The sequence below is a fragment of the Enterococcus moraviensis ATCC BAA-383 genome (assembly GCF_000407445.1).
In the GTDB taxonomy this organism is placed as follows: Bacteria; Bacillota; Bacilli; order Lactobacillales; family Enterococcaceae; genus Enterococcus_L; species Enterococcus_L moraviensis.
Map to the genome: position 1 here is coordinate 173,014 of NZ_ASWB01000001.1, position 57,671 is coordinate 230,684.

General features: G+C 35.9%; 56 protein-coding genes, 1 pseudogene and 1 other annotated feature (2 of these 58 only partly in view). Of the genes and pseudogenes, 45 read left to right on the forward strand and 12 right to left on the reverse strand.

What is annotated here, in order from left to right:
• The 10 genes from I586_RS00835 to I586_RS00880 form a co-directional block, all read left to right on the forward strand.
• On the forward strand, positions 1-645 hold the 3' portion of the coding sequence (locus tag I586_RS00835; RefSeq protein ID WP_010765077.1) for a GntR family transcriptional regulator. The gene continues 63 nt to the left of window position 1, outside the view; only the last 645 of its 708 coding nucleotides appear in the window; its start codon lies off the left edge, out of view; its stop codon occupies positions 643-645.
• Between the two features lie 94 nt (positions 646-739).
• Complete coding sequence (locus tag I586_RS00840) at positions 740-1,243, forward strand: PTS sugar transporter subunit IIB (RefSeq protein ID WP_010765076.1); 504 nt, start codon at positions 740-742, stop codon at positions 1,241-1,243.
• Entirely contained in the window at positions 1,243-2,058 is an 816-nt protein-coding gene (locus tag I586_RS00845; RefSeq protein ID WP_010765075.1) for a PTS mannose/fructose/sorbose/N-acetylgalactosamine transporter subunit IIC, read from the forward strand. The genes I586_RS00840 and I586_RS00845 overlap by 1 nt, the downstream gene beginning before the upstream one ends.
• A gap of 2 nt (positions 2,059-2,060) precedes the next feature.
• Entirely contained in the window at positions 2,061-2,879 is an 819-nt protein-coding gene (locus I586_RS00850) for a PTS system mannose/fructose/sorbose family transporter subunit IID (protein WP_010765074.1), read from the forward strand.
• A 49-nt stretch (positions 2,880-2,928) separates the two neighbouring features.
• Positions 2,929-3,345: a PTS sugar transporter subunit IIA gene (locus tag I586_RS00855; protein ID WP_010765073.1), complete on the forward strand. Its 417-nt coding sequence runs from the start codon at positions 2,929-2,931 to the stop codon at positions 3,343-3,345.
• Positions 3,335-4,111 (forward strand): glucose-6-phosphate isomerase family protein, encoded by a 777-nt coding sequence (locus I586_RS00860; RefSeq protein WP_010765072.1) that lies wholly within the window; start codon positions 3,335-3,337, stop codon positions 4,109-4,111. Before I586_RS00855 ends, I586_RS00860 begins: the two co-directional genes overlap by 11 nt.
• Positions 4,112-4,128: 17 nt before the next feature.
• Complete coding sequence (locus tag I586_RS00865; RefSeq protein ID WP_010765071.1) at positions 4,129-4,683, forward strand: glucose-6-phosphate isomerase family protein; 555 nt, start codon at positions 4,129-4,131, stop codon at positions 4,681-4,683.
• Complete coding sequence (locus I586_RS00870) at positions 4,658-6,400, forward strand: class I mannose-6-phosphate isomerase (protein WP_010765070.1); 1,743 nt, start codon at positions 4,658-4,660, stop codon at positions 6,398-6,400. Before I586_RS00865 ends, I586_RS00870 begins: the two co-directional genes overlap by 26 nt.
• Before the next feature lie 539 nt (positions 6,401-6,939).
• Positions 6,940-8,388: a DEAD/DEAH box helicase gene (locus tag I586_RS00875; protein ID WP_010765069.1), complete on the forward strand. Its 1,449-nt coding sequence runs from the start codon at positions 6,940-6,942 to the stop codon at positions 8,386-8,388.
• Positions 8,389-8,589: 201 nt separating this feature from the next.
• Complete coding sequence (locus tag I586_RS00880) at positions 8,590-10,404, forward strand: penicillin-binding transpeptidase domain-containing protein (protein WP_010765068.1); 1,815 nt, start codon at positions 8,590-8,592, stop codon at positions 10,402-10,404.
• Between the two features lie 20 nt (positions 10,405-10,424).
• Here I586_RS00880 and efbA read toward each other — a convergent pair whose 3' ends face one another.
• Positions 10,425-12,131, reverse strand: a complete 1,707-nt coding sequence (efbA, locus tag I586_RS00885; RefSeq protein WP_010765067.1) for a fibronectin-binding protein EfbA — start codon at positions 12,129-12,131, stop codon at positions 10,425-10,427.
• A gap of 252 nt (positions 12,132-12,383) precedes the next feature.
• On the opposite strand from efbA, the gene I586_RS00890 reads away from it, so the two are divergent.
• Positions 12,384-13,328: a DUF7916 family protein gene (locus I586_RS00890; protein WP_010765066.1), complete on the forward strand. Its 945-nt coding sequence runs from the start codon at positions 12,384-12,386 to the stop codon at positions 13,326-13,328.
• Between the two features lie 182 nt (positions 13,329-13,510).
• Here the strand turns inward: I586_RS00890 and I586_RS00895 are convergent, their stop codons facing one another.
• Entirely contained in the window at positions 13,511-14,626 is a 1,116-nt protein-coding gene (locus I586_RS00895; protein ID WP_010765065.1) for a 5-methyltetrahydropteroyltriglutamate--homocysteine S-methyltransferase, read from the reverse strand.
• A gap of 63 nt (positions 14,627-14,689) precedes the next feature.
• Positions 14,690-14,937: a binding site (T-box leader), on the reverse strand.
• Positions 14,938-15,150: 213 nt separating this feature from the next.
• Here I586_RS00895 and I586_RS00900 point away from each other — a divergent pair.
• The 5 genes from I586_RS00900 to I586_RS00920 all read left to right on the forward strand — a co-directional run bounded on the left by I586_RS00900 (position 15,151) and on the right by I586_RS00920 (position 19,722).
• The gene (locus I586_RS00900; RefSeq protein WP_010765064.1) at positions 15,151-15,828 is read left to right on the forward strand and encodes a hypothetical protein; all 678 of its coding nucleotides are present in this window, start codon (positions 15,151-15,153) and stop codon (positions 15,826-15,828) included.
• 321 nt (positions 15,829-16,149) lie between these two features.
• Positions 16,150-16,500: a GNAT family N-acetyltransferase gene (locus I586_RS17420; RefSeq protein ID WP_010765062.1), complete on the forward strand. Its 351-nt coding sequence runs from the start codon at positions 16,150-16,152 to the stop codon at positions 16,498-16,500.
• Positions 16,501-17,038: 538 nt separating this feature from the next.
• Positions 17,039-18,028, forward strand: coding sequence for a tryptophan ABC transporter substrate-binding protein (trpX, locus tag I586_RS00910; protein WP_010765061.1), 990 nt, complete (start codon positions 17,039-17,041; stop codon positions 18,026-18,028).
• Between the two features lie 24 nt (positions 18,029-18,052).
• Positions 18,053-18,940, forward strand: coding sequence for an ABC transporter permease (locus I586_RS00915; protein ID WP_010765060.1), 888 nt, complete (start codon positions 18,053-18,055; stop codon positions 18,938-18,940).
• Positions 18,937-19,722, forward strand: a complete 786-nt coding sequence (locus I586_RS00920; protein ID WP_010765059.1) for an ABC transporter ATP-binding protein — start codon at positions 18,937-18,939, stop codon at positions 19,720-19,722. Before I586_RS00915 ends, I586_RS00920 begins: the two co-directional genes overlap by 4 nt.
• Before the next feature lie 30 nt (positions 19,723-19,752).
• Here the strand turns inward: I586_RS00920 and I586_RS00925 are convergent, their stop codons facing one another.
• Together I586_RS00925 and I586_RS00930 are read right to left on the reverse strand one after the other, a co-directional pair.
• The gene (locus I586_RS00925) at positions 19,753-20,202 is read right to left on the reverse strand and encodes a threonine/serine exporter family protein (RefSeq protein ID WP_010765058.1); all 450 of its coding nucleotides are present in this window, start codon (positions 20,200-20,202) and stop codon (positions 19,753-19,755) included.
• Between the two features lie 12 nt (positions 20,203-20,214).
• Positions 20,215-20,976 carry a threonine/serine exporter family protein gene (locus tag I586_RS00930; protein WP_010765057.1) on the reverse strand — a complete coding sequence of 254 codons (762 nt, stop codon included), beginning with the start codon at positions 20,974-20,976 and terminating at the stop codon, positions 20,215-20,217.
• A gap of 241 nt (positions 20,977-21,217) precedes the next feature.
• Here I586_RS00930 and I586_RS00935 point away from each other — a divergent pair, with 241 nt between their 5' ends.
• Entirely contained in the window at positions 21,218-21,406 is a 189-nt protein-coding gene (locus I586_RS00935; protein ID WP_034701337.1) for a hypothetical protein, read from the forward strand.
• Positions 21,407-21,431: 25 nt separating this feature from the next.
• On the opposite strand, the gene I586_RS00940 is transcribed toward I586_RS00935, so the two are convergent.
• Positions 21,432-22,205 carry a Cof-type HAD-IIB family hydrolase gene (locus I586_RS00940; RefSeq protein ID WP_010765056.1) on the reverse strand — a complete coding sequence of 258 codons (774 nt, stop codon included), beginning with the start codon at positions 22,203-22,205 and terminating at the stop codon, positions 21,432-21,434.
• Between the two features lie 148 nt (positions 22,206-22,353).
• Here I586_RS00940 and I586_RS00945 point away from each other — a divergent pair, with 148 nt between their 5' ends.
• Complete coding sequence (locus I586_RS00945; protein ID WP_010765055.1) at positions 22,354-23,073, forward strand: response regulator transcription factor; 720 nt, start codon at positions 22,354-22,356, stop codon at positions 23,071-23,073.
• Positions 23,074-24,543 carry a sensor histidine kinase gene (locus I586_RS00950; RefSeq protein WP_010765054.1) on the forward strand — a complete coding sequence of 490 codons (1,470 nt, stop codon included), beginning with the start codon at positions 23,074-23,076 and terminating at the stop codon, positions 24,541-24,543.
• 90 nt (positions 24,544-24,633) lie between these two features.
• On the opposite strand, the gene I586_RS00955 is transcribed toward I586_RS00950, so the two are convergent.
• The 3 genes from I586_RS00955 to I586_RS00965 all read right to left on the reverse strand — a co-directional run bounded on the left by I586_RS00955 (position 24,634) and on the right by I586_RS00965 (position 28,117).
• Positions 24,634-25,185, reverse strand: a complete 552-nt coding sequence (locus tag I586_RS00955) for a hypothetical protein (protein ID WP_010765053.1) — start codon at positions 25,183-25,185, stop codon at positions 24,634-24,636.
• Positions 25,186-25,189: 4 nt separating this feature from the next.
• The gene (locus I586_RS00960; protein ID WP_010765052.1) at positions 25,190-25,900 is read right to left on the reverse strand and encodes a hypothetical protein; all 711 of its coding nucleotides are present in this window, start codon (positions 25,898-25,900) and stop codon (positions 25,190-25,192) included.
• A gap of 108 nt (positions 25,901-26,008) precedes the next feature.
• Positions 26,009-28,117: an LTA synthase family protein gene (locus tag I586_RS00965; RefSeq protein WP_034701655.1), complete on the reverse strand. Its 2,109-nt coding sequence runs from the start codon at positions 28,115-28,117 to the stop codon at positions 26,009-26,011.
• Positions 28,118-28,420: 303 nt separating this feature from the next.
• Here I586_RS00965 and I586_RS00970 point away from each other — a divergent pair, with 303 nt between their 5' ends.
• A complete protein-coding gene (locus I586_RS00970) occupies positions 28,421-29,593 on the forward strand; it encodes a class I SAM-dependent rRNA methyltransferase (protein ID WP_010765050.1) in 1,173 nt (390 codons plus the stop codon).
• Positions 29,594-29,642: 49 nt separating this feature from the next.
• On the opposite strand, the gene I586_RS00975 is transcribed toward I586_RS00970, so the two are convergent.
• Positions 29,643-30,539, reverse strand: a complete 897-nt coding sequence (locus I586_RS00975) for a LysR family transcriptional regulator (protein WP_010765049.1) — start codon at positions 30,537-30,539, stop codon at positions 29,643-29,645.
• A gap of 324 nt (positions 30,540-30,863) precedes the next feature.
• Between I586_RS00975 and I586_RS00980 the strand changes: the two genes are divergently transcribed.
• The 5 genes from I586_RS00980 to ybaK all read left to right on the forward strand — a co-directional run bounded on the left by I586_RS00980 (position 30,864) and on the right by ybaK (position 36,396).
• The gene (locus tag I586_RS00980; protein ID WP_010765048.1) at positions 30,864-32,921 is read left to right on the forward strand and encodes an oxidoreductase; all 2,058 of its coding nucleotides are present in this window, start codon (positions 30,864-30,866) and stop codon (positions 32,919-32,921) included.
• A 16-nt stretch (positions 32,922-32,937) separates the two neighbouring features.
• A complete protein-coding gene (locus I586_RS00985; RefSeq protein WP_010765047.1) occupies positions 32,938-33,816 on the forward strand; it encodes a shikimate dehydrogenase in 879 nt (292 codons plus the stop codon).
• A gap of 16 nt (positions 33,817-33,832) precedes the next feature.
• On the forward strand, positions 33,833-35,035 hold the full coding sequence (locus I586_RS00990; protein WP_010765046.1) for an MFS transporter: 1,203 nt from the start codon (positions 33,833-33,835) through the stop codon (positions 35,033-35,035).
• Positions 35,036-35,050: 15 nt separating this feature from the next.
• The gene (gene aroD / locus I586_RS00995; RefSeq protein WP_010765045.1) at positions 35,051-35,806 is read left to right on the forward strand and encodes a type I 3-dehydroquinate dehydratase; all 756 of its coding nucleotides are present in this window, start codon (positions 35,051-35,053) and stop codon (positions 35,804-35,806) included.
• Between the two features lie 101 nt (positions 35,807-35,907).
• Positions 35,908-36,396, forward strand: a complete 489-nt coding sequence (ybaK, locus tag I586_RS01000) for a Cys-tRNA(Pro) deacylase (protein ID WP_010765044.1) — start codon at positions 35,908-35,910, stop codon at positions 36,394-36,396.
• 40 nt (positions 36,397-36,436) lie between these two features.
• Here the strand turns inward: ybaK and I586_RS01005 are convergent, their stop codons facing one another.
• Entirely contained in the window at positions 36,437-36,832 is a 396-nt protein-coding gene (locus I586_RS01005; protein ID WP_010765043.1) for a ribonuclease HI family protein, read from the reverse strand.
• Between the two features lie 83 nt (positions 36,833-36,915).
• Between I586_RS01005 and I586_RS01010 the strand changes: the two genes are divergently transcribed.
• A complete protein-coding gene (locus tag I586_RS01010; RefSeq protein ID WP_010765042.1) occupies positions 36,916-37,359 on the forward strand; it encodes an EbsA family protein in 444 nt (147 codons plus the stop codon).
• Positions 37,360-37,402: 43 nt separating this feature from the next.
• Here the strand turns inward: I586_RS01010 and I586_RS01015 are convergent, their stop codons facing one another.
• Positions 37,403-37,603: a cold-shock protein gene (locus tag I586_RS01015; RefSeq protein ID WP_010765041.1), complete on the reverse strand. Its 201-nt coding sequence runs from the start codon at positions 37,601-37,603 to the stop codon at positions 37,403-37,405.
• A gap of 227 nt (positions 37,604-37,830) precedes the next feature.
• On the opposite strand from I586_RS01015, the pseudogene I586_RS17425 reads away from it, so the two are divergent.
• The 17 genes and pseudogenes from I586_RS17425 to I586_RS01095 form a co-directional block, all read left to right on the forward strand.
• Positions 37,831-37,929, forward strand: a pseudogene (locus I586_RS17425) (formate--tetrahydrofolate ligase); the annotation flags it as partial.
• A 237-nt stretch (positions 37,930-38,166) separates the two neighbouring features.
• Positions 38,167-38,550 carry a hypothetical protein gene (locus I586_RS01020; protein WP_010765040.1) on the forward strand — a complete coding sequence of 128 codons (384 nt, stop codon included), beginning with the start codon at positions 38,167-38,169 and terminating at the stop codon, positions 38,548-38,550.
• Positions 38,550-39,251 carry a CBS domain-containing protein gene (locus tag I586_RS01025; protein ID WP_010765039.1) on the forward strand — a complete coding sequence of 234 codons (702 nt, stop codon included), beginning with the start codon at positions 38,550-38,552 and terminating at the stop codon, positions 39,249-39,251. The genes I586_RS01020 and I586_RS01025 overlap by 1 nt, the downstream gene beginning before the upstream one ends.
• 6 nt (positions 39,252-39,257) lie before the next feature.
• A complete protein-coding gene (gene lspA / locus I586_RS01030) occupies positions 39,258-39,734 on the forward strand; it encodes a signal peptidase II (protein WP_010765038.1) in 477 nt (158 codons plus the stop codon).
• Positions 39,721-40,626, forward strand: coding sequence for an RluA family pseudouridine synthase (locus I586_RS01035; RefSeq protein ID WP_010765037.1), 906 nt, complete (start codon positions 39,721-39,723; stop codon positions 40,624-40,626). The genes lspA and I586_RS01035 overlap by 14 nt, the downstream gene beginning before the upstream one ends.
• Positions 40,627-41,032: 406 nt before the next feature.
• Positions 41,033-41,590: a bifunctional pyr operon transcriptional regulator/uracil phosphoribosyltransferase PyrR gene (gene pyrR / locus I586_RS01040; protein ID WP_010765036.1), complete on the forward strand. Its 558-nt coding sequence runs from the start codon at positions 41,033-41,035 to the stop codon at positions 41,588-41,590.
• A gap of 33 nt (positions 41,591-41,623) precedes the next feature.
• Entirely contained in the window at positions 41,624-42,910 is a 1,287-nt protein-coding gene (locus I586_RS01045) for a solute carrier family 23 protein (RefSeq protein ID WP_010765035.1), read from the forward strand.
• 87 nt (positions 42,911-42,997) lie between these two features.
• Positions 42,998-43,924: an aspartate carbamoyltransferase catalytic subunit gene (locus tag I586_RS01050; protein ID WP_010765034.1), complete on the forward strand. Its 927-nt coding sequence runs from the start codon at positions 42,998-43,000 to the stop codon at positions 43,922-43,924.
• 9 nt (positions 43,925-43,933) lie between these two features.
• Positions 43,934-45,217 carry a dihydroorotase gene (locus I586_RS01055; RefSeq protein ID WP_010765033.1) on the forward strand — a complete coding sequence of 428 codons (1,284 nt, stop codon included), beginning with the start codon at positions 43,934-43,936 and terminating at the stop codon, positions 45,215-45,217.
• Positions 45,218-45,219: 2 nt separating this feature from the next.
• Complete coding sequence (locus I586_RS01060) at positions 45,220-46,299, forward strand: carbamoyl phosphate synthase small subunit (protein WP_010765032.1); 1,080 nt, start codon at positions 45,220-45,222, stop codon at positions 46,297-46,299.
• Positions 46,299-49,478: a carbamoyl-phosphate synthase large subunit gene (gene carB, locus I586_RS01065; RefSeq protein WP_010765031.1), complete on the forward strand. Its 3,180-nt coding sequence runs from the start codon at positions 46,299-46,301 to the stop codon at positions 49,476-49,478. The genes I586_RS01060 and carB overlap by 1 nt, the downstream gene beginning before the upstream one ends.
• Before the next feature lie 62 nt (positions 49,479-49,540).
• A complete protein-coding gene (locus I586_RS01070) occupies positions 49,541-50,323 on the forward strand; it encodes a dihydroorotate dehydrogenase electron transfer subunit (protein ID WP_010765030.1) in 783 nt (260 codons plus the stop codon).
• Positions 50,323-51,249 (forward strand): dihydroorotate dehydrogenase, encoded by a 927-nt coding sequence (locus I586_RS01075; protein ID WP_010765029.1) that lies wholly within the window; start codon positions 50,323-50,325, stop codon positions 51,247-51,249. The genes I586_RS01070 and I586_RS01075 overlap by 1 nt, the downstream gene beginning before the upstream one ends.
• Complete coding sequence (gene pyrF, locus I586_RS01080; RefSeq protein ID WP_010765028.1) at positions 51,246-51,965, forward strand: orotidine-5'-phosphate decarboxylase; 720 nt, start codon at positions 51,246-51,248, stop codon at positions 51,963-51,965. Before I586_RS01075 ends, pyrF begins: the two co-directional genes overlap by 4 nt.
• Positions 51,962-52,594 (forward strand): orotate phosphoribosyltransferase, encoded by a 633-nt coding sequence (gene pyrE, locus I586_RS01085; protein WP_010765027.1) that lies wholly within the window; start codon positions 51,962-51,964, stop codon positions 52,592-52,594. Before pyrF ends, pyrE begins: the two co-directional genes overlap by 4 nt.
• Before the next feature lie 179 nt (positions 52,595-52,773).
• Positions 52,774-53,475 (forward strand): carbonic anhydrase family protein, encoded by a 702-nt coding sequence (locus I586_RS01090; RefSeq protein WP_010765026.1) that lies wholly within the window; start codon positions 52,774-52,776, stop codon positions 53,473-53,475.
• A 14-nt stretch (positions 53,476-53,489) separates the two neighbouring features.
• Positions 53,490-54,380, forward strand: coding sequence for a LysR family transcriptional regulator (locus I586_RS01095; RefSeq protein ID WP_010765025.1), 891 nt, complete (start codon positions 53,490-53,492; stop codon positions 54,378-54,380).
• A gap of 111 nt (positions 54,381-54,491) precedes the next feature.
• On the opposite strand, the gene hisC is transcribed toward I586_RS01095, so the two are convergent.
• Positions 54,492-55,556, reverse strand: a complete 1,065-nt coding sequence (gene hisC / locus I586_RS01100) for a histidinol-phosphate transaminase (RefSeq protein WP_010765024.1) — start codon at positions 55,554-55,556, stop codon at positions 54,492-54,494.
• Between the two features lie 206 nt (positions 55,557-55,762).
• Between hisC and I586_RS01105 the strand changes: the two genes are divergently transcribed.
• Both I586_RS01105 and I586_RS01110 read left to right on the forward strand, forming a co-directional pair.
• Entirely contained in the window at positions 55,763-56,932 is a 1,170-nt protein-coding gene (locus I586_RS01105; RefSeq protein WP_010765023.1) for a pyridoxal phosphate-dependent aminotransferase, read from the forward strand.
• Positions 56,933-57,069: 137 nt separating this feature from the next.
• Positions 57,070-57,671, forward strand: partial view of a phosphate ABC transporter substrate-binding protein PstS family protein gene (locus I586_RS01110; protein ID WP_010765022.1) — the 5' portion only. It continues 307 nt past the right edge of the window; only the first 602 of its 909 coding nucleotides appear in the window; the start codon lies at positions 57,070-57,072; its stop codon lies off the right edge, out of view.

Sequence of the window (57,671 nt, forward strand, 5' to 3'; positions counted from 1 at the left end):
TCTGGAGAATGGGAAGTTGAAGATCAGATTCCAACTGAGTTTGAATTATGTAATATCTATGATGTCAGCCGTATCACGATTCGAAAGGCAATTGATCAATTAGTAAACGAGGGTCTGTTATACCGCAAACGAGCAGTTGGGACATTTGTTCAATCAAAAGAAGTAGAAGTCAAAGAAGTAATAGTGAAAAGTTTTACTCAAGAAATGAATGATCTTGGTCGTAAAGTGCATACATTAAAAGCACGGATAGAAAAAAAAACTGCATCTGCTAAGATTGCCAATTTTTTAAATATTAAAGAGGGAGACCCCGTTTTAAATTTACAACGAGTCTTCGGAACAGAAGATTTAGCATTTGCTTTTTTTGATACTTATTTTACGTTTGAACCAAATTTTTCAACGGATGCTAAAGAGTATTATGGTTCGTTTTACGAGTATTTGAAAACGTTTGATATTGTTGTTGATTCGATCAAAGAATATGTAGAAGCGATTGAACCAAGTGAACAATTAATCGAAGTACTAAAAATCAACGAGCACACCCCGATTTTAAAACGAGTAAGAATTACGCAGCAATTAGGAAAAGAATTTCACGAGTATTCTGAGTGTTTTTACATAGGTAGCGAGTATCGTTATTATGTAGAGGGCTAAATTGGAGTAAATGAAAGTGTATTTCTGAAAACAGAAATATATTTTCTTTATAATATAATGTAATGACAATATGTCAATATGAGGAGGAAGAAAAATGGCAATTTCATTTATTAGGATCGATGATCGGATTATTCATGGTCAAGTGGTGACACGATGGATGAGCGAAAGGAAATGTGATGGTGTGGTAGCGGTTGACGATCCGTCAGCAAATAACCCAGTGCTTGCAAAAATGCTGAAATCAGCAGTTCCATCACCTCTAAAAGGGTTTGTTTTAACTGAGGAAGAAATAATTAAAAAGTGGCCGAAAATTGTGGAAAGCAAACGAAACTATTTTTTGATCGCTCGCTCGCCTGAAACACTCGTAAGAATATATGAAAGCGGTGTCGATTTTATTTCTGAACATCAAGAGTTGAATGTAGGACCAATGAGTGTTAGAGATGGTGCAAAAAAATATGGGAAAAATTTGAGTATTATACCTTCAGAAGAAGTTGCTTTTGATACTTTGCAGAAAAACGGGATGACGGTTTCATTTCAATTAGTACCTGATTCTAAAAAGAAAACCTGGAATGAGCTTAAAGCCGAAGGAGGAGAAAGTTAATGGATGGAACATTGTTATTTCAGGCAATTGCAATTTCGGTCTTTTGTTACCTTGGTGCGTTATCGACCCCTTGGCTGTTAGGTCTAACGGGTGGTTGGTATACGATCACTAGACCACTTGTTTCGGGAATGATCGTAGGACTTATCCTGGGTGATTTAAAACAAGGGATTTTGATCGGTGTTGCAATTCAGACCGTATATATAGCAATGGTTACTCCTGGCGGACAAATGCCAGCTGATTTGAACTTTGTGGCCTTTCCGGCGATTGCTTTAGCTATGTTATCAAATGCGAGTACTGAAGTTGCGGTAACGCTTGCTACAACAATTGGTGTTTTGGGTACGATTGTATTTAACGTATATCAAGTGGTCAACTCTTTTTGGAACCATCGAGCAGTTGCTGCTATTCAAGAGGGTGACTATCGTAAGTTCCGATTAAATGCGATTGCAGGTCCACAAGTAACAAACTTTATTTCTCGTTTTGTCCCTTCATTTTTAGTAGTATATTTTGGTTCAGGTTTTGCCAAATCAATGCTCGATTCAATGCCACAATATTTGATTGACGTAATGAGCTACTTGGGTGGCGTTTTACCTGCAATCGGAATTGCAATGTTATTGACAGCGGTTGTTAAAGAGAATTCATTATTTCTATTCTTTTTATTAGGGTTTGTTTGTATCGTCTTTTTAAATTTGAATATGATTGCGCTAACAATAGTAGCCGCTGTGATTGCGTATCTATATTATACTGGTTCAAGTAAAAAGAGTGTTGTCACATCAAATGGTGTGATAGATGAAGAAGATGACGAGGAGGAGTTTTAACGATGGCCGAGAAAATACTAGATAAAAAAACGTTAACGAAATCGTACCACAGATGGATGATGTATAACTTAGTTGCCATGAGTTTCGAGTTTTTAGAAGCAATGGGCTTTGCTCTTTCAATGGAGCCTATTGCAGATAAATTGTATATCGAAGAACCAGAAAAGAAAAAAGAAATGATGGAACGCCATACAGCTTTTTATAATACTGAACCACAGGTTGGAGCACTAATAAATGGGATTTCTGCTGGATTGGAAGAGCAAAAAGCACTTGGTAATAGTGGTATTACAGGTGACTTAATCAATAGTTTGAAAATTGGTTTAATGGGTCCGATAGCTGGAATCGGTGATTCAATGGTACCAGGTATGTTGATCCCCATCTTACTTTCAATTGGAATGGGCTTATCGTCAAATGGGAGTATTTTAGGTGTTTTATTCTATATTGTTGCCTATAACTGTATTATGTATTTCGGTTCTCGCTACTTATTTTTCAAAGGATATGAACTTGGAGCTGAATCTGTTGATGTATTTACAGGAGAAAAAGCACAACAAATCACAAAAGCAATTACAGTTTTAGGAATGACAGTAATTGGTGGTGTTGCGGCTTCTTACGTAAAACTTGAAATACCTGCAAAATTTGCCTTAACGGGAACAGAAATTGATGTTCAAGCAATTTTAGATGGGATTTTTCCTAAACTTGCCCCACTCTTGGTGATTTTCTTTTCTTGGTATTTAATGGCTAAAAAGAATGTTTCCCCTGTTAAATTAATTATGATTTATTTTGTGGTTGCATTTGCTGGCGTTGGCGTTGCGTATTTATTTTAAAAAATGGTGGGAATTTTAAAACGATAGGACAAAAAGGAGCACGAATAAAATGAATGATCGAATTATTCTAGTAAGCCACTTAGGTTTAGCTACAGGGATGAAAAAAGCACTGGAATTTATTGTTGGGGAGCAGCCTCAGCTTCATGCTGTAGAACTTGATGAAGAAGGAATTGAACATTTTAAAAAGAAACTGAGCTTATTGCCAAATGACAGTCAATTTAAAAGCACAATCATTTTAAGTGATATCCCTTCAGGTTCTCCAGGTGCAACAGCGTATAGTTATTTTGCTGAAAGCGGAGATGTCCGTCTAGTAAGCGGAATGAACCTTCCTTTAGTTCTGGATCTAGTTTTATCAAGTGAACTAAAACAAACAGAAGACTTAATAACGGATGCTATCACTTCTGCGAAAGAAACAATTCAAGATTATACAATACATTCAAATGGAGAGACAGAAGATGACTTTTAATAAAGTATTAGATATTCGTTTAAATGAGGCAGACTTGGCATTGGATTTCGGGGTGGATATTTTTCATCCTGAAACAGTAGAGGAACGATATTTAAATGATATTCGTAATAGTTTATTAGACAGTGAGGCCACAGGACCAGAACTTTTGTATTCAATTGCAATGGACGTCGGGAAAAAGAAACATGAAAAAGACTTGATAGACCGTAATTTATTATATGGAATAGTTGCTTATAATAGTGGTTTAATCGGAAGTGAATTGGTTCGCAGTCAGGGGCATATTCATGCAGTCTCTCCTTCATGCAATTCCTCAACACCAGAAGTGTATGAAATTTGGCAAGGAGAAGCATATATTTACATGCAAGAGTTTGTTGCCGAAAAGCCAGGGCGATGTGTCGCAATTTTAGCTAAACCAGGAGATATCGTGATTGTACCACCAAAATGGGCTCATTATACAGTGAACGCTTCTCAACATCAAAAAATGTTATTTGGTGCATGGTGTATTCGTGACTATGCATTTGACTATAAAGAAATCAGAGCACGCCAAGGCTTAGCTTATTATCCAGTCGTGACAGAGGGTGAAATAAACTGGATCCAAAATCCTAATTATTCACATGAAGGTGTGGAAGTAAAAAACGCGAGAGAATACCAAGAATTCGGATTATCAAAGCGAAATTTATATACACAATACGAAGAAAATCCGTCACGATTTGACTTTGTCACAGATCCATTGAAATATCAAAACCTTTGGAATGATTTTCAACCATAGAAAGGAGAAAATCGTGAATGATGAGAAAAGAAATAATTCATTTTAACCCAATACTACCTAAACTTGATGGAGAGGCAGTCAATTATAGTCAAACGAAACTAGAAAGTTATGTTGATTATTATCAGAATAGGGATCAAGAGTCTGATCTTTCTAAAGTGATTTATGAAGTTGAGTATCATGAAAACGGCCTAGTTGAAGGAACAAAAGGCGGTTTGTTTTTAGGGATATCCCATGTAATGCCTGGAACCGTGGGGAATGAATTTTACATGACAAAAGGACACATTCATCAGGAAAAAGATACAGGTGAATATTATTGGGGAATGAAAGGAAGAGGACTATTGTTATTAGTTTTCGAGGATGGAACCTATGAGCTTGAAGAAGTTTCACAAGGCTCTATCCATTATATTCCTGGAAACACGAGTCATCGTTTAATTAATATAGGCACTGAAAAACTATCCGTTGGCGCATGTTGGTTGACTGAATCTGGACACGATTATGTTAACTGCCATTTTCCGGTTAGAGTATTTAAAAAAGGAGAGAAAACATTTGAAGTCAGCAATAGTACGACCTGAAATAAACATTCAAAAGACCGCAACGATAATTACATCTTATGAAGAGATTGTTCAAGCATTATTAGCACAAAAGGAAAAAAATCAAGGATATACGATTGCAATCGAATGTTATCCTGTCACAAATGAGACACTTATTTTAGAAAAAATTATTCATCCGTTAAATCCTGAGTTGATTATTAGTAGCAATGAACTATTTATAAATTCAACTGAATTAACTAAAAAAATCAAAGACAATTTAACCGATGACCGAATTTTTGGCTTGATGAGTCATCATGTTTTTAAAAATTTTATTGATGAAAAACAGTTTAAAAGCGTATCGGATGCGCTAAATGAAAAACGAAGTCAGGGAGAACTTTCCATTATTTATGGCGTAGGCGCTTCACTGCTTGAAAACGTTGATCTAATTATTTATGTAGATTTAGCTCGCTGGGAAATCCAAAAGCGCTATCGTTCTGGTGAATATAACAACTGGCAAGCAGAAAATGCTGGGGAAGATTCGTTAAAAATGATCAAGCGCGGGTACTTTTTTGAGTGGCCTATCGCGGATCGTTACAAGCGGGAAATCACAAATAAAATTGATTATTTATTGGACATTCATGATGAAACAGACCCTAAGCTTATAAAGTACAGTGAGTATATGAGTGGTCTAAAAGAGGTAATTGCGCAACCATTCTCGTTAGTTCCATTCTTTGATCCAGGAATTTGGGGCGGCACTTGGATGCAAAAGACGTTTGGTGTTGGTCAGGAAGAAAAGAATTTGGCTTGGAGTTTTAATGGTGTTCCAGAAGAAAATAGTTTGCTTTTAAATTTTTCGGGGATATCGATTGAGATACCAGCAAATAATTTGATCTTTAACTTTGGTGAAGAGTTATTAGGTGCACGAACGTTTGGCCGTTTTGGACATGAGTTTCCAATTCGTTTCAATTTTTTAGATACGATGGATGGTCAAAATTTGAGTCTACAAGTTCATCCAAAAGTTGATTACGCACAAGAAAAATTTGGCGTGACCTATACTCAAGATGAAAGTTATTATGTGCTAGAGGCAAAAAATGATGCTGTCGTCTATATAGGTGTAAACAATGGTGTTGAAAAAGAAGCACTAATTGATGCCTTGAAAGAAGCAGAAAAAGGTGAAGTGAGTTTCGATGATGAAAAGTATATCTACCGTCATCCAATGAAAAAACATGATCATTACTCAATTCCGTCAGGTACGATTCATTCTAGTGGGAAAGACTCTGTTATTTTAGAAATTAGTGCAACGCCTAATCGCTTTACCTTTAAATTATGGGATTGGGATCGTGTTGATTTTGATGGCCTGCCTAGACCAGTGAATATTGATCATGGCCAACCGAATATTGATATCTATAAAAATCAAGATTGGGTAGAAAAAGAGCTTGTGAATCCTTTTATCACAATCGCTAAAGGGGAAGGCTGGTTAGAAGAAAAAACAGGTCTTCATGAAACAGAATTTATTGAAACAAGACGTCATACGTTTAATCAAAAAGTACATCATGAAAATCACGGCAGTGTCAACGTATTAAATCTAGTTGAAGGAAAAGAAGCGTTAGTGACAAGCCCAACAGGGGAATTCGAACCTTATCGAATTCAATATGCACAAACTTTTATCATTCCTGCAACAATCGAATCATATGATATTGAACCTTATGGCGCAAGTTTAGGAGAAACAATCAAAACGATGAAAGCTTTTGTTCGCTAATCATAGTGATCAAAACAACAAAATAGAATGAAAACAAGTTAGGCATAAAAACAGAGTGGAATTTTCCACTCTGTTTTTATGCCTAACTTGCTCTAGAAAATGAAGCTGGAACAGCCAAAAGAAAATGTCTGATCATATAACTTCTAGACAGGATCAGAATTATACTACTACTACTAATTTAAAAGCAGAGGATAAAAGGATTTTCGAAAAAGACTTTTAGATTCACGCACAAAGATTTCCTGAAACGAAAAGTCTTTTTGGGAGCGAACTTAAATTTGACACTTCTCGAAAAAGTCTTTTTCAGAAACGCGTTTATTTCTTATTTATCACAACTATTGTCACATTTTTCTATTTTTGAATAGTTAAGGAAATAACGATTGAACGAATAGAAACAAGACCCTATAGACTTCTTGAAAAGAATGATCTAAGGTCTTGCAGTTCTACATCTTTTCGTGGATAATAAGGAGCTGAGTTTAAAAGTAAAAATAGACGCTTAGTTAAAAATGATTTAAGCAATAAACGAAAAGAATGGGGAAACAATGAATAAAATAAATTTTAGCAATTATATGCTAAGTGATGTAATCTTAAAAGCAATTTCTGACCTAGGATACGAAATGCCAACACCTGTCCAAAGAGAAGTTATTCCAGCTGTATTAAATGGGAAAGATGTTTTGGTTCAATCGCAAACAGGTAGTGGGAAAACAGCGAGTTTTGGTATTCCACTCTGTGAAAAAGTTGACTGGGTCGAGAATAAGCCCCAAGTTCTTGTGCTTGAGCCTACAAGAGAATTAGCACAACAAGTCCAAGAAGATTTGATCAATATCGGTCGCTATAAACGTATCAAAGCAACAGCTGTTTATGGAAAAGCTTCTTATGTGAAACAAAAGTCAGAGTTAAAGCAAAAAAGTCATATTGTAGTTGGAACACCTGGACGAGTACTAGATCACATTATCAAGGGGAGTCTTCCGCTTGATAAAATCAATTGTTTAGTGATTGATGAAGCGGACGAAATGCTTAATATGGGCTTTATTGATCAAGTAAAAGAAATTATTGCCGCATTACCAAAAATGAAAAATACACTACTATTTTCTGCAACAATGCCGCAAACGATTGAACGAATGAGTAATGCCTATTTACATGATCCAATCGTTGTAAAAATTGAAGCAACAGAAAAAACGACACCAAAAATCCAACACGCCTTTTTAAATGTTACCGATGAAAATAAACTGACTGCTTTAGAAGCAGTAACGATCGTTGAAAATCCAGATACCTGTATTATTTTTGCTAACACACAAGAAAAAGTTAACGATACCTATGATTTCTTGGTAAAAGCAGGATATCCTGTTGGCAAATTGCATGGTGGCATGATGCAAGAAGACCGCTTTGATGTAATGGATGCTTTTAGAAAAGCAAAATTTCGTTATCTAGTCGCAACAGATGTAGCAGCTAGAGGAATCGACATTGAAAATATCACGCACGTTGTCAATCTAGATATTCCTCATGAGAAAGAAAGCTATATCCATCGTGTCGGTCGAACAGGACGAGCGGGAAAAGAAGGGTTTGCCTTAACGTTTGTTACCCCAAAAGAAGTAACGCAAAAAAGAGAAATCGAAGCCTTTGGTGAGCTGACTATGACCGCAATCAATTTGCCAAATGCTAAATTAATTGCAAGAAGTAAATCAGCATTTGAAACGAAAATAACGACAAAACAAAAAATAAAACAGCCTAAAGCAAAACGGGTGAATGAAGAAATTACAAAAGTATATTTCAATGGTGGCAAGAAAAAGAAACTACGAGCACTTGATTTTGTGGGAACTATTTCAAAAATTGAAGGAATCACAGCGGAAGATATCGGTATTATCACGATCCAAGAGAATGTGACGTATATTGATATATTAAATGGAAAAGGCCAACTCGTGATTCAAGCAATGAAAGAACGAACGATCAAAGGAAAACTGTTAAAAGTCCACGTAGCACGCAAAAAATAAGTTGAAAAATACCACTCTCTAAGAATTTAGGGCGAGGTATTTTTTTATCAACTCAATAGTCTAATTTTTGTTTAAGAAACAGAAATTAACCCCAAAAAGCTACATTAAAAGAGGTAAAATAAAAAGGGCAAGATACAACTAAAAGTGAATGATTTACACTTAATAAGGACGATAAAAATATGATGTTGGAGATAGAGTAGATTGAAAAAAATAAAAGAGATAATTGTTAAGCGCAATCTTTCAACAATAAAAAATCGAAAAAGAGTAGGAATCATTGTTTTATTTTTGACGATTCTGATTTTCTTATTATTCACGTTCCGATTATCTTATATTCTAATCACTGGTAAGGTTGCTGGAACGTCCCTTTCTGAAAAATCGAAAGAACTTTACGAAGTGCATGAAACACTTGAAGCTAAACGAGGATCGATTTTTGATAAAGATGGAAATGTATTGGTTGAAGATTCAAGTGCATTCTCACTATATGCAATTTTAGATGAAAACTACACTGATTTAGAAGGAAAAAAACTATATGTCCAAGAGAAAGATTGGAATTCGATTGCTGAAATTTTTGAAAAATTTGTAAAAATAGATAAAAATATGACATTAAAACAATTGAAACCCAGTGTAAATGAACAAGGGGAGACCATTACAACCGTTGAATTTGGATCAAACGGCAAGAATTTAGATTTTGAAACGAAAAGAAAAATTCAAGAAGAATTAGATAAAAAGAAAATATCAGGGATTTATTTTAAAGAAGAAAAAAAACGAGCGTATCAAGTAGGGAATTTTGCTTCTTATTTTATTGGTTACACACAAGAAGATGACAAAGGCAATGAAAAAGGTGTTATGGGGATTGAAGAAGCTTACGATAGCAAATTATCGGGAAAAGATGGTTCTAGAAGCTACGAAAAAAACTCTGCATTAGGCGATGTAAAACCAGGAAGTGTGAAAGAAAAGAAAAAAGTCGATGGTAGTGATGTTTATACAACACTTGATAGTAATTTGCAATTCTATCTAGAGGAATTACTAGGAGAAGCGGCTGAAAAATATCAACCAGAACATATAACAGCTACTCTAATGGAGGCAAAAACTGGGAATATTTTAGCAACTTCACAACGTCCATCATTTGAATTAGATACAAGAAAAGGATTAGATGATCCTGAAACGGCTCGTTGGAGTAATATACTTGTTGAAGATATTTACGAACCAGGTTCTACAATGAAAAGTATGATGGTAGCAAGTGCTCTTGAGGAAAATAAATTCAACGAAACGGAACAATTCACTTCTGGAACCATCAAAATCGATGATACAACGATTAGTGACTGGAATAATGGTGTTGGTGAAGGGGACATGACCTTTAGACAAGGGTTCGCTTGGTCAAGTAATGTTGGGATGGTAACACTTCATGAACGGATGCCTGATTTATGGCAAGAATATCTTAAAAAGTTTGGATTTGGCCAAAGCACGAATTTTGGGCTAGCTGGCGAAGCGGCTGGTGAAATTCAAAATAAAACAACAGTCGATAGAGCCATGACCTCATATGGGCAAGGGATCTCTGTCACCCATTTACAAATGCTACAGGCCTATACAGCTATTGCGAATGGCGGGAAAATGTTAAAACCAAACATCATTAGTAAAACCGTCTCAGCTGATGGAGAAGAAAAAGTAATCCAACCAGAAGTTGTAGGTACTCCTATTTCCAGTGAAACTGCACGAAAAGTATTAGACTATATGAAAGATGTCACAGTTGATCCAAAATATGGAATGGGTAAAGAATACGCGATTGAAGGATTGAATGTTTCGGCAAAAACTGGAACGGCAGAGTTTTTTGAGAATGGTATTTACCAACAACAAGAATATTTGCATTCGGTAGTTACGATCACTCCAACTGAAAATCCTGAATATATTTTTTATATGACACTGAAAAGACCTGTACTTCAAGGGGTTTCAGCAAATACAATTATTTCTGATGTAGCCAATAAATTAGTATCTCGAGCAATGGTGGCACGAGATTAGCAAAAAAAAACGAACAGATCTCATTGAGATCTGTTCGTTTTTAATGTTTCTAGTAACTGTTCATTTGGTGTCACGTAAATGGTTTTCTGATTTTCATAGATAACGTAGCCCGGCTTAGCTCCATTCGGTTTATGAACATGTTTGACTTGAACATAATCTACTGGAACTTGAGCAGATAAACGATATTTTGAAAAATAAGCCGCTAGATTTGCAGCTTCCATGAGCGTTTCTTCTGAAGGGTTTGTTTCTTTGATGATGACATGAGATCCTGGAATATCTTTTGCATGTAACCAAATATCTGTTTTTTTTGCTGTTCTAAGAGTAAGTTGGTCATTTTGCAAATTATTACGACCGACTAAAATCAAGGTGCCGTCACTAGAATAGAACTCTTCTGGTTTACTCTTTTTAGGCTGTTTTTGTTTTTTTGTGCCACGTTTTTTTACATATCCTTGTTCAAGTAATTCTTCACGAATCATTTCGATATCCATAGGACCAGCGATTTCTAATTGAGATAAAACAGATTCCAAATAACTGATCTCTTGTGTTGCTTGATCAATTTGTCCATGAACAACCTTCACAGCATTTTTAAGTTTTTGATAGCGTTGAAAATATTTTTGGGCATTTTGGTTAGGTGTAAGAGCTGGATTTAATTTAATCTTTAGTAGGTGATCTTCCTCATAATAATTCGGAAGTTCAACGAATTCGGCACCTTTTGGAACTTGAGCCATAAAAGTAGTTAAAAGTTCGCCATCACGGCGATAATTCTCTGCTAGTTCAGTGTCTGCTAATGTTTGCTGAAGTTTTACAACTTTACTTTGGTTTCGTTTTAACTCATTTTCTATTTTACGGATCAATTCTCCGCCTTGTTGTTTCACACGGTCTTTTTCTGCTTTTCCTCCGTAAAAGGCATCAAGTAACTCACTTAGTGTTCTAAATTGTTCTTGTTTTCCTTCGAGAGAGACGAAAGGTAGTGGTGTAAAGAATTCTTTTTTACTTGTTATAGTTAAAGTGGGTGTAACCTCTGTTTCAAGAGCAGTCCAAAATGATTGCCAAACAAGCATCTTTTCATTTGGTCTTTCGTTTAGACGAAAGGCCAACTCATCTGCGGTATCTTTGCCTAATCCTTGGAACTGACTTTGTAAGTATTTTCCATTAAGTTCACTTGCTTTTGAAAGGAGTTCAAAAACCTTTTCTTTACTAGCGAAAAAAGGATTCTGTTGTTCTTGTTTGGGAGGGTCGATGTATTCGACTCCAGGTAATAATGAGCGGTAACTATTTTGAGAGCTACCAATGTGCTTGATTGCATCTAAAATTTTACCATTTTCTTTATTCATCAAGACAATTGTACTATGTCTACCCATCAATTCAACGATCAAAACAATATTTTGCAAATCGCCTAGTTCATCTCTTTTAGTGAAAGTAAAGTGAATCACACGATCATTTTCCACTTGGTGAATCTGTTCCAAAATAGCCCCTTCAAGAAATTTACGTAACATCATCACGAAATTTGGAGGTGTATCTGGATTAGCATAAGCAATTTCAGTCAACTGAACTCGAGAGTAACTTGGATGAGCTGACAGAAGCAATTTATGATTTTTTCCTTTAGTACGAATCACTAAAATAATTTCATTTTCATATGGTTGGTGAATCTTTGAAATTCTACCAGTAACGAGCGTCTCGGATAATTCTGAGACGATTCCATGAGTAAATACGCCATCAAATGACATAAACATCCCTCAATTCTATATACATAATAGTACTATTATAACGGAGTTCTTTTCATTTATAAAGGAAGTCAAAAATAAAAACCTAAGAATGAGAATTTGTTTCATCTATTTCCTAAATGACTGCGCTTTCTTGATCTTTTTAGTATAATTAGTATAAATTCATTGATTATGGATGAGTTATCTAGCTATATGAGTGAACCGATTAGAAATAAAAACGGTGTACATCATAGCGTTAATTTTAGGAGGGATTTTATGGTCAAGAGATTAATTAGTGCAAGTTACAGTGAAGTAAAAAAAATGTCGGCAGAGGAATTAAAGCAGTCGATCAAATCCAGCGAAGGACGAACCATTTTATCTGAAAATGTAGTTGTAGCATCTCCGCAAGCTGGAGACATTAGTAACGCAGAAGTTGCAGCAGCTTTTGGGGCAGATCTGATTTTATTAAATGCGTTTGATTGTTTCAATCCAATTGTCCAAGGAATTCCAGGTATGTCTTTAGAAGAGGTGACATCTTATTGGCAAAATCCAGAAAAAAATAAAATAAACCCTATACCGATTCTAAAAGAGCTCGTTGGTCGTCCAATCGGAGTAAATTTAGAACCTGTTGATGATTCATCAACGATGTTTAGTGATAAATTAACGATTAGCAATGGTCGTACAAGCTCAAAAGAAACGATTCAAAGAGCAGAAGAGCTGGGAATAGATTTTATTTGTTTAACCGGAAACCCAGGTACTGGCGTAACGAATGAAGAGATTGCTAAAGCAGTGAAAGTTGCCAAAGAAAATTTTTCTGGATTGGTCATCGCAGGCAAAATGCACAGCGCAGGATCAGATGAACCTGTAGTGTCAAATGAAGCAGTTGAAGCGTACGCAAAAGCTGGGGCAGACATATTATTACTACCCGCAGTTGGTACCATCCAAGGATTTACAGAGGAGGATATGAAAGCCGCGGTAGCAATCGCAAAAAAATATGATTTATTGACGATGTCCGCAATTGGAACAAGCCAAGAGAGTGCTTCGAAAGAAACGATTCGTCAAATTGCACTGACCAATAAAATTTGTGGCGTTGATATACAACATATCGGAGATGCAGGATATGGTGGACTTGCCCCTGCTGAGAATATCTATGAAATGTCTGTTACGATTCGAGGTATGCGCCATACGATCAATCGAATGGCTCGCTCTGTGAACAGATAGAAGAAAAGCGGTTGTTCAGAAGTGGTTAACTCCGAGAAATAAGAAGTCTTCAAATCTTAGTACTTTAGCACTTAGAATTTGATGTGATCGAAGCGAAGCGTAGTAGTTGCTTTTGCGCCACTATTTACAGGATATTAAGAGCCTGAAACATAACTTTTTTAGTTATGTCCCAGGCTCTCTTTTTAAGCATCTTTCCAAACAGTCTCAGCGATTGTTTTTACGAGTTTTATTTTTTCCCATTGATCTTCTTCACTCAAATGATTGCCTTCATGTGTTGAAGCAAATCCGCATTGTGGGGATAAACAAATTTGATCTAACGAGACGAATTGACTAGCCTCATTAATTCGATTAATGATGGTAGAGGAATCCTCCAATTTCCCATTTTTTGTTGTAATTAGTCCTAGAACGATTCGTTGATCATTTAGTTCTTTAAGCGGTTCAAACCCACCTGAACGTTCATCATCATATTCTAAAAAGAAACCATCAAAAGCTTTAATGGAGAATAAATTTTTAGCGATTTTCTCATAAGAACCATTATAAAGCCAATGTGATTGGAAATTCCCTTTACAAAAATGGAAAGTGACAGCAAGATCATCAGGTTTATTCGCTAACGATTTTTCAGTTACTTCTTGAAAATCATTTAACAAGGAATCTGCATCTAAACCATTATTTTTTATCATAGTACGGAATCGCTCATCAAATAATCCGCCCCAGCTTGTGTCGTCTAATTGTAAATAACGACACCCAGCATCATAAAAAGCTTGAATTGCATCTTGGTAAGTTTTAATCAAATCTTTTTTGAACGTTTCTAAAGAATCATAGACTGGATTTTCATTGTATTGCTTCGATAAAATCAACGAATCTAAGAAAATCATATTTGGTCCAGGAATCGTTTGTTTTGCCAAAACGGGTGCAGCGTGTTTTTGAGTAAAACGAAAATGATCAAGAAAAGGGTGATCTGCTGAAAATGATAAAGGACCACTAACAAAAGTTCCTTGAGCATCCGTTGTGATACCAAAAGCAGTTGTTTGAAAATCATAAACAGTGATACCTTTTAATCCTGCGATAAAATCTAAATGCCACCAGCGACGGCGAAATTCACCATCAGTCACAGCATGAAGTCCTGCATTTTTTTGTTTCTCGATAAGCTCAATAATTGTTTGATCTTCCACTTTTTTTAACTCGCCTTTTGTACTATTACCTGAAGCAAAGGCTGCTCGCGCATTTTTCAAAGCTTCTGGTCGTAAAAAACTACCAACGATATCGAAGCGGAAAGGGATTTTTTTATTGTTTAGCATAATGATTCCTCCATCTATTTGATTTGTTGAAAAGACAAAAAAAGCCCTTTACTTTTCACAAAAGTAAAGGACGATTAATCGTGTTACCACCTTTAGTTTGAAAACCTCTCACAAGATTTTCCTCATTAGGTACAGATCATGAAGATCAATACCATGACGCTATAATGGGCGTTCCCAATATCGGCTGTTCGAGTGTTGACCAATATTTACTCAAAGACCATCTTCCTGTTTTTTTAAACTATCTCTTTTCAGCTACCGAGACTCTCTCATGAATTTTCAAAAAACAGTACTTTTCTTTTCATCGTATTTTAATTTATTCGCCATTAATGAAAGTATAGGCTAGAGATCACTGTTTGTCAACAATAGAAAAAATGCTAATTATTAAAGTATTTTAATAGTAATATAGTCAATTAAGTGAATCATTCTATTTTTTCATTAAAAATAATCAATGTATCATTTGTTATACTAGGCAAAGGAATAAAGTACTAGTATAATAAGATTATAGGTAGTAGAGGAGAGAATAAATGAAGAAAAATTTTATTGATGTTAAAGATGATTTTGTAACTTCTTTAAATAAACAAAAAAAATTGAGTGCGATCGTTCTAGTTGTCATTGTATTATTTATTATTAGTTTGTTTATAGTAGTACCGAAAGTACAGACGAATATTCGTGCTGCTGAAATTGACTCTTTAGTAAATCAAGAAAAACTTGTCAAGAAAGCTAATTATTTAGATGCTAAAACAGCAGACCAAGATATCAGCAAAAAAACAGCAATGACCGTCTTATTTTCAATACCAAGTGGAAAAACATATGATGGTGTCGTCGATGTTTTAAAAGACAAAAAACTAATGAAAGATTTTAACCATAGCATTTATATTTACCCTATTGTATACAATCCGGAAAAAATAGAAGAAAAATATAAAATCAAAAAGAATGAAGTGACAATCATTTTCTTTGAAAACGGGAAAGAAAAGAACCGAATTCCGATTGATGGGAGTTTTGATACAAAAACAATGCTGATTCCAGCTTTAAATCAGTTACCATTACCTAGTGTAGGCCAAAGTACTCAGCCACAGACGCCTGCAACAACAAATTCAACAGAATCAACAACAGAAACAACAGAACAAACAACTCAAGAAGATCCCATATCAGAAGAACAAATAGTAGAGCAACCTGTAGAAACCGATTCTGTAGCGCAATAAATCAATTTTAGAAAGAAGGGCTTAATATGAAAGAATTTATTTTATTCGGTTTATTGGGACTTTTTATGATGAAACCTAGATTAGAGCGTGTATATGTAAGAAGTGAACGACGTGACAAGATCTAAGTGGCTAACTTTGGCAACGGATTTAGTAAGAAAGAGGACTCAGCCTACGATTGAGTCCTCTTTCAATCGTAATAAAGCTAAAAAAATTCGAATTAACGAAAAAATTTATTTGATTCCTTTTGATAAATTTCGCAAGGAGTCCTTAAAGTGGTATCAAGATCCAAACAGTATGTACAATATTGTGGGAGTAAAAACCATGTACACAAAAGAGCAAATCAAACAGATGTACGATTGGCAAAATAAAAATGGTCGGCTTTATTATATTGAATATAACGGGCGCAGTCGTTCTCATATAATTGGGGATGTTTGGCTAGCAGAAGACGATTATGCAATTGTGATCGATCAAACCTTTCGTAATCGTCATATTGGGCGGAAGGTCACTAAATATTTTATCTATAAATCAAAAAAAATGGGTAAAGAGTATATTACGGTGAGTGAGATTTTCAATTGGAATAAGGCATCTCAAAAAATGTTTACGGGTTTACAGTTCCATCCTTTTAAGGAAAATAAGGACAGCTGGAGTTATCGAAAATCTTTAAAAAGATAGCAAATAAAAAAAGTCGATCTAATTATAATTTATAACCTTTTTAGACTTGACGAACAAATCGTCTTTAGTGTAAACTGTTTTTAACAGAAAAACTATAGGAGTGACGACATGAGCAAACTATCCCAACCAATCAAAGAATTGAATAATTCGTGGCAAAACTGGCGTAGATAGTTGTATGTATGATACTCTCATGGATACAACTTTAGAAGATAAATTCTAAATTTTGTATCTATGTCGGCTTCTTTAAAATGATTTTTAGACTGCATAGATGATTGATTTATGTGGTCTTTGTTTATGAAACAACGACTGCTCCTTATTAGGGTTTGTCGTTGTTTTTTTGTATAAAAATAATTAAGGATAAGTAGAAAGGATTTATTGTGATGAAAATCAAATAGGATGTTATCGATACCATAGTGTTATGTTTAAAATTCTTTAAGTTGTTAAAAACAGAAGGTGAAGCTTGTTAGGCAGTAAATTAACTATTTATTTATTAAGTTGAATAGTTGTACTAGATTTTTTAAAATTAGGAGGGAAAAATATGAGAAAGAATCGTTTATCAATAGTAGTAGTAGTACTTATTATTTTTTTAATTGGCTCATTTTTTGTAGAAAAGAAAGAGCCTACCAAAGAAAATTTACCAACAGTTGGTGTATTGCAATTTGTTAGTCATCCTGCATTAGATCAAATTTATAAAGGAATTCAGGCTGGCTTGAAAGAAGAAGGATATGAAGATGGACGGAACATGACGATCGCTTTTCAAAATGGACAAGCTGATCAAAGTAAATTAGCCACAATGAGTCAACAATTAGTCCAAGAAAAAAAATCAGATGTCTTAATTGGGATTGCTACACCAGCTGCTCAATCACTAGCAAATACAACATCTGAAACGCCAATAGTCCTTGGCGCAATTACGGATCCTGTCAGTGCTGGGTTAGTTAAAAGTAATCAAAAACCAGGTGGTAACATAACGGGTGTAAGTGATAAATCACCAGTAGATGCTCAATTCGATTTAATCACTAAACTATTACCTGATAGAAAAAAAGTAGGGATCCTCTACGCTTCTTCAGAAGAAAATTCCAAATACCAAGTTGAAGAGGCAAAAAAAATTGCAGAGGAAAAAGGATTTTCAGTAAAAAGCTTCGCAGTCCCTTCTAGTAATGAAATTGCTCAGACTGTCCAAGTGATGACAAGCGAAGTCGATATTATTTATATTCCTACGGATAATACAATCGCTAACGCAATGCAAACAGTGGTAAATGAAGCGAATAAAACCCAAACACCAATTATTCCATCTGTAGATTCAATGGTTGAACAAGGCGGTGTAGCGACAGTAGGTATCAATCAATTTGATCTAGGTGTGCAGACAGGCAAAATGGCTGCAGCAATTTTATCTGGAAAAGCGAAACCAGCTACAACACCTATTTATACGTTTAAAACTGGCGACATCATTATCAACCAAAAACAGGCAAAAAAATTAGGAATAACAATTCCTGAGGAAATCAAGTCAAAAGCAAAAATAATAGAATAAGCACAGGAATGAGGAGAGAATGAAATGATAGTTTCAGCAATTGGTCAAGGAATGTTATGGGCAATATTAGGATTAGGCATATTTATGACCTATCGAATTTTAAACTTTCCAGATATGACAACAGAAGGATCTTTCCCATTGGGAGGAGCAGTTTGTGTTACAGCGATTACTTCGGGGATCCACCCGATTTTAGCAACATTATTAGGCGTTTTAGCTGGTATGTGTGCTGGTTTGGTGACGGGGTTACTTTTTACTAAAGGAAAAATACCAGTTATTTTGGCGGGAATTTTAGTAATGTCTGGATTGAACTCAGTGATTCTATATGTGATGCAGACACCTAATTTATCATTGTTGAATAAGCCGAAAATTCAAGATTTCTTTTTACAATTAAATCTACCAAACTATTATGACATCGTATTTTTAGGCGTGATTTTTCTAGCAATCATTATTAGTTTGTTATTATTTTTCTTTAATACGAATTTAGGACAAGCGTATATTGCAACAGGTGACAATGAACATATGGCACGTTCAATTGGAATCAAAACAGATTCAATGAAAATTTTAGGGTTAACATTGTCAAATGGTGTAATAGCCTTATCAGGCGCTTTAATCGCTCAAAATGATGGATATGCCGATGTCAATAAAGGAACAGGCGTGATCGTTATCGGACTTGCATCAATTATTATAGGCGAGGTATTGTTCGGAGAACTAACGTTTGCTGAACGTTTAGTTGCAATCGTTGTGGGAAGTATTATCTATCAATTGCTTATTTTAGTTGTAATCAAGCTAGGATTTGATACAACATACTTGAAAATCTTCTCAGCGGTGATTCTGGCTGCATGCTTAATGATTCCACAACTTAAAAAAGCGTTAAATCTGAACTTTTTACCGCAAAAGGAGGGTGAAAAATGAGTACAGTTTTAGAACTTAGAGACGCAACTAAACGTATTGGTAATGGTGTAGACGAAACGAAAGTCATCTTAAATCACGTCAATTTGAAAATTGCTCAAGGCGAATTTGTCACAGTTCTAGGGGGGAATGGAGCTGGTAAGAGTACTCTATTCAACAGTATTGCTGGAACATTGACTTTATCTGAAGGTGATTTATTTATAAACGAACAAAATATCACAGCTTATTCTGAAGAAAAGCGGGCAAAATACTTATCCCGAGTTTTCCAAGACCCTAAAATGGGGACGGCACCGAGAATGACCGTTGCAGAAAATCTATTATTAGCCTTGTATCGTGGCAAAAGACGCGGATTACGGTTACGTAAATTAAATGAGGAAAGGACATTTTTCACCAAAATTTGTAGTGAAGTTGGAAATGGCTTAGAGAATCATTTGGATACACCAACTGGAAATCTTTCTGGCGGTCAAAGGCAAGCATTGAGCTTATTGATGGCGACATTGACAAAGCCAGAATTACTTCTTTTAGATGAGCATACAGCAGCACTTGATCCTAAGACATCGAAACAATTGATGCAATTGACAGATCAGCGAATTAAAGAAGGTGAATTGACGTGTCTAATGATTACACATCGTATGGAAGATGCGCTCCATTATGGTAACAGACTGATTGTATTACAAAAAGGACAGATCGTGAAAGACTTAAATAAAGAGGAAAAAGAAAAACTAACGTTACAGGATTTGTTATTGTTTTTTGAAGAAGAAGCCGAAGAAATAGCGATTGATTAAATAAAAAACGAGCAGTTAAGTAATTTAACATTACTTAACTGCTCGTTTTTTATCCAATAGATTTTTTAATAAACGCTCAACGATTCCAGTGACCATAAAGCCAGCTGCGATTGCTCCGGCCGTCATAATCACTTTAATGATTGAATGTACACCACCGATATAATCACCTAAAACAATACTTCGAACAGCTTGATAAGCCGGACCACCAGGCACTAAAGGAACGAGACTAGGAATATTGAAAATCGTCATAGGCATCTTTTTTTTACGAGAAAAATAAATACTTAACAATCCAATGCCGATAGCACCAAGAAAATTAGCGAAGATACTGCCTGCATCTAAGTTTTTCATAAACCAATAAATCATCCATCCTACAGCACCAGTTATACCACAAGCATTTAACACTTTTCTTGGAACATTTGTAACGATCCCAAATGTAACTGTACTTAGATAGCTAAATATACAATGAATAAAGACTTCCACACGTATTTCTCCTTACATAAATAATTTAAAAACAATTGCGATGCCAATGCCAATTGATCCAGCCACAAAAATCGCTTCAGTTGCTCGAGCGGTACCACTTAATAAATGACCTGCCAAAATATCTCTAAAGGAATTTGTAATCGCAACTCCAGGGACTAAAGGCATGACAGCCCCAATGATAATATTATCGATATTTCCAGCTAGGTGGAATTTTACTGCAAAATAGGCTAACAGACCAATTGTAAACGCAGCAAGAAAATCATCTAAAAACTTAATATTTAACCATTCTTTAGTAAAATAAGCTACGCTATACCCAATCATTCCAATAAAAAAAGTTGCCCAAAAGTCTTGCCAAACTCCTCCAAAAATATACATCAATGTACAACTAACGACCCCAGCCGCTATAATCTGTAAAGGAATAGAATAGGTAGGCGCTTCATGGTTGATATTTTTGAGTTTCTCATTTAGCTCTGTTAAAGTTATTTCTTTCTCAGCAAATTTTCGTGAAAGACTATTCACAATTGCGACCTTTTCTAGGTTGATACTTCGTTCTGTAACATTTTCTAATTGCGTATAATTACTAGAACGAAAGCCCATAAAAAGTCCTGTTGCTGTAACATAACTGACACTTTCTTTTTGTCCAGCATTTTCAGCGATTCGGTTCATTGTATCTTCAACACGATAAACCTCAGAGCCACTTTCAGTCATGATTTTACCGGCCATTAAACAAGTATCTAAAATAAGCTGTATTGTTGATTGTTTCATTTTATCCATAGAAAAAACTCCTCATCGTAAACTGTACAATAAACTCAGTGTATCATTTTTTTTAATTGTTTGAAATGGATACAACACCTTAATACTGAAAATGTTCAACCAACGATATTTAGATTCTCCTTAGAATTATAAAGAAACACTAAAAAATTGTAGGAAATTTCACAGATACTAAAAAGTTCCTTGCTTTTTCTAATCAAAAGTCCTATTCTTATAGATAACAAACCAAAGGGGTCTAGATATTATGGATAAGCAATGGTCACTTTATTCAGTAAGCAGTCTGATTTTACTTGTATTGTTAAAAAGAACGTTTGATCAAGGACATTTAGGATTAAGTGCAATTTTACTTTTTCTCTTACTGATTCAAGTGACAGGAACCATTATCTGTGTTCATCAAAAAAGACATAAAAAAGAAATCCCATCTTCGAAATAAGAAGTGGGATTTTTTTATGCGTATTTTAGATCAGATCAAAGTGTTTTAAGGCGTGAACAATTCCACCTTCAGTATTTTTCTTAGTAATATAACTAGAGCGTTCTTTTAGCTCAGTTCGTGCGTTGCCCATTGCAATTTTATTATCACAAGCATCAAATAGAGCCAAATCGTTGATTCCATCGCCAAAAGCAAATGTTGGGACATCTGGTAATACTAATGTTTTGAACAAGTTCTGTACGCCAGTTCCTTTAGAAACACCTTTTCTGACTGTATCGATCGAATAAGGGCCATTACGATAAAACGTCATTTCTGGGAAATGTTTTAAATAATGTTCATCACCATCTTCAGAAAGTACGAGCATCATATTTACAGTCTTATCTTGCAAAGTAGACTTATCGATGATAGGGGCTTCAGAATGGATAAAATCATAAGCTTTCGTAACGATTTCATTATGACCAGAACACCAAATTTGTTTATCGTTATAATAAGAAATTTCGTGTCCTAGGCTTTTTACGTGTTCATACATTTTCAAACATTCTTCATAGCTAAATTCATCTGAATAGACTTTTTTTCCTTCCACTTGAATAAATTGGCCATTCATTACGATTGCAGAATCGATGCCACTGTCTTTCATAATATGCTCAATCTCTACAACGGTTCGACCAGTAGCGATCAATGGGAGAACATTGTTCGTTTTTAAAGCACTGATAGCCTGTGTTATTTCGGGTGTTATTTGTGACTTATCATTCAATAAAGTTCCATCTAAATCAAAAAAAGCAACTGCTTGGATATTTTCCATGAATTTTCAACGTCCTTTCATCCTTAATCTTATCAAAGATTGAAAAAAAGACAAAGCTTTTTTGAAGAAAGATAGAAGTTATTGGAGCTGAGTGATTTTTAGAGTATAATATAAATGACGTAAACTTGAAGGAAGAGGCGAGTAGATAATGAATGTATTAATGATAGAAGATAATGAATCAGTTTCAGAAATGATGCAAATGTTTTTCTTAAATGAGGGTTGGGATGCAACATTTAAATATGATGGTAAAGAAGGATTAGATGCGTTTTTAGAAAATCCAGAAAAGTGGGATATGATCACGCTAGATTTAAATCTACCAACAATGGATGGTATGGCTGTCTGTCGAGAGGTTCGAAAGATCTCAAATACAGTTCCAATCATCATGTTGACGGCTAGAGATTCAGAAAGCGACCAGGTAATCGGTTTGGAGATGGGCGCAGACGATTATGTCACAAAACCGTTTAGCCCGCTAACTTTAATTGCACGAATAAAAGCTTTACATCGTCGTTCAGAAATTGGCGAACACACATCCGATGGGATTGAACGATCAGATGATCAGTTTGATGTTGAGACAAATCATTTTAGAATGAATACCAAAACAAGAGAAGCTTATTTAGATAATAAATTGATTGATGGTTTAACACCAAAAGAATTTGATTTACTTTATACATTAGCAAAAAAACCAAGACAGGTATTTTCTCGCGAGCAATTATTAGAAATGGTTTGGGATTATCAATATTTTGGTGATGAACGTACAGTTGATGCACATATTAAAAAATTGCGTCAAAAAATTGAAAAAGTAGGACCACAAGTTATTCAAACAGTTTGGGGCGTAGGGTATAAATTTGATGATTCTGGAGTAGCATAGATGAAATATTTATATCAACAATTACTAGCCTTTTGGGGTGTGATCATCTTAATTATTTTGATCGTAGGAACGTCATTCACTCAATTAACAAAAAAGACACTACAAGATACCAATTATGAACAACTCAGAGGATATGCTATATCAGCATGGAAAACAAAAGATTCCATCAGTAGATTTCCGGGAATGACAGAACAGGATATTTGGAATTCGTCATTTCGTTTATTCGAAGGTTTCTTAAGTTATCAAGATGTTCAATTCGTTTTTTATGATAGGAATATGCAAGTTCAATATCCATTAGACACTGAAAAAAAAATAGATGATTCTGTAATCAAAGAAAACTGGACTGCATTGATGGAAGGACAAGAAGAATATGCTACGATCAATAAAGATATCTTCGGCCATAAGAATATGTCCTCTTACGTCATGCTTCCTGTTACTCAAACGAATGTCCAATCCAATGAAAATTCAATTATTGGTGCGTTGATCATTACACAACCTGCTAAAAATGTTTCAGACAGTGTTGATGCAATCACAGCTAACTTATTTAAAGGATTTATTATTTCAAGTATAGTTGGACTGATTTTAAGCTATTTCTTTGCCAGTTTCCAGGTGAAACGAATCAACCGCATGCGAAAAGCCACAAAAGAGATAACCAGTGGGAACTTCGATATCAAACTTGTTACACATGACAAAGATGAATTTGATGATCTAGCTGAAGATTTTAATAAAATGGCAGAATCACTAAAGGAATCAAGAGAAGAAATTGATCGGCAAGAAGAAAGACGACGTCAATTTATGGCGGATGCATCTCACGAGATGAGAACGCCTTTAACGACCATCAATGGCTTGTTGGAAGGATTACAGTATAATGCCATCCCAGAAGGCCAAAGAGAGAATGCAATCAAGCTGATGCAAAATGAAACCTCTCGTTTGATACGACTTGTTAATGAGAATTTGGATTATGAAAAAATAAGGACAAATCAAATTAGTATCGTCGTTAAGAAATTCGATGCAACTGCAACACTAAAAGATATTCTTACTCAACTTGAAGGCAAAGCTGAATCAGCAAACGATAAACTGATTTTGGAAGCAGACGAAGGTATCGATGTTTACGCAGATTATGATCGCTTTGTTCAGATCATGGTAAATATTATTCAAAATGCCATTCAGTTTACTCACGATGGAGAGATACATGTCCATCTACAAAAAGGCTATTTGGAAACGATCATAACCATTTCTGATACAGGAATCGGTATGACAGAAGAACAAGTACAGAATATTTGGGATCGTTATTATAAAGTAGATCCTTCTAGAAAAAATACAAAATATGGAGAATCTGGTTTAGGACTTTCAATCGTTCAACAACTGGTCCGCCTCCATAAAGGAAAAATCAGTGTAGAGAGTCAAGAGGGAAAAGGTACCAGCTTTACAATCTCATTTCCAGATGTAGAAATAGAAGATGATGCCTAACCAAAAGAGCCTGAAACATAACGGAAAAAGTTATGTTTCAGGCTCTTAGTATTCAAAAAGACGTTGGGAGCAGGTTCCAACATCTTTTGTTTAAGCTGTTTTTATAATTTTGTCCATATATGGACTTTCTGCAATCTGAATATCATTTGTCAAAACAAGAATCGCTTTTTTCTTTTCTTTTGCTATTTTCTGAAGTAATGGTAATAATTCTTGTCTTTGAGCAATTGAAAGCTTTTGAAAGATATCATCGATAATGATAATATCTTTTTCAATGAGTAATAACTGGGTCAGCTGAAGTTTCACTTGTTCGAACGTCGTCAGTTGCTCTTTTGATTTATTCAAAATACTAGAGGAAAGACCGATATAGTCAAAAAATTGATTTAGTAAGGCTTTTTTATCTTTTTCTTTAATTGAAGAACCGACAAATAGATTCTCTTTGATTGAAAGGTAAGGTAAAAAGGTATTCTCAGATAGAATAAAGCCTACAGCCATCGACTGTTTCAAGTCAAAGGTTTTATCAATAAGAAAATAAAAATCAGCCTGAATACTGCTTTGGTCTTCTAAAACAACGGTCATATGTTGTTGTTGAAATAATTCATTAAAGCTTTTTTCGGTCCAATTTTGTGCCAAAGGAAAATTCATTTACTCACGTCCTAAATACTTTTTTCGATTTTCTTGAAATAATAGAGGCTGAAGCTAAAGTGATTCCGGTTGTAAGAGAAATCATTAAAAGACAATTTTTTGAGAAGGCATTAAATATCGTTGAAACAGATAGACTGCTAATTCTCATAGATATAAAATGGGTATCAACAGCTGTGCTGATAGCTGCATTTGGTGTACTTTCTATTAGTACTTGGGAAGAGAAGAAAGGAACTTGTTTGATTCCCATGCCGCTTGCAAGTAAGGGTCTAGTCTTTAGCAAAAGATATTCATATGTATGCTGACAGACGATAAGAAACACAGCTATCATAAGGATACCTAGTATCATTGGGATAAGAATTTCTAAAATGGTTTGCTTGATCACGAAGCGATTTGAAAATCCCATGATACGCCATTTCATTATGTCTTGCTCTTTTATTTTTAAGGAGATAAAAATAACGAGTGTCATTAAAATGATCCACAATAATAAGCAAATGATATATAACGATGAGTAGACTTGCATGATTTTTTGATAATTCGCATGATACTCCGTATTATTGATCATACTACTAACTTGACTATAAAACGCTCTTTCTATATCTTTAAGGTTTAAAATACTCGTCAATAGAAATAGAAAAAAAGAAGCGCAAATACCAATAGTAAATGAAATTTTTTTATGGTAAGAAACGCTAGCAAGAGCGTAGCGAATGCTTTTCAAATCAGATCACCTCACTACATTAAGTATAAAAGAAGAATATGAATAAATTATGAATAAGATATAAAAAAGCTTGAGTAATTTACTCAAGCTTTCGTGATTATTTTATGCTTATTTACCAGATTTTAGATAATCTTGATAGGATTCAGTATGGTATTTATCAACGGTTGAAGTGTTATTGTTTTTACTGTATACACTTGTTGATTTTGACCCTTTATCACTTTCAATTTTTTCTAATTGTTTTAGTTGATCTTTATAATTATAATCATCTGGATTAACAGGATTTAGCCCACTGTTAGTATAGAAACGTAATAAGTCACCATTTGTAGTCTGGTCTGACATTTCAAGTTGTAAGTTTGCCTTGTCTTTCAAAGCCTGTGCTTCTTGTTTTTCTTGTTCAGTTGGTTCTTCTATCAAGCGACCAGTTGCTGTTTCATAAATACTAGAACCAAGCATTGTGTATTTAGGTGAAACATAATTTCCATTTCTAAACGCAACAAGTTGTTCATTTTCTTTAGAGAACAAGTCTTGTCCCATTTGAATGTAATTTTTTGTATCAACACCCAATAAATGTAATAGGGTAGGCAAGGCATCGATCTGACCACCATAAGTATGATTGATGCCGCCATTCGTTTGACCTGGAATATGAATCATATAAGGAACACGTTGCATGGTTGAATTGTCAAAGTCATTCCAAGTTGATTTTGTTTTACCAAGTAATTCAGCTAAATTTTGGTTTCTAGAAGTCGAAACACCATAATGATCCCCATAAAGAACGATTACAGAATTATCATATAATCCAGAAGCTTTTAAATAGTTGAAGAATTCTTCAACTGATTTATCAAGATAGTTTGCTGTGGCGAAATAACCATTGATTGTTTCATCAGATGTTTGAGCAATCGGGAATCCAGCTTCATCATTCGTAAATTGAGAGTATGGATAGTGGTTAGAAACAGCAATAAATTTAGAATAAAATGGTTGTTGTAAGTGTTCCAAGTATTGTGTTGATTGTTGGAAAAATGGTTTATCGTGTAAGCCATATTGGAACGAATTATCTTCATTAACGTCATAATAGTTAGCATCAAAGAAATAGTTGTAACCCAAATGCTTGTATGTTTCATTACGGTTCCAGAAGTTTCCTGCATTTCCGTGGAAGACCGCACTTGTGTATCCAGCTTCTTGATCTAAAATAGCAGGTGCTGCTTCAAAGGTATTTTTACCACCAACTTGCGTGAATAAAGAACCTTGATCTAAACCAAAAAGAGAGTTTTCAAACATTGTTTCAGCATCACTTGTTTTTCCTTGTCCCACTTGGTGGAAGAAATTATCAAAGCTATACGTGCTATTGCTGTGATACAAGCTATTGATGAAAGGAGTTACTACATGTTCGACACCTTTTTCATCTTTTAATTTGTAGTCAATCAAAAATTGTTGGAAACTTTCCAAATGAATATAGATAACATTTTTTCCTTTAGCCATTCCAAATGTATCAGGGTTAGGAGCAGCATAATGATCTTTAACATAATCGGAGACGGCATCCATATCGTTTTCACTAGCTTCTGCACGGACTTGGTTTGTTTGATATGTTGTTACACCATCGTACACAGTGAACGCATTCAAACCTAAGAACTTAACAATATAATCACGAGAAAATTGACGACCAAGCAATTGTGGACGAGCAGTTTCAGCCAATGTTAGGTTTGCAACAAAGAATAAAGCAGATAACATACTGATTGAAACGGCAACACGAGCTCTAACTGGTCGTTCATCCATCTTGATTTTTTTAGTGATCAATAAAATACCAACTATAATAAAATCAAGCCAGTAAATAATGTCATACGGTCTAAATAAACGTAGGGCACTTTCGCCAAGACCACTAGCGACTTTCCCTGCACCAAGCATGGTATTAACTGTTATAAAGTCAGTAAATTCTCTGTAGTAAACAACATTTGAGAATAACAGCAGTGACATCAAGAAGTAAATAACCATCATGGTAATATAAGATGCTTTTTTTCTCCTAACATACAAGGCAATTGCTAATAAGAAAAATGTTGATGCAATTGGATTTATGAAGAGAATGAAATACTCTAAAGCATTCTCAATCCTCAAATGAAAATCGACGGTGTAAGCAAAAATGTTTTTCAGCCAAATTAGTACAGCGACAAACCCAAAAAGTCCAAGTCGGGTATCTAAAAATTTAGGCATATGTATTTTTTTTATAATATTCAAAGTTAACGTATCCTTTCCTAGGTCAAATCTAAAAGAAAGCTAATGAAAAAAATTCAAGAGCTTTCTGTATACTGTTCTAATTCTACTCTGTCTACAATTCTATGTCAATTTAAATCAAGACAAACAGGGTAAAAGTTAACAAAATTTTACTTTTCTTAAAACTTTAAAAATAGGGATTTCCTTAAAGCTAACGACAGTTGAATTATTTTTTGATATACTAACGAAGGATAAGAACAGAAGCAGTGAAATTGACTTAAAGTAGAAATCAAATGACGACAAAGGATGTAGCAATAAATGAATATAAAAGTAACAAAAAAATCAGAGAAGAAATTTAAAGGAAGATATCCGCTTATTCAAAAAGAAGATTTACTTGAGATACCTAAGTCTTTTTCAAACGAGTGGGTCCAATTTTTAGATAGCAGAGGTCAGTTTATTGCAACAGGGTATCTTGGCGAGCAAAATAAAGGAATTGGCTGGTTGGTAAACTGGCAGGGGAAAGTAGATGCGTCATTTTTAGAAAATTTGTTTACACAAGCTAAGAATCATAGAATCAGCTACAACCAAGATGAAGCGACTTCTGCTTATCGACTATTTAACGGTGAAGGAGACGGACTGGGTGGTTTGATCATTGATCGTTATGATAATTTTGCAGTATTTTCTTGGTATAACGAAACGTTGTATCAAAAGAAAGAAGAAATTGTCCGGGCTTTTAAACTAAGTTTCCCTGAAATTGATGGAGCCTATGAGAAAATCCGTTTTGCAAGTAACTCACTGCCCGAATCACAAAAATTATATGGTAACGATGCTCCTGAACCACTTCTAGTTTATGAAAATGGCGTAACCTATGCTACGTATTTAAATGATGGTCTGATGACTGGCATTTTTCTGGACCAAAAAGAAGTCAGAAGACGCTTAACGGAAGGGATCGTTGCTGGAAAAACGGTCTTGAATATGTTTAGCTACACTGGCGCATTTTCAGTTGCTAGTGCGATGGGCGGATCGAGCACAACAACAAGTGTTGACTTGGCTAAACGTAGTTTGCCAAAAACAAAAGAACAATTTGAGGTCAATCATTTGGCTGTAGAAGATCAAAAAATTGTGGTTATGGATGTTTTTGACTATTTTAAATATGCTGTGCGTAAGGCATTAACATATGATGTAATCGTACTCGATCCACCAAGTTTTGCCCGAAACAAGAAAAAAGTTTTTTCGGTCGCTAAAAATTATGGAGATTTGGTAAAAGATTCTGTAGACATACTAGCACCAGAAGGCTTGCTGATTGCATCGACAAATGCTGCTAATATTTCGTTAGAAAAATACAAAAAAATGATTATTGATGCTTTGGAAGAGAAAAAAGTTCAATATAAATTCCAAGAAATGTATCAATTGCCAAGTGATTTTAAAACAAATAAATATTTTGAAGAAGGTAACTACTTAAAAGTATTTTTCATTAAAATCAAAAAATAAAAAGAAGAGGTTGGGTGTGACTGAAAAAGTCATATCTAACCTCTTCTTTTTATTGATAAAACATATTTTGCGCAAATGGTAGAATAAACTCTTTAAAGCGTAGAGCAGCAGGCGAAAGGAAATGGTCTTTTTTCGTTGCTAGATAAATATAACGAGGGAAAAAATTATCTTCAAGACTGATAGCTTTGACATCATAAGCAGAAATTGAAGGAATTTTCGGCATCAGTGCAATACCGTAATCATGTGCCACAAATCCAAGTAAAGTATGATCTTCCTCAACTTCGCAAACAATTTGTGGTGTAATCGAAGCAGAAGAGAACAGTCGATCCAAATAAGGACGTAATCCACTTCGTTCATTAAAATAGACAAAAGGATATTCACTAGTGTGTTTCAATGAAACAGTGTCGTGTATTGCTAAGGGATGATTATTGGGAACAACTAAAACAATCTCTTGTTCAGTCAAAATTTCATAGTGAAGTTGCTCATCTTCCTTTAGTTTCGATGTAATGGCAATATCTACATCTTCTTTCAAGAGTAAATCCGTCATATCAGATGAATTTCCTTGAAATAAATTGAAACGAATTTGCTCATTTCCAGGATAAGTTGAAAATTCTTTCATCAACATAGGAGCTAAAAAAGAACCAGCAGTATAAATAAACCCGAAATCGATCAATCCTTTTTCTGGACTGACTAACTCTTTTAAGGCACGTTCACCTTTAGCCAACTCTTCTAAAGCGGTTGAAACATATGTATAGAAAAATTTTCCGTATTTTGTTAATTGAATATTTCTACCTTTTTTTTCAAATAACTGTGCATCTAATTCTTTTTCTAACTCAGACATGGAATGGCTTAAATTCGGTTGCGTCGTATTTAATAATTTAGCCGCATGTGTCATGTGTTGGGTATCCGCCAACATCCTAAAAAACTCTAGTTGTCGCAAATTCATAGTTTATACTCCTCATCAGTAATTCATGTATAAACACAGTTTATCAATAACTAATGAAATATGCACCAAAAAGAATAAATGCAATCTATAAATTCTATTCATACAAAACATAAAAAACATTCATTGGAATTTATTGGTTTGTTGAATTAAAATAAAATCATGATGATTGTGAAATAAGTAACAATTAGAATTATGCGATAAGTGAGTTAGCCTTTCGGGAAGATGATAAAAATTGAATGAGACAAAGAGCGTCTCAGTCAGTTGTTTCTATTTTCTAGTCAAGGCTGAACGAGCTCTTTCCGCTTTTAAATTTAGGAGGTAATCATGAATAATTATCAAGCAATATTTGAACCGTTAACTGTAAAACGTATGACCTTAAAAAACCGTGTTGTCATGCCGCCTATGGGCACTAACTTTGCTAATATGGACGGAACATTCAGTATGCAACATGTTTCATATTATGAACAACGTGCTAAAGGTGGTACGGGTCTGATTACTTTAGAAAATGTATGTATTGATTACCCAATGGGAACAAATGGTGCTCGTCAATTAAGGATGGATAATGATCAATATATCTCAGGACTGTGGCATTTTAATGAAAAGATGCATGCCTATGGCGCATGTACTTCCGTTCAAATCAATCATGCTGGCGCTTCTGCATATGGCTTGCGTTTAGAGGGAGAACAGCCCGTTTCAGCATCAAATATTCCATCAAAAAAAGGAAATCCAATTCCACGACCATTAACAGAAGAAGAGATTTATGACATTGTTGAGCGATATGCAGATGGTGCATTAAGAGCACAACGTGCTGGATTCGATTGTGTAGAAATTCACGCAGGGCATTCGTATCTTTTAAGCCAATTTTTATCTCCTCTATATAATAAACGAACGGATAAGTTTGGTGGCAGCCCAGAAAATCGCGCTCGTTTGACTAAATTAGTTGTTGAAGCAGTTCGAAAAGCAGTAGGACCATTTTTCCCGATTTCACTTCGCTTTAGTGCAGATGAATTATTAGAAGGTGGAAATACATTAGAAGATACAATTGAGATTTTGAGTTATTTCGCCGATGAAGTAGATATTTTGAATGTTTCTGCTGCGTTGAATGATAGTTTACAATATCAAATCGATAAAATGAATTTAGAAGATGGTTGGCGTGCATATATGTCAAAAGCAGTCAAAGAGCGCTTTCCTGACAAAGTGACAGTAACTTCTGGGAATATTCGTAGTCCTAAAAGAGCAACTGAAATTCTTGAATCAGGAGATGCAGACTTATTGGCAATGGGGCGTGGCTTGATTGCTGAGCCCAACTGGGTCAACAAGGTTGCTAACGGACAAGAAGACCTACTTAGAAAATGTATTTCGTGTAATATTGGGTGCGCAGATCATCGAATCGCGAAAGCTCGTCCAATGCGGTGTACGGTCAATCCTGATTTGCATTATGAAGATGAGTACAAAATGAAGCCTGTGTTACATCCGACAAAAATGGTTGTGATCGGTGGTGGTACGACAGGACTTGAGGCAGCAGCAACTGCAGCTGAAGTCGGTGTGAGTGTTGAACTATTTGAACAAAAGGACTATTTAGGTGGTTTAGGTCACGAAATTGCTCGCTTCCCAGATAAGAAAAGAATCGACGATTTTATTACCTATGAAATCAATCGTTGTAAAGAGCTTGATAATCTAGCGATCCACCTAAATCATGCAGCAACGTTAGCTGATATTGAAGCAATCGGTCCAGATATTATCGTCAATGCGACTGGTGCAAAACCTTTATTACCACCAATTAATGGATTGAAAGAACAATTAGACAATCCAAACAGAAATATCTTTTCTATTTTTGATATTTTAGACGATATGTCTAAATTCCAAGAATTTGAAGGAAAAGAAGTTGTTGTAATCGGTGGCGGTGCGGTTGGTTTAGATGTTGTAGAATATTACGCTGAACGTGGCGCTAAAAAAGTTAGCATAGTAGAAATGCAAGGTGAAATCGGGAAAGACCTAGATTTGATCACAAAACTTGCAATGATGGAAATTGTTGAAAAATTTGGTGTAGAAGTTCATGTGGAAACTAAATTGACAGAAGTTCGAGAAAATAGCTTCTTAGTTGAAAAAGAGGGAGAAATGATCGAATTACCATTTGATTTAGGTTTCGTATGTTTAGGAATGCGTGCAGAAGCACCAATGATTCGTGAACTAGATCAGTATGCTAGAAGTAATGGTGCTGTTCTTTTAAATATGGGGGACAGTAAGGTCGCTAGACGTATCATGGAAGGCACAAGAGAAGCCCGTGACATTTTGAAAACGATCGAAGTTCTTGAAAACACACGCACACAGAAAATGTTATTTGAACAAACTAAAAGTTTACAAGCAACACAAACTATATAAAGCGAGGGAATTTAAAATGACAGAAAGAATTGACGGACACACATTACTAATCAGTTTGATTGCAACACCGATTCGCCACAGCTTATCACCAACAATGCATAATGAAGCATTTGCTAAATTAGGGTTAGATTATGCGTATATGGCGTTTGAAGTGGGAAATGAAGAGTTGAAAGATGCAGTTCAAGGAATTCGTGCGTTGGGGATTCGTGGTTCAAATGTTTCTATGCCAAATAAACAAGCCATTATTCCTTATTTAGATGAACTTTCTCCAGCAGCAAAATTAGTCGGTGCAGTGAATACGGTAACCAATAAAGATGGAAAAGGTCATTTAGTCGGACATGTAACGGATGGAACTGGTGCCATGCGTGCGTTGAAAGAAGAAGGCGTAGAAGTCAAAGATCAAATCGTTACAATGACTGGTGCAGGTGGTGCAGGAACAGCAATTGCAATTCAAGCAGCTTTAGATGGTGCTAAAGAATTACGTATTTTCAATATCAATGATCAACACTACAAAAATGCGGAAGAAACAGTGAAAAAAATCAATGAAAATACTGACTGTACAGCGACATTAACGGACTTATCGGATCAAACAGCATTCAAACAGTCTATTAGCGAAAGTAGTATTTATATCGATGCAACTGGCGTTGGCATGAAACCTTTACAAGAAGAAAGCCTGATCAATGATCCAGAAGTTATCCGCCCAGATTTGGTGGTCTTTGATGTTGTCTATATTCCAAAAGAAACAAAACTATTGAAATTCGCTCGTGAAAATGGTGCAAAGAAAACAATCAATGGTCTGGGCATGATGCTTTATCAAGGAGCAGAAGCCTTCAAACATTTTACTGGGGAAGACATGCCAGTTGACTATATTAAAGAATTACTATTTAAGGACTAACAGTTAGGAGAAAATGATGAAGAATAAATACACACCGACCGCCATAGGTCTATATATCAACTACATTGTCCATGGGATGGGCGTTATTATTATTTCACAAAATCAAAATTCTTTGATGACCCAATGGGATACAGATTTGATGGGTATCGCAAAAGTTATTTCGATGTTAGGGATAGGGCGTTTGATTGCAATCATGATTTCAGGACGTTTGTCGGATAAATTTGGACGTAAACCATTTATCTACTTGGGAATGGTTACGTATGCCGCTTATTTCTTTGGAATATTGTATAGTCCAAGTGTTGAGTTAGCGATGTTCTTTGCCGTTGTTGCAGGAATTTCTAATTCGTTCCTGGATTCTGGTACGTACCCTGCTTTGATGGAATCATTTCCGAAAACGGCGGGTACAGCAACTGTATTATTGAAAGCATTTATTCAAGGTGGGCAATTTGCGCTACCATTGATCATTAAATTTTTAGCATCAAATCACTTATGGTTTGGTTGGTCATTTATGATCGCTGCAATTTTACTTGGTGTGAATGCCATTTTCTTATGGAAACAACCATTTCCAGATGCGGATGCCAAATTAGCTGAAGAAACAGAAGAAGCTGTTGAGCAAGCACCAACTGTTAAATTTAAATCTAAACCTAAGATGGCTATTGAAGGGGTTGCATTTGTTATTTATGGGTTTATCGCACAAGCAACGTTCTATTTAATTAGCCAATTTATCGGAACTTATGGTGAACAAGTGGCTGGTATGGCGCAAACGGATGCTGGCGTTTTAGTTTCATATTATTCTATTGGGTCATTATTATGTGTGGCGTTTACGGCAATTATGGCATCGAAAGTTCGTTCAATTTATTTAGTTGTTATTTATACATTCGTTTCATTTTTAACAATCGCTGTTATGTGGTTGTTCCCAACACCTCTTATTTGTATGATTGGTGCAGCTTTAGTTGGTTTCTTTGCAGCAGGCGGCGTGTTACAATTAGGATTGACCGTTATGGGAGAAATGTTCCCGGCAGGAAAAGGAACCATCACAGGAATTTATTATACATTTGGTAGTATTGCTTCATTTGTTATTCCTGTCGCAGCAGCCCAAATTGCTAAAACCAATGTACGCGGTATTATGTTATTTGATACAATTATTGCCGGAATCGGTTTTGTTTTAGCAGTCATTATTTTTATTCGTTACCGTCAAACAATTGATACATCTAAATAAGGAGGATACAAAAAAATGAATACAGTCACAGTTAAAAATGTGACTCTCGGAACTGGGAGTCCTAAAATCATTGTTCCTCTAGTTGGGAAAAATGAAACAGAATTAATAGACGAAGCCAAACATTTAGTAACGATCGATTGTGATCTTGTTGAATGGCGTGTTGACTTTTTTGATCAAGTAACTAATTTTGAAGCGGCAGCCTTAATGTCAAAAAAAATTGCCGAAATTCTATCAGATAAACCTGTTCTATTTACCTTCAGAACGAAACAAGAAGGTGGAGAACTTGCTTTTACAGATGAGCAATATTTTGGTTTATACAAAACAGTTATTGAACAAGGAGCAATTGACTTATTGGATGTTGAATTGTTCATGGATGATCCACTTGTTCAAGAAACGATTCAAGCAGCACATAAAAAAGGAATCAAGATTGTAATGTGCAATCATGATTTTGATAAAACACCAGCTAAAGAAGAAATTGTTTCACGACTATGTAAGATGCAGGAAAAAAATGCGGATATCTGTAAAATCGCAGTGATGCCACAATCCTCAGATGATGTATTAACCCTTTTAGAAGCAACCAATGAGATGAAAACAAAACATGCCGATCGACCGATCGTAACGATGTCAATGGGACAATTAGGGATGGTTAGTCGGATGTGCGGAGAAACATTTGGGTCCGCGATGACATTTGGTGCAGCAAAAAAAGCATCAGCTCCAGGACAAGTACCTGTGGGAGCGTTACGTGAAATTCTTAAAACGTTAGCGTTATAAAAAAATAGACTTGTTTGCAATGAGAAGCCTGATTGTGAACGAGTCTATTTTTCTTGCATCCAACGCTATCTTTGTTAAAATTGAGGATGAGGTGACCCAAGTTGGCAAAAAAGAAGAGAGTGCAAAAAACAAATGCAATACGTATTGTCGAACAACAGAAGATTCCATATAAAGAATACGAATTTGAGTGGAGTGAAGACCATTTAAGTGCGAATAGTGTAGCAGAAAAAATTGGGATCGAAGATGGCAAAATATTTAAAACCTTAGTAACGGTTGGTAATAAAACAGGTCCCGTTGTAGCCGTGATTCCAGGTAATAAGGAGCTAAATCTAAAGAAATTAGCCAGCGCAAGCGGGAATAAAAAAATAGAAATGCTTCATTTAAAAGACTTAGAGGAAACGACAGGCTATATTCGAGGGGGATGTTCGCCAATTGGGATGAAAAAGCTTTTTCCAACGTTCATTGCTGAAGAGGCAAATCAATTTGAAACGATTATTGTTTCAGCTGGGAAAAGAGGAATGCAGATCGAATTAGCGCCATCTGCAATAGTTCACGTAACAAATGGGAGCATAGCAGATTTGACGATGTAAGACATCAATAGCTATCCACTAATGAAAAAGAAGTGGATAGCTATTGATATTTTTGTAAGGCCTGCCTCGCAAGAGCATCAGCCCCTTTATTTTGGCTTTCTGGAAGCCATTTTACTAATAATAGAGGGAATTTATTTTCTAATTGTTGAAAGGCATGCAAATAAGGCTGGAACAGAGGGTTTTTGGCATGTTGTTTTTCAATCGTTTGGACAACGATTTTACTGTCTGAATGGATTAAAATCGTTTGATCATTTAGTTGTTTTTCAATTAGCAGTTGTAACGCTTTAATAAAAACTTTAAATTCTGCCTCATGATTTGAACACTCACCAAGAGGAACATGGATCTGTTCGTGAAGCTTATCGCCAACAATCACGATGCCACCACCACTTGGCCCTGGATTACCTTTTGTTGCAGCATCGACATACATTCGTAACATAAAAGTCTCCTTATTTTCTTTTTGTTCAAAGTTGAAGTATGTTACTATTATAACACACTGAATTTTTATTAAGGGGTCGCTGCATGAAGAAAAAAGTCTATCATTGGCAACCAGAATTATCAACAGCGATAATTTATTGGTCCTGTACATTCGGCATTTTATTTTTAAGTTTGATTTTAACCTTGGAGTATACGCGTCCATATTTAACCAGTAACATCGTATTAGGTATTTTCTTTCTCTTTACATTTTTAGGTTATAATCGTTATTTTATCATAGAAGACAAGTGGCTGATTATTCACGCTTTATTACCCGTAAGACGAAAAAAAATAACAGTATCAGCGATTGAAACGATTCGCGTTGGCCCAAAATGTATTGAAATCAAGTCATCCGATTTTAAAGAAGATACACAGATGTTTATTATGAGGAAAAAAACAAAATTGGCATTTATAGAAGCAATCAAACAACATGAATTATTGTCAGCAAAGATCATTGATGATCCAGAGTTGACGATCGTCAAGCATTATTAAAAAGAAGCTGGTCCAAAAACAATGTTTTTGACCAGCTTCTTTTCTATATTTTCTTCACATGTGCAGCTTGTAAGCCGCGTGTACCTTCCATTACGTCAAACTCTACAGCTTGATTTTCTTCTAATGATTTAAACCCATCTTCTTCGATTGCTGTGAAATGAACAAAGATTTCTTCGTCCTCATTGTAACCAATAAAGCCGTAACCTTTTCTATTATCGAACCATTTGACGAACCCTTTTTCCATTCAAATCACGCTCCTTTATTTTCTAAAGTCTAGCATCATTATAAAGTGAAAAAAGGAACCCGTCAATCTTTTGTAAAAAAGTTATTTTAGTGATGAAAAAGAACTGTAATAAACGATATAATGGTTAATAACTTAACGAATACATGAATGTATTTTCGAACGTTCGGGAAAAAAAGGCTTTTATGAAAGCGGATATAGAAATTTCGTAAGATGTTGATTTATTACCTATCAATAAAATGGCAAAATCGATTGGTTTAACTGAAAATGATGACGGAAAGTTGATTTTAGTTACCTCAATCAACCCAACACCAGCAGGAGAAGGCAAATGGATGTAAATAAAGAAGGAAATGCGATTGGACTATTTTAGATGACTATAATCATAGAGGTTGGAGCAGAAGTGTTTAACTCCTGCGCCCACCGTTTATTCAGATACTAAGAACCTTTTAGTTAAGTCCCAAGCTCTTCTTTTGAAAATCAATTTATTTTCACCCAAATCCACTTCTTTCTTCCAGTCTACATGTTTTTGTTATATACTTTAGACTAAAGCTCGAGGAGGAATCAGGATGAAGATTCGTTGTACTAGAAATACCGGATTTTATGGAATGGGTAGTCCAATCGAGATAAGGAAAGACAATCAGAAATGGTTCTATTTAAGCCATAATGAAACAAAACAAATCGAAACATCGGAACGAGAATGTACAATACAAGGAAAGTTTTTTTTCATGAAAAGCGAGCCAATAACGTTGATAGATAACGGACAAGATGTCAATTTAGAAATCACAATGAACCCAACATTGATTTTGGTTTATGTTATACTTTTTGTGGGCATGTTTTTAATTCCAGTGTTGCATTTAAATCTGATAGGTATTTTACTGTTATTAATCATCTATTTTATTTTTGTCTTTTCGATGTTTAATAAAGCTTATGTAATCAAGGAGAAGATCTGATGGGTGAAAGAGCTGAGGAGTTTTTAAGTAGTTTCAACCGTATTGAAAAGTGGTTTCGAGAACAATTAAATAATCCAACCAATATGGGATTCAGCGAAATGGTTCGGAGATTAGCCAGAAAAAAAGAAAATCAACTAGCGCTATTTCAAGATGATTTACTGCAAATGGCTCAATTAAGAAATGCCATCGTACATGAACAAATCTCAACTGATTTTGTGATTGCTGAGCCGAATGAATGGGCAGTTAACCGAATGAAAGAAATTGAAAGTGCCTTAATAAGTCCCGAAAAAGTGTTGCCTCGTTTTGCAAAGAAGGTCACTGGCTTTGATATGAATATTTCAATTAAAGATATATTGGGAATTGTTGCCCGTAAGCAATATTCACAATTTCCTATTTACGATGATGGCTTCTTCAAAGGATTGATTACTGTTCGTGGCTTAGGAATTTGGCTTGCTGTAGAAAGCTCTAAAGGGGACATTCAATTAGAGGGAAGAAAAGCAGCTGAGCTTTTGGTCAGCAATTATAAAGAAAGTAATTATGAATTTGTTAGCAAAGAAGCAACTGTATTTCAAGTTGAAGAAATGTTTGTGACACAGGTTAGGTTAGAGGCAATATTGATTACAAAAGATGGTGATCCCAACGGTAATTTATTAGGCATTATTCGTCCAAGGGATTTATACAATAATTTAGAGAAGGAATGAAAGCCGTTGTTAGCAGTGTATCTTATTATTAGTGCAGCGCTTATTGGGTTGGACCAATGGGTGAAATATTTAACAGTAACGAATATTCAGTTAGGAGAGACGAAGGAATTTATTCCTGGGTTTTTATCTTTTACTAATCTTCGCAATACAGGGGCCGCTTGGAGCCTTCTAGAAGGTAAAATGTGGTTCTTTTATATTGTTACAGTGATTGTAGTCGCTGTGGTTTTGTATATCTTAGTTAAAAATATTAATGGAAGTAAGTGGTTTACCGTCGGGTTGAGCTTGGTCTTAGCTGGAGCAGTCGGAAATTTTATTGACCGTATTCGTCTAGGGTATGTTGTTGATATGTTCCAAACAGAATTTATAAGCTTTCCTATATTTAATGTTGCTGACTCAGCGCTAGTCGTTGGCGTGATATGTATTTTTGTGTATTTAATTTTAGAAGAAAAAGCAGCGAAGGATGGAAAAAATGAAACAAATTAATGTAAAGATAAAGCAAGAAAAAGGTCGGATCGATAAGGTTTTGAGTGAGCTACTGAAAGATCATTCTCGGTCACAAATCCAGCAATGGTTAAAAGACCAAAATATAACAGTCAACGGTGAAATTACTCGTCCAAATTATAAAGTGAAAGAAAATGATGACATTAATATCAATGTCCCAGAACCTGAAGAACTTGATGTTTTAGCTGAAGATATTCCACTTGAAATTGTGTATGAAGATGACGATGTATTAGTCATCAATAAACCGCAAGGGATGGTTGTTCATCCATCAGCTGGACACCAAAATGGAACGCTCGTTAATGCATTGTTGTATCACATAAAGGATCTGTCATCGATAAATGGCATTATTCGCCCTGGAATTGTTCATCGTATCGACAAAGATACTTCTGGATTGTTAATGGTCGCAAAAAATGATAAAGCGCATATTGCGCTAGCAGAACAATTAAAAGATAAAACATCACTTAGAAAATACATTGCCCTAGTCCATGGGGAAATATCACATGATAAAGGTGAAATCAATGCCCCTATCGGTCGTTCAAAAAATGATCGTAAAATGCAAGCAGTAATCGAAGGTGGTAAGCCTGCAGTCACACATTTTGAAGTATTAGAACGATTTGAAGGCTATACATTGCTACAATTACAATTAGAAACGGGTCGCACACATCAAATTCGTGTTCACATGAAGTATATCGGATTTCCAGTTGCAGGTGATCCTCTTTATGGACCAAGAAAAACATTAAAAGGAAATGGCCAATTTTTACATGCCGAAGTTTTAGGTTTTAAACACCCAACAACGGGTCAAATGATGGTCTTTGAAGCGCCTTTACCAGATCTTTTTGAAAAAACTTTAGACAAATTAAGAAATAATGATTGATTTATCTTTAAAGAAAAGGTACACTGTTTTAGAAAGAAAATTTAATAAAGTAATCCTTTAAGAGTAGTCCCGTGAGGCTAAGAAGGAAACATGCAGAACAATATCTAGGTGCGCTTAGAAAAAATCTGTGTGAAATGAATAGTATCTTTGTATAGATAAATTCAATCCTCCTATCCGAACACGGGTGGGAGGATTTTTGTTTTTCATCACTGAGACTAGCAACAAAGCTGACAGAGCAGGTGATGAAAAAGACTTGGCGAACGAAGTAAGAGAAGTCACCTTATCATTCATCAAGTTTTAACTACTGAAAACAGGAGATGAAAAAGAGCAAGTGTAATGCCTTTACACTGAAACAGGAAGCTCATAAGGCATCAATAAAAAAATTCATTATCAGGAGGAACTAAATATGCAAGGAAAAGAAGTTGTGGATGCAGTTACAATGAAACGCGCATTAACAAGAATCACCTACGAAATCATTGAACGAAATAAAGGAATTCAAGACATCGTTTTAGTAGGGATCAAAACACGAGGGATTTATATAGCAAGACGAATTGCAGAACGGTTGAAACAATTAGAACAAATCGAAGTGCCAGTTGGCGAACTTGATATTACCTTATATCGTGACGACATGGATGGTCAGTCTATGAAAGAACGTTCACTTGAAGAACCAGAGCTTCATTCATCTGATATTCCAGTTTCATTAGAAGGGAAAGAAGTAATTTTGATCGATGATGTGCTCTTTACCGGTCGAACAATTAGAGCAGCAATGGACGCAGTAATGGATCTGGGAAGACCAAGAAAGATTTCATTAGCGGTACTAGTCGATAGAGGACATAGAGAGCTTCCAATCAGAGCTGATTATGTTGGGAAAAACATTCCAACATCAATGGCTGAAGAGATTATCGTTGAGGTAGAAGAAAAAGACGGCGTAGATCGAATTTTGATCGCAAGTACAGAAGAGTAGACAAATACAATAGTAAAGATAGGGTAGGTTGAGATGACAGAAAAAGAATTTCGCAATGAAGAAGCAGTATTAGATATTCACGATAGACCAAAGGCAGCACATTGGGTGGGGTTAAGTTTACAGCATTTATTTACGATGTTTGGTGCAACAGTTTTAGTGCCAATCTTAGTTGGAATCGATCCTGGAATTGCCTTAGTCAGTTCAGGACTTGGAACGATCGTCTATTTGTTTGTAACAAAGGGGAAAATTCCAGCATACCTTGGTAGTAGCTTTGCCTTTATTGCAGCTATGCAAATGTTGATGAAAAGTGATGGCTATCCTGCAATCGCTCAAGGTGCAATCACAACAGGTTTAGTCTACCTGATTGTTTCTATCATCATTAGTAAAATAGGTTCAGATTGGCTCGATAAAATATTACCGCCAATCGTCGTGGGGCCAGTAGTCATGGTGATTGGACTAGGTCTTGCTTCTAATGCAGCAAATAGTGCCATGTTCAATAATGGTGAATACGATTTTAAATTCATTGCAGTCGCTTTGATCACATTAGGATTGACCATTTTTTATAACATGTTTTTCAAAGGATTTCTTGGTTTGATTCCTATCTTACTAGGAATCGTGAGCGGTTATCTAGTTGCTTTATTATTCGGGATTGTAGATATTGAACCGATCAAAAATGCCGCTTGGTTTGCAATGCCCAATTTTGAAATTCCATTTGTACAGTATCAGCCTAAATTACATTTAAATGCTATCACAACTATGGCACCAATTGCTTTTGTCACAATGACAGAGCATATCGGTCACTTAATGGTTTTGAATAAATTAACAAAACGAAACTTTTTCCAAGAACCTGGTTTGTCTAAAACATTGATGGGTGACGGAGCTGCTCAAATTGTAGCAGGATTAGTCGGTGGACCTCCTGTTACAAGTTATGGCGAAAATATCGGTGTTCTAGCAATCACACGTGTTCATAGTGTGTTCGTGATTGCAGGAGCTGCAGTGTTCGCAGTGGGATTAGGTTTTGTAGGAAAATTAAGTGCAATCATTTTAAGTATTCCAGGACCAGTTATCTCTGGTATCAGCTTTGTCTTATTCGGTGTCATTGCAGCAAGTGGATTGAAAATTTTGATTGATAATCAGATCAATTTTGATAAGAAAAAGAATTTATTGATTGCATCCGTAATCTTAGTCATTGGTATTGGCGGATTAGTTTTTAAGTTAGACACATTTGAATTGTCATCAATGGCATTAGCAACAGTTTTAGGAATCATTCTGAACTTGATTTTACCTGAAACAGCACGTAGCGAAGAAAAATCTAACTAGGAAAAAAGTACAGAACGTTGTTACCATTGATATCTAGCTTTAAGACTGAACGAGCTCTTTCAGCTTTTAAAACAAGGAGGAAAACGAATGATCATCACATCTGAACGTATCAGTTTAAAACATCTTTTAACCGTAGAAGCATTAAGTGACCAAGAAGTTATGGGTTTGATCCAACGTGCGCAAGAGTTCAAACAAGGCGCAACATGGCAGCCAGAGAAAAAACAATACTTTGCGACAAATTTGTTCTTTGAGAATAGTACACGAACGCATAAAAGCTTTGATGTTGCAGAGAAGAAATTGGGAATCGAAGTAATCGAGTTTGAAGAAAGCATGAGCTCGGTAAAAAAAGGTGAAACACTTTATGATACAGTGCTGACAATGTCAGCTATCGGAGTTGATGTAGCGGTCATTCGTCATGGTGAAGAAAATTATTACGATGAACTGATTCAAAGTAAAACGATTCAATGTGCGATTATTAATGGCGGGGATGGTAGTGGTCAACATCCAACGCAATGCTTATTGGATTTAATGACGATCTATGAAGAATTTGGTCACTTTGAAGGCTTAAAAGTAGCTATTGTTGGGGATATCACACATTCACGAGTAGCAAAATCTAATATGCAGATGTTAAAACGACTCGGCGCAAAAATTTTCTTCTCTGGCCCAGAAGAATGGTATGACAAACAATTCGAAGCATATGGCCATTATATGGGATTAGATGAAGTAGTTGAAACGGTTGATGTGATGATGATGCTTAGAGTTCAGCACGAACGTCATGATGGATCAGAAATCTTTTCAAAAGAGGAATACCATCGGGATTATGGTTTGACGGTTGAAAGAGCCAAACGTTTGCAAAAACAATCAATCATCATGCATCCAGCTCCAATCAACCGTGATGTTGAATTAGCAGATTCATTGGTAGAAGGAATCCAATCACGTATCATCCAACAGATGAGTAACGGTGTTTACATGAGAATGGCAATTTTAGAAGCAGTATTACAAGGAAAGGCATAGGTGAACAAGATGAGAACACTTATCAAAAATGGAAAAATCATAAAAAAAGATAATCAATTGATTCCAGCAGACGTTTGGATCGAAGAGGGCAAAATCAGAGCAATTGGAGAATTTTTTGAAGAAAGTACATTTGATAAAGTCTACGATGCCAAAGGTCAATTGATCGCACCAGGATTAGTGGATGTCCATGTACATCTAAGAGAACCAGGTTTTACTTATAAAGAAACAATCGAAACAGGAAGTAAATCAGCTGCTAGAGGTGGATACACAACGGTTTGCGCGATGCCTAACTTAAATCCTGTACCAGATACTGCAGAAAAATTACAAGAAGTGTATGAGATCATTGAAAAAAATGCGGTTGTAAAAGTGTTACAATATGCACCTATTACAGAAGAACTACGTAGCGAAATATTAACCGATCAAAAAGCATTGAAAGAAGCAGGTGCTTTTGCTTTTACAAACGATGGTGTGGGTGTCCAGACTGCTGGTACGATGTATCTTGCTATGAAAGAAGCTGCAGCAAACGGAATGGCAATCGTGGCTCATACAGAAGACGAGTCACTCCTATTTGATGGGGTAATGCACGAAGGGGAAATTTCTAAAAAGTTAGGACTACCTGGGATTTTAAGTTCTACTGAAGCTTCGCAAATCGCTCGAGATGTTGTTTTAGCAGGCGAAACGGGCGTTCATTACCATGTTTGCCACGTTTCAACAAAAGAAAGTGTCCGTGTGATACGTGATGCAAAAAAAGCTGGGATTCATGTTACAGCAGAAGTTGCTCCACATCATTTGATTTTGGTAGATGAAGATATTCCAGAAGACAACGGTTTTTGGAAAATGAATCCACCACTTAGAGCAACGACGGACCGTGACGCTTTGATCGAAGGACTACTTGATGGCACAATCGATTGCATTGCAACAGATCATGCTCCTCATGGCTTAGAAGAAAAAAATCAAACATTTCTTAAAGCACCATTTGGAATTGTAGGTAGCGAAACAGCATTTCAATTGATTTATACAAATTTTGTTGAGACAGGTAAATTTACGTTAGAACAAGTGATTGATTGGATGGCAACAAAACCTGCTGAAATTTTTGGTTTAAATGCTGGGACATTAACAATCGGTGCTCCAGCAGATATCGCTGTCTTTGACTTAGAATTAGAGGAAATGATTGACGATAAAGAATTTGAGTCACTAGGTGTTAATACACCGTTTGTCGGCTGGAAGGTCAAAGGGAATACATTAATGACGTTTGTTGATGGACAATCAGCATGGTCTAAAGGAGATGCATAAAATTGAAGCGATTATTGATACTAGAAGATGGAACCGTTTTTGAAGGAAAAGCATTTGGTGCAGATGTCAACGTTGTTGGAGAAATCGTTTTTACAACGAGTATGACAGGTTACCAAGAAACGATCACTGACCAAAGTTTTAATGGCCAGGTCATTACATTTACCTATCCAATGGTTGGTAATTATGGTATCAATCGCGATGATTATGAGTCAATCTCGCCCACTTGTAAAGGTGTAGTCGTCAAAGAACATGCTCGTTTGGCTTCAAATTGGAGAGCGCAGATGACTTTAGATGAATTTTTGAAAAGAAAAGGGATTCCTGGGATTTCAGGAATTGACACTCGTGCCTTAACGAGAAAACTTCGTTCTGTTGGAACGATGAAGGCTGGATTTGTCGATATTGATGATGACTTTACACATGAATTTGATCAATTGAAAGCAACCGTCTTACCAAAGAATCAGGTTGCCCAAGTTTCAACAACAAAAGCATACCCAAGTCCAGGAATCGGTCGTAATGTTGTTGTCGTTGATTTTGGGTTGAAACATAGTATTTTACGTGAACTATCAAAACGTCACTGTAATTTGACTGTTTTGCCATATAATACAGCTGCTGAGACAATTTTAGAACTTTCGCCAGACGGTGTTATGCTAACAAATGGGCCAGGCGATCCTAAAGATGTACCAGAAGCAATTAAGATGATACAAGCTATTCAAGGAAAAGTACCGATTTTTGGTATTTGTTTAGGGCATCAATTATTCGCATTAGCGAATGGAGCAGATACGTATAAAATGAAATTCGGACATCGAGGATTAAATCATCCTGTTCGGGAAATTGCGACAGGAAGAATCGATTTCACATCACAAAATCATGGTTATGCAGTCGATGAGGCGACAGTTGATCCTGATAAATTAATGGTGACACATGTAGAAGTAAATGATGGTTCAGTAGAGGGCATTAGACATCGTCAATACCCCGCTTTTACAGTTCAATATCACCCAGATGCTGCGCCTGGTCCGCATGATGGTCTTCATTTGTTTGATGAATTTATGGAATTAATGGATGCATGGAAGGAGCAAGACTAATGCCAAAAAGAACAGATATCAAGAAAATTATGGTCATTGGTTCAGGACCAATCATTATTGGTCAAGCCGCTGAATTTGATTATGCCGGCACACAGGCTTGTCTTGCTTTAAGAGAAGAAGGATATGAAGTGGTTTTGGTTAACTCGAATCCAGCCACCATCATGACTGATAAAGAAATTGCAGATCAAGTATATATCGAGCCGATTACATTAGAATTTGTTTCTCGTATTTTGCGAAAAGAACGTCCAGACGCGCTACTACCGACATTAGGCGGTCAAACAGGACTAAATATGGCGATGGAATTAGCTGCGTCAGGTATTTTGGATGAACTGAAAGTTGAATTATTGGGAACGAAATTAGCTGCAATCGACCAAGCAGAAGATCGTGATTTATTCAAACAATTAATGGAAGATTTGGATCAGCCGATTCCTGAAAGTGAAATTGTCAATACTGTTGAACAGGCAGTAGAATTTGCCAACGCAATAGGGTATCCAATCATTGTACGTCCTGCATTTACCTTAGGTGGTACAGGTGGCGGAATGTGTGATAATGAAGAAGAGTTACGAATCATTGCTGAAAATGGTCTGAAATTATCACCTGCAACGCAGTGCTTGATTGAAAAAAGTATTGCTGGTTTTAAAGAAATTGAGTACGAGGTCATGCGTGATTCTGCTGATAATGCGATTGTTGTCTGTAACATGGAGAATTTTGATCCAGTAGGGATCCATACAGGTGACTCAATTGTATTTGCACCAAGCCAAACGTTGTCTGATCATGAATATCAAATGCTTCGAGATGCGTCCCTCAAAATCATTAGAGCACTAAAAATAGAAGGTGGTTGCAATGTTCAGCTCGCCTTAGATCCACATAGTTTCAATTATTATGTAATCGAAGTGAATCCACGAGTTTCTCGTTCCTCAGCATTGGCTAGTAAGGCAACAGGTTATCCTATCGCCAAATTAGCTGCAAAAATCGCTGTGGGGCTAACATTAGATGAAATGAAAAATCCTGTTACAGAAACAACATACGCAGAATTTGAGCCAGCATTAGATTATGTCGTGGCAAAAATCCCTCGTTGGCCTTTTGATAAATTCGAAAAAGGAGAACGACGTTTAGGAACACAAATGAAAGCAACTGGTGAAGTCATGGCAATCGGCCGTAACATCGAAGAATCACTGTTAAAAGCAGTACGTTCTCTTGAAATTGGTGCTTATCATAATGAGCTGAAAGAAATGCAAGAAGTCAGTGATGAAATGCTGACTGAAAAAATCGTAAAAGCACAAGATGATCGTTTGTTTTACCTTTCAGAAGCAATCAGAAGAGGCTATACAATTGAAGACTTAGCTATGCTAACAAAAATAGATTTGTTCTTCTTAGACAAATTGCTTCACATCGTTGAACTAGAAAATGCACTAGCCAAAAGTTATAAAGATACAGAGCTTTTAAAAGAAGCGAAACAAAACGGTTTTACTGATAGAAAAATTGCTGAATTATGGAACTTGACCGAAAAAGAAGTCTCCGATTATCGTCATGAACAAAAGATCCTTCCAGTGTATAAAACGGTGGATACTTGTGCCGCTGAATTTGAATCTCAAACACCATATTTTTATAGCACATATGAATTTGAAAACGAAAGTATTCGTTCAGAAAAACCTTCAGTATTAGTCTTAGGATCAGGCCCAATTAGAATTGGACAAGGGGTAGAATTTGACTATGCAACAGTTCATTCTGTAAAAGCAATTCAGGCAGCTGGATTTGAAGCAATTATTATGAATAGCAATCCCGAAACAGTCTCAACAGACTTCTCGATTTCAGATAAACTTTATTTTGAGCCGTTAACATTAGAGGACGTTATGAATGTGATTGAGTTAGAGCAACCAACAGGCGTTATCGTACAATTTGGTGGTCAAACAGCAATCAACTTGGCAGAACCTCTAGTGAAACAAGGGGTCAAAATCTTAGGCACGTCAATCGAAGACCTAGATAGAGCTGAAAACCGTGACTTGTTTGAACAAGCATTACAAGAATTAGATATCCCTCAACCTCCAGGTGACACAGCAACGAGCGCGGAAGAAGCAGTCGCTGTAGCTAATAAAATTGGGTATCCTGTATTAGTCCGTCCTAGTTATGTGCTTGGAGGGCGAGCAATGGAGATTGTGGAGAATCAAAAAGATTTAGAAGATTACATGCGTAATGCAGTAAAAGCTTCTCCAGAACATCCTGTGTTAGTTGACAGCTATTTATTGGGCAAAGAGTGTGAAGTTGATGCGATTTGTGATGGTCAAACTGTTCTGATCCCAGGCATAATGGAACATATCGAGCGTGCGGGTGTGCATTCAGGTGACTCGATGGCCGTATATCCACCGCAATCCTTATCAAAAGAAATCCAACAAACGATTGCTGATTATACAAGAAAACTAGCTATTGGTCTAAACTGTGTTGGGATGATGAATATTCAATTCGTTATTCATGAGGAAAAAGTTTATGTGATAGAAGTCAATCCTCGAGCTAGTAGAACTGTGCCATTTTTAAGTAAAATCACTGGCATCCCGATGGCTCAAGTCGCAACAACAGCAATTCTTGGCGAAAAACTAACGGATTTAGGCTACCAAGATGGATTGTACCCTGAAAGCCAACAAGTTCACATCAAAGCGCCAGTATTCTCGTTCACTAAGCTTCAAAAAGTAGATACTTATTTAGGCCCTGAAATGAAATCAACGGGTGAAGTAATGGGCTCAGACTATAGCTTAGAAAAAGCACTATACAAAGCGTTTGAGGCTTCTGGTTTGCATTTGCCGAGTTTTGGTGCCGTATTATTTACCATAGCAGACGAAACAAAAGAAGAAGCATTGGCGTTAGCCAAACGTTTCAATGACATTGGTTATAGCTTGATCGCAACAAAAGGCACCGCAGAATTTTTAACAAAAAATGGCTTACGAGTGAAAACGGTCCTAAAAATAAATCAAGGTGGGGAGACTGTTCTTGACTTGATCCGTAGCGGGGAAGCTCAAGTAGTTGTAAACACCATGGACAAAAATCGCTCCGATTTAAATCAAGACGGATTTTTAATTCGTCGGGAAGCAGTAGAACACGGGGTTCCACTCTTTACATCTTTAGATACAGCAGAAGCAATTCTAAAAGTATTAGAATCACGTGCATTTTCAACGGAGTCTATCTAGAATTTAAAGCCGAGAACTATTCTCGGCTTTTACTACAATAATGTTGTAAAGGAGTAGCATAAATGAAGCAGGAAATAATGACGATCATCTCTCAGCATCAATTAGCTCCTAGAATTTTCCAAATGACATTGACAGGTGATTTAGTGAATGAAATGGAAAAACCTGGGCAGTTTATCCATATAAAAGTCCCAAGAGCAGATATGCTTTTAAGAAGACCGATCAGTATCAATCAAATCAATAAAGAGTCAAAGACCTGTACGATTATTTATCGAACAGAAGGTGATGGAACTAAAGTTTTTTCTGAACTTAAAACAGGAGATTCGTTAGATGTTATGGGACCACTAGGCAATGGATTTGATGTAGATTGTTTATCGGCAGGTCAAAAAGCCTATGTGATCGGTGGAGGAATCGGTATTCCACCAATGTACGAATTGTCAAAACAATTAAAGCAAAAAGGAATTGAAGTTGTACACTTTCTTGGCTATGCGTCTAAAGAAGTCGCTTATTTTCAGGATGAATTCATTGCTTTAGGTGATACACGTTTTGCAACGGATGATGGGTCTTTCGGTGTTGAAGGGAATGTTGGGAATCTTTTATTAGAGGCAGTCAAAAATGAACAACCTGATGCTGTTTATGCTTGTGGTGCTAATGGTATGCTGAAAATGGTTGCGCAAGTTTTTTCAGATAATCCAAATGTTTTTCTCTCTTTAGAACAACGAATGGCTTGTGGTATGGGTGCTTGTTATGCATGCGTTTGCCATGTGCCTGATGATGAAACCGGAACAAAAAGTGTCAAAGTTTGTGATGAAGGACCGATTTTTAGAGCTAGTGAGGTGGTTTTATAATGAATAATCCGTTAGCAATCAATATTCCTGGTTTAGACCTTAAAAACCCAATTATCCCTGCCAGTGGTTGTTTTGGGTTTGGTGAAGAATATGCTAAATACTATGATTTGGGAAAACTTGGGTCCATTATGATCAAAGCGACAACTCCAAAAGCACGCTTTGGAAATGCTACACCTAGAGTAGCTGAAACTCCTAGTGGTATGTTAAATGCGATTGGCTTGCAAAATCCTGGTTTAGATGTCGTTATGAATACCAAACTCCCTGCATTGGAAGCGTACGATGTCCCAATCATTGCAAATGTTGCAGGTGCGTGTGAAGAAGACTATGTTGAAGTTTGCAGTAAAATCGGCGATGCTCCAAATGTGACAGCGATTGAATTAAATATTTCTTGTCCAAATGTAAAACATGGGGGAATTGCTTTTGGAACAGATCCAGATGTTGCGTTTCAATTAACACAAGCAGTAAAAAAAGTAGCTAAAGTGCCAATTTATGTAAAACTGTCTCCAAATGTGACGGACATCGTACCAGTTGCACAAGCAATCGAAGCAGGCGGAGCTGATGGTTTTTCTATGATCAATACTCTTTTGGGCATGCGAATCGACTTAAAAACACGTCGTCCGATTTTAGCAAATCAAACAGGAGGACTATCTGGTCCAGCAATAAAACCTGTTGCGATTCGTCTGATTCATCAAGTTTCTCAAATTTCCAATCTGCCGATCATTGGTATGGGCGGGGTACAAACAGTTGATGATGTATTAGAAATGTTCATGGCGGGAGCAAGTGCGGTTGCTGTAGGGACAGCTAACTTTACAGATCCTTATATTTGTCCCAAACTGATCGATGCATTACCTATTAGAATGGCAGAGCTTGGTATTGACTCATTAGAACAATTAATCAAAGAAGTTAGAGAGGAAAAAAACAAATGAGCCAACGACCTATTATCGCGTTAGATTTTCCTTCAAAAATAGAAGTAGCAAAATTTTTAACTGCATTTCCTAAAGAGGAGTCATTATTTGTTAAAGTAGGAATGGAATTATTTTATCAAGAAGGACCAGAGATCGTCCGTTGGTTAAAATCATTAGGGCATTCGGTTTTTCTTGATTTAAAATTACATGATATTCCAAATACAGTTGAAAAATCAATGACAGGCTTAGCGAAACTTGGTGTAAATATAACCAATGTACACGCTGCAGGTGGTGTTAAAATGATGCAAGCAGCGAAAGAAGGCTTAAAAAAAGGAACTCAAGTAGGAAATAAGGTGCCACTTCTAATTGCTGTAACACAACTTACGTCAACTAGTGAGATCCAAATGCAACAGGATCAATTGATTGACGTTCCACTAAAAGAAAGTGTACTCCATTATGCAAAATGCACTGAAAAAGCAGGGCTTGACGGCGTAGTTTGTTCAGCCTTAGAAGCACAAGACATTCATCAAGCAACAAGTGATGCTTTTGTTTGTCTAACACCAGGTATCCGCCCGAGCGGCAGTGATGTAGGAGACCAACAACGTGTAGTGACGCCAACGGAAGCAAGAAAAATTGGCTCAACGTATATTGTGGTTGGGCGACCAATAACACAAGCAAAAAAACCTTATGAAGCTTATCAACAAATAAAAAATGAATGGAATGGAGTAAACGCATGACTGAATTAGCGAAAACAATTGCGAAAGATCTATTAGAAATCGAAGCAGTATTTTTAAGTCCAAATGAACCTTTTACATGGGCAAGTGGTATCAAGAGCCCAATCTATTGTGATAACCGTATTACGATGAGTTACCCAGTTGTTCGTAAAGATATTGCTAAAGGTTTAGCTGAAAAAATCAAAGAAGCATATCCAGATGTACAAGTTATTGCCGGTACTGCAACAGCAGGAATTCCACATGCTGCTTGGGTAGCAGATATTTTGGACTTGCCAATGGTTTATATCCGCAGCAAAGCAAAAGAACATGGCAAAGGTAACCAAATCGAAGGCCGCATTTTCAAGGGACAAAAAATGGTTGTAATCGAAGATTTGATTTCAACAGGTGGAAGCGTACTCGAAGCAGCTGAAGCGGCAAAACGTGAAGGAGCCGATGTTTTAGGCGTTGCTGCAATTTTCACCTACGAATTGCCTAAAGGAAAAGAAAAATTCGAAGAACATCAAATGGATTTACTGACGTTGACGAATTATTCTACATTGATTGATGCAGCATTAGAATCAAATTACATTGAAGAAGCTGATGTAGCGTTGTTAAAAGAATGGAAACAAAATCCTGAAAACTGGTTAAAATAATCATTTAATAGATAGAAAGTATGATCTTCCATTAAAAGATTATACTTTTTTTCTTAATCAATCGATTTTTTCTCATATCGTATAGTTTGATAAAAAAGAGCAAGACAGCTTTGAAAATTGACTGTTAATAATAAATAGGATACAGTTATTCAAACGATAAAAATTGAAGGTGGGGTTTGATGAAAAATATTCGAAACATGGATGTGGAGTGGGGATACGAAGGAGAGCTTGGACCAAAGCATTGGCATACACTTTGCGATTGGTTTTCAACAGGTGCGAAATACCCGTATCAATCACCGATTAATTTATCAAAAAATTTAATCAATGGTGAATCTAGTAGTAGAGCGATTGATTTTTGTTATAAAACAGAAGAATTTACAGAAAAGGAATTTAAAAATACGTTTCATTTTGTTCCACCAAATACAGAAAGTTACATCATTTTTGAAGACGAAAAGTACTACTTGACTGATATTCACTTTCATACCCCAAGTGAGCATACTTTGGATGGTGAACATTCGCAGTTAGAATTTCATTTAGTGCATATGAACAATTCTGGAGACAATCTCGTTGTAGGGTGTTTATTCTCAATTACAACAGACGAAAATAAATTCTCAAAAAATGAAACAGCGATGAAATGGAAATCTGAAACGCATCAACAATGGTTCGATCCTTCCATTTTCCTGCCTGAAGAAAAATCACATTTTCATTATTTAGGTTCACTAACAACGCCACCAACTAAAGGACCGGTTCATTGGTTTGTCTTCAATACTGTTCAAAAAATGCATCATGACTTTTTCGAGCGGATTCATGAGGGAATGTTACCATTTAATAATCGTCCAGTTCAAGCATTGAATGGACGTAAAATTTATTTTTCCGAATAAGACGGAGGGCATCCATGAATATTCAACAAATGAAATATGTTGTAGCAGTGGCTAACAATGGTAGTTTTCGAGAAGCTGCGAAGAAGCTTTTTATTACGCAACCCAGTCTTTCTAATGGTATTCGTGAATTAGAGGAAGAAATTGGCGTTACGTTATTCATCCGTACAAATAAAGGCGCATCTTTGACTGAAGAGGGTCTGACTTTCTTAGAGCATGCAGAAAAAATTTTGACTCAAATGGAAATAATCGAAAACCGTTACCAGGAAGTAACAAAAAGTGAGCGTTTTTCAATCTCTTCTCAGCACTACGATTTTTTAGGTGAAGTGATGGGAAAAGTTATCCAACAATTTAAAGAGCAATACAAAAATTTTCGTGTGTTCGAAACAACGACACTAAAAGTAATTGAAGATGTAAAAAGTTATCATAGCGAATTAGGCATTATTTATCTAAATAATCAAAATCAATCGGGAATTGAGCGTTATTTAGCACAGGCCAACCTAACTTATGAAGTGGTAGGCAGTTTTAAAACGCATATTTTCCTTGGGAAGAATCACCCCTTGGCGCAACAAAAAGAAATTGAGTTGGAACAGTTGTGCTGTTATCCTCAAGTTCGTTTTACGCAAGAAGGTAGTAATTTTGCTTATTTTTCAGAAGATCTAATTGAAAATCAGGAACAAGAGACCGTGATTTATACCAATGACCGAGGTACTTTGATGAATTTATTGGTCGAAACGGATGCTTATGCATCTGGCTCAGGTGTTGTAACTGGTTTTACTAAAAAAGAAATTCGATTAGTTCCATTAGCAGAAAGTTCGAATAACAAAATCTGTATCCTATATCAAAAAAATAAAACAATCAGTAAGATTGGGCAGTATTTTATAAAAGAATTAAAACAACTATTTTGAGACAGCGAGCATTCAAATGAATGAGTTTAAAAGAAAAATCACCCTTTGATTGGGTGATTTTTTAGTTCTATTCAGTATTTTAAGGAGAAATAAACGATATCAAATACTGATTTAAATAGTAGTTAGAGCCGTTTTTGTATAGTGTCTTAATAGTTGGCTAACCGTTTCCATTTCTTCCTGAGTACCAATCGAAATACGTAAATAATTTTTTAATCGTTCGATTTTAGGGAAATACCGAACAAATACATCGTGCGCTTCCAAATAATGATATAAAGGCTCACTGCTTATTTTGGGATGAGTGACAAGTAAAAAATTCGTTTTTGACTCTAAGGAAGTGAAGCCAAATGTTGCTATAGTTTCTGAAAACCAATCCCTCGTTTCACAGATCTGTTTTGTTATGTCCAAATAGTAGGATTCATCTTCAGTTGCTGCTACAGCTAAGTTTTCTGCTAAGCTATCAACAGAATAGGGGTTAAACGATGATTTAATACTTTCAGCAATTTTGATATATTCTGGATTCCCGATAGCATAGCCAACGCGCAAACCTGCTAAAGAGCTTGATTTGGAAAAGGTTCGAATGATAATTAAATTAGGATATTTATCTACTAGTGAACACGCAGATTGCCCTCCAAAATCAATGTAAGCTTCATCAACAATCACAATCACTTCTTGATTAACGTTTAAAATTTGTTCAATTTCAGAGAGTGGTTTAAATAAACCAGTTGGTGCATTTGGATTTGCAATGATCAAACCGCCATTTAATTGGGTATAATCGTCTGTGGTAATCTCAAAGTTCGCTGTTAAAGGTAACTCCTTATAGGGAATTTGAAATAAATCGGCCCAAACTTTATAAAAACCATAGGTGATGTCAGGGAAGAGAATAGGATCTGCGCTGTTAAAAAAAGCGAGAAAACAAAACGCTAAGACTTCATCAGAACCATTTCCAATTAAAAAGTGGTCCGACGATAATGTATGTTTTGATCCTAGAGCATTTTTCAATAAGGAATTATCAATTGAACTATAACTTTTTAACTGTTCAACATCGAAATTTCGCAAGGCTTTCTCAACTTTAGGTGAGGGGGGATAAGGATTCTCATTAGTATTTAGTTTAATGATATCGGGGTAGTTAGGTTGCCTTCCTGGAACATATGGTGTGATTTTTCTTAAGCCTTTCATGACATTCGCTCCCTTCATTTCTTTTAACTATAAAGAAGCAAAGGAAGTTTCGCAAGAGAAATATGTGAATTTGAAAAGAAAATGCACGTATTTGAAATAGAAATTTCATTTTCTGGTCACTTATGCTATTATAATTTTATTGAGAAAAAAATGACTACATTATTAAATACGAAGGGTCATATGACGAAGTATGAGGAGATGTTTTGATGGATTTAACGAAACGATTTAACAAACAAGTAGATAAAATTGCTGTTTCAATGATTCGCCAATTTGATGAACGAGTGACGAATATCGATGGTATTATAAAACTGACATTAGGAGAGCCTGATTTTAACACACCCGAACATGTAAAAACGGCTGCACATGATGCAATCAATCAAAATTTTTCGCATTATTCAGGTATGTCAGGCTTAACAGATGTCCGTGAAGCTGCTACATTTTTCATGAAAGAAAAATATGGGGTAAGCTATCAACCAACTTCAGAGGTTTTGGTCACTGTTGGAGCAACAGAAGCGATTTCAGCAAGTTTATTATCTATTTTAGAACCAGGTGATAAAGTGCTAATGCCAGCACCAATTTATCCGGGATATGAACCAGTGATCACCTTAGCTCAAGCAGAACCAGTCTATATCGATACAAGATCAAATCATTTTGTTCTAACACCTGAAATGATCGAAGCGGCTATGGTTCAGCATGGCGAAAAAGTTAAAGCAATTATTTTAAATTACCCAAGTAATCCAACGGGCGTCACTTATAATCGTGAAGAGGTCAAAGCCATTGCAGATGTTTTAAAAAATTATTCGATTTTTGTAATAAGTGATGAGATATACAGCGAGCTGACATACGACGATCAACATGTTTCAATTGCAGAATTTATTCCAGAACAAACGATTTTGATCAATGGGTTATCAAAATCACATGCAATGACGGGATGGCGAATCGGGTTTATTTTCGGCCCAGAAAAGTTGATTGCCGAAATCATCAAAGTTCACCAATATTTAGTTACAGCTGCATCTACGATTTCACAAAAAGCAGCAGTTAGAGCTTTAGTTGAGGGAATGAATGATGCTTCAGTGATGAAAGAAGAATATCGTGAACGTCGAGATTTTGTGTATGAACAAATGACATCTTTTGGATTCGATGTTGCTAGACCAAATGGTGCTTTTTATATTTTTGCAAAAATTCCAGCTGGATTTGAGCAAGATTCAATGAAATTTTGTGTAGATTTAGCCCAACAAGAGGCAGTAGCAATTATTCCAGGAGTGGCTTTTGGTAAGGAAGCAGAAGGGTATGTCCGAATTAGCTATGCCGCTAGTTTAGATACTTTAAAAGAGGCAATGACGCGGATTGGAAACTATATGAAATCGAACAGTTAAACGAGCAATCGTTTAACTGTTTTTTTGTCTCAACACAACCTTTACATTCCTTTACTCATTATTTACAGAACGTTGAAACAGAATTAATAGTCTGCTGTTAAACTAAGCTTGTAACTAATTGAAAAGGACGTGTAAAGATGAAGAAACGTTTAGTATCAGCAATTGTTTTAAGTGTAGGACTTTTAATCGCAGGATGTGGCAACCAAGGCGCCGCAACTGGTGACAGTAGTAATAAATCTAAAGAAAGCAATACGAGCAGTAATCAACCTGTTAAAATAGTGGCAGTTGGTTCAACTGCTTTGCAACCATTAGTAGATGCAGCGAAAGATCAATTTGTTGCTGAAAACCCTAACTATACGATTTCTGTTCAAGGAGGAGGAAGTGGCACTGGGCTTTCTCAAGTCTCAGATGGTGCTGTAACAATCGGTAATTCTGATGTTTTTGCAGAAGAAAAATCTGGTGTTGATGCATCAAAACTAGTAGATCATCGTGTGGCAGTTGTTGGAATGGGACCTGTTGTCAATAAAGAAGTCGGTGTCAAAAACATTAGCAAACAAGAGCTCATTGACATTTTTACTGGAAAAACAAAGAATTGGAAAGACTTAGGCGGTAAAGATCAAGAAATCGCAGTGATCAATCGTCCAAGCGGTAGCGGAACACGCGCAACATTTGAAAAATGGGGACTGGATGGAGCCACAGCAGTTCAATCACAGGAACAGGATTCTTCAGGAACTGTTCG

Excerpts from the sequence above, each read along its gene's own strand:
- I586_RS00875 (WP_010765069.1), top strand. The coding sequence starts at position 6,940 with ATGAATAAAATAAATTTTAGCAATTATATGCTAAGTGATGTAATCTTA.
- I586_RS01020 (WP_010765040.1), top strand. The coding sequence starts at position 38,167 with ATGAAGATTCGTTGTACTAGAAATACCGGATTTTATGGAATGGGTAGT.
- I586_RS01035 (WP_010765037.1), top strand. The coding sequence starts at position 39,721 with ATGAAACAAATTAATGTAAAGATAAAGCAAGAAAAAGGTCGGATCGAT.
- I586_RS00935 (WP_034701337.1), top strand. The coding sequence starts at position 21,218 with ATGGATAAGCAATGGTCACTTTATTCAGTAAGCAGTCTGATTTTACTT.
- I586_RS00860 (WP_010765072.1), top strand. The coding sequence starts at position 3,335 with ATGACTTTTAATAAAGTATTAGATATTCGTTTAAATGAGGCAGACTTG.
- I586_RS01090 (WP_010765026.1), top strand. The coding sequence starts at position 52,774 with ATGAAAAATATTCGAAACATGGATGTGGAGTGGGGATACGAAGGAGAG.
- aroD (WP_010765045.1), top strand. The coding sequence starts at position 35,051 with ATGAATACAGTCACAGTTAAAAATGTGACTCTCGGAACTGGGAGTCCT.
- I586_RS00950 (WP_010765054.1), top strand. The coding sequence starts at position 23,074 with ATGAAATATTTATATCAACAATTACTAGCCTTTTGGGGTGTGATCATC.
- I586_RS00985 (WP_010765047.1), top strand. The coding sequence starts at position 32,938 with ATGACAGAAAGAATTGACGGACACACATTACTAATCAGTTTGATTGCA.
- I586_RS01025 (WP_010765039.1), top strand. The coding sequence starts at position 38,550 with ATGGGTGAAAGAGCTGAGGAGTTTTTAAGTAGTTTCAACCGTATTGAA.
- efbA (WP_010765067.1), bottom strand. The coding sequence starts at position 12,131 with ATGTCATTTGATGGCGTATTTACTCATGGAATCGTCTCAGAATTATCC.
- I586_RS01095 (WP_010765025.1), top strand. The coding sequence starts at position 53,490 with ATGAATATTCAACAAATGAAATATGTTGTAGCAGTGGCTAACAATGGT.
- I586_RS01045 (WP_010765035.1), top strand. The coding sequence starts at position 41,624 with ATGACAGAAAAAGAATTTCGCAATGAAGAAGCAGTATTAGATATTCAC.
- I586_RS00840 (WP_010765076.1), top strand. The coding sequence starts at position 740 with ATGGCAATTTCATTTATTAGGATCGATGATCGGATTATTCATGGTCAA.
- I586_RS01105 (WP_010765023.1), top strand. The coding sequence starts at position 55,763 with ATGGATTTAACGAAACGATTTAACAAACAAGTAGATAAAATTGCTGTT.
- I586_RS00865 (WP_010765071.1), top strand. The coding sequence starts at position 4,129 with ATGATGAGAAAAGAAATAATTCATTTTAACCCAATACTACCTAAACTT.
- I586_RS00900 (WP_010765064.1), top strand. The coding sequence starts at position 15,151 with ATGAAGAAAAATTTTATTGATGTTAAAGATGATTTTGTAACTTCTTTA.
- carB (WP_010765031.1), top strand. The coding sequence starts at position 46,299 with ATGCCAAAAAGAACAGATATCAAGAAAATTATGGTCATTGGTTCAGGA.
- I586_RS01070 (WP_010765030.1), top strand. The coding sequence starts at position 49,541 with ATGAAGCAGGAAATAATGACGATCATCTCTCAGCATCAATTAGCTCCT.
- I586_RS00980 (WP_010765048.1), top strand. The coding sequence starts at position 30,864 with ATGAATAATTATCAAGCAATATTTGAACCGTTAACTGTAAAACGTATG.
- pyrF (WP_010765028.1), top strand. The coding sequence starts at position 51,246 with ATGAGCCAACGACCTATTATCGCGTTAGATTTTCCTTCAAAAATAGAA.
- I586_RS00930 (WP_010765057.1), bottom strand. The coding sequence starts at position 20,976 with ATGGATAAAATGAAACAATCAACAATACAGCTTATTTTAGATACTTGT.
- I586_RS00895 (WP_010765065.1), bottom strand. The coding sequence starts at position 14,626 with ATGCTAAACAATAAAAAAATCCCTTTCCGCTTCGATATCGTTGGTAGT.
- I586_RS01050 (WP_010765034.1), top strand. The coding sequence starts at position 42,998 with ATGATCATCACATCTGAACGTATCAGTTTAAAACATCTTTTAACCGTA.
- I586_RS00955 (WP_010765053.1), bottom strand. The coding sequence starts at position 25,185 with ATGAATTTTCCTTTGGCACAAAATTGGACCGAAAAAAGCTTTAATGAA.
- I586_RS00855 (WP_010765073.1), top strand. The coding sequence starts at position 2,929 with ATGAATGATCGAATTATTCTAGTAAGCCACTTAGGTTTAGCTACAGGG.
- I586_RS00990 (WP_010765046.1), top strand. The coding sequence starts at position 33,833 with ATGAAGAATAAATACACACCGACCGCCATAGGTCTATATATCAACTAC.
- I586_RS00845 (WP_010765075.1), top strand. The coding sequence starts at position 1,243 with ATGGATGGAACATTGTTATTTCAGGCAATTGCAATTTCGGTCTTTTGT.
- pyrR (WP_010765036.1), top strand. The coding sequence starts at position 41,033 with ATGCAAGGAAAAGAAGTTGTGGATGCAGTTACAATGAAACGCGCATTA.
- I586_RS17420 (WP_010765062.1), top strand. The coding sequence starts at position 16,150 with ATGTACACAAAAGAGCAAATCAAACAGATGTACGATTGGCAAAATAAA.
- I586_RS00920 (WP_010765059.1), top strand. The coding sequence starts at position 18,937 with ATGAGTACAGTTTTAGAACTTAGAGACGCAACTAAACGTATTGGTAAT.
- I586_RS00915 (WP_010765060.1), top strand. The coding sequence starts at position 18,053 with ATGATAGTTTCAGCAATTGGTCAAGGAATGTTATGGGCAATATTAGGA.
- I586_RS00890 (WP_010765066.1), top strand. The coding sequence starts at position 12,384 with ATGGTCAAGAGATTAATTAGTGCAAGTTACAGTGAAGTAAAAAAAATG.
- I586_RS01015 (WP_010765041.1), bottom strand. The coding sequence starts at position 37,603 with ATGGAAAAAGGGTTCGTCAAATGGTTCGATAATAGAAAAGGTTACGGC.
- I586_RS00975 (WP_010765049.1), bottom strand. The coding sequence starts at position 30,539 with ATGAATTTGCGACAACTAGAGTTTTTTAGGATGTTGGCGGATACCCAA.
- I586_RS00850 (WP_010765074.1), top strand. The coding sequence starts at position 2,061 with ATGGCCGAGAAAATACTAGATAAAAAAACGTTAACGAAATCGTACCAC.
- I586_RS01055 (WP_010765033.1), top strand. The coding sequence starts at position 43,934 with ATGAGAACACTTATCAAAAATGGAAAAATCATAAAAAAAGATAATCAA.
- I586_RS00940 (WP_010765056.1), bottom strand. The coding sequence starts at position 22,205 with ATGGAAAATATCCAAGCAGTTGCTTTTTTTGATTTAGATGGAACTTTA.
- I586_RS00945 (WP_010765055.1), top strand. The coding sequence starts at position 22,354 with ATGAATGTATTAATGATAGAAGATAATGAATCAGTTTCAGAAATGATG.
- I586_RS01005 (WP_010765043.1), bottom strand. The coding sequence starts at position 36,832 with ATGTTACGAATGTATGTCGATGCTGCAACAAAAGGTAATCCAGGGCCA.
- I586_RS00970 (WP_010765050.1), top strand. The coding sequence starts at position 28,421 with ATGAATATAAAAGTAACAAAAAAATCAGAGAAGAAATTTAAAGGAAGA.
- I586_RS01075 (WP_010765029.1), top strand. The coding sequence starts at position 50,323 with ATGAATAATCCGTTAGCAATCAATATTCCTGGTTTAGACCTTAAAAAC.
- trpX (WP_010765061.1), top strand. The coding sequence starts at position 17,039 with ATGAGAAAGAATCGTTTATCAATAGTAGTAGTAGTACTTATTATTTTT.
- pyrE (WP_010765027.1), top strand. The coding sequence starts at position 51,962 with ATGACTGAATTAGCGAAAACAATTGCGAAAGATCTATTAGAAATCGAA.
- I586_RS01010 (WP_010765042.1), top strand. The coding sequence starts at position 36,916 with ATGAAGAAAAAAGTCTATCATTGGCAACCAGAATTATCAACAGCGATA.
- hisC (WP_010765024.1), bottom strand. The coding sequence starts at position 55,556 with ATGAAAGGCTTAAGAAAAATCACACCATATGTTCCAGGAAGGCAACCT.